The sequence below is a fragment of the Streptomyces sp. TP-A0874 genome, from assembly GCF_001748085.1.
Lineage (GTDB): Bacteria > Actinomycetota > Actinomycetes > Streptomycetales > Streptomycetaceae > Streptomyces.
On record NZ_BBZK01000009.1, the window covers coordinates 1 to 57,671 of the forward strand.

A 57,671-nucleotide genomic window follows, 5' to 3' on the forward strand; every position below is an offset into this window, starting at 1 on the left:
CGCCCTGATTGCCTGTCCGGCGAGGGGCGGCCGGCGAGCTTGGTCCCTACAACCACAAGTTCATGCAGAGCAGCGACTGCTACCACACGCTTGCCGCGGCCGTGCCCGGTCGCGGGCGAACTCGTCGCACAACTCGGTGTAGCGGCGCAGCGGAAGGAGCGGTGAGCGGACCATCACGAGCGGCAGGGCACCTTCCGGCCCGCCCGCCTCGCGCTCCCCGAGTGGTGTTGCCCCCTCCCGTCGTCCTCCAACGCCACGTGCAGTTCACCCGGTGGTCCGCCGCACCTCGTACATCCGCTCCATCGGAGCGAAACCGAAGGCACGGTTGATGCGCTGCATGGCGGCGTTGCCATCGCCCGTCCAGGTGTGCACTCGGCGGCGGTCGGGGAACTCGCGCTCCAGGAGCCGCAGGTTGTGGGCCTTGAGCGCGACGCCGAGCCGGTGGCCGCGATGGGCCCGCAGCACGAAGGTGTCGTCCTGCAGGACCTCCCCCGCGTTGTCCGCCGGGACGAAGAGCTGGGTGTAGCCCGCGAACTCGCCGTCCGCGCCCCGGACGGCCGTGGTGACCAGCGCCAGACCCTGCATCTCCAGGCGCTGCTCCATCTCACGGATCCGGCCGACGTCCCACTGGGCCGGAGTACGGTCGACACCGCCGGTGGGGACGTCCTGCTCCATCGCGCTGGTCATGCGCGCGTATTCCGCCACGGTCTCCTCAGGGCAGGCACCGACCCAGGAGACGAGGCTGTATCCGCTGTCCGGGGCTGACGGCTGGCCGGCGGACGCGGGCAGTTCGAGGGCCAGGTGGTCCTCCTCGTTCTCGACGGTGAAACCGTGCTTTCGGGCGAACCGCGCCCCGGACCAGGTCTCGCCGGTCTCCCCGGCGGGCACGTAGACCTCCCCCAGCAGCGTGGTACGTCCGGACTCGTCCGCCAACTGCCGGGCCCTCTCGCAGAGCACCGCGCCGACACCCCGATTAGGGTGTGCCGGCGGCACGTTGATATCGAGTTCGGCAAGGTGCTCGTTGTCCTGTAGCGGAAGCTCCAGCAGCAGGGTGCCGAGCACCGCGCCGGTGCCGTCGAGCGCGGCGTAGGCGGTGCGGCGGCGGCGTGAGCCCGGGCTGCGCAGGGAGGTGCCCAGCTCGTCGTACCCGGGCACCAGCGGCACGAGGCGCCCCGCGACAGCCCCCTCGCGCATCGCCGTGTACTAGCTGTGGAAGACCTCGTCGTCGTGCGGGTCAACCGCGCGGATGGTCGCCATGGTCGTCATAGGAGATGATCACCACAACTACCGTGCTCAGCACAGAGGTTGCCTTCGAATGGCTGTCCTCGGGAGCACCGAGCAGCGCGGAGCGGCTCGGCTCGGAGGCTCGCCGTATGCCGTTCCGGCATACGGCGAGCCCGGGATATGTACAGCTGGGGTCGGGTGCCGGGACAGCTTTTAGGCACTGCTACCAGTCGCAGGGCGACCGGTATCGCCCTCCGGCGCCTCCTCCAGAGCTTCGAGCGCCCGCCATGCCAGGTCAGCCAGCGTGTCACCGGATGATGTCGTCCAACGCGCGGTCCCCTGGTTGGACACGGGCTGCTTCTTCCATTCGGCCAGCTCCCATAGGTGGGTGACCAGGCCAGACGGCGAATACTGCTGCCCGTCGATCGCCCAGAGGATTGGCTTGGAACGGTGGTTCACCCAGGTGGCCCGCGCCCTGCGCTCGTCCTCCGCCAGCCATTCCCGCAGCGCCTCCGCCTCCGCCGGGGAGCCGGCGCTCAGCGCGAGTGGCGTCCCGTTCTCCAGCAGCCCCTGATCGACGAGGACGGAGACGGCGTTAGGCCGCCGGTGCTTGCGCCGCGCGAAGCTACGACGGTACGTGTCGGGTACCTTGCGGCTCCCCGGTGCGGACAACCCGGCCACAACATCGTCGGCGAGCTCGCGGCAGCGGTCGATGTCCGCGCATACGGCACGGATCTGCGACCGTACGGTGTAACGGTCGTCGATCGCTGCCATGAGGGCGGGCAGCAGCCGCTCTACGATCTCCGGCGTCTGCTCGGTGGCCTTCGCACACCATTCCAGTTGGGTGTCCGGTTCGTCGATGGCCCCGGTGTCCAGTAGGCGGAACACCAGATGGGTGATCAAGTACACGCCGTGCTCGGTCAGAGCGGCGCCCCGTCCCTCATACCGTGAACGCAGCCGGTGGAGGACCCGGCGCACCTCACGCAGCACCTGTACCGCGTTCCACAGCAGGTAGGCGCTCGGCTGAGGCCGGAACAGCACGTCGTAGATCCCCTGAGAGCCTCGCTCCCACAGGACGTCGAGGGTGACGGCGATCCGGGCCACGTACTGGCTGTCGGGGTGGGCAGAGGCCAGCGCGCAAGCTGCCTCCACCACCGAGCAACCGGTGTCCTGCTGCAGCTCCAGCTCACTGCGCCGGACGTCGTACTCAAGTCCTAGTTCGGCCCGGAGTTCTTCCCTGATCGACGCCTGCACGGGATCGAGGGCGATGAAGTCGCGGGCATCTACCCGGTTCTGCCGGTTGGTCGCTTGGGTGATCTCCTTGGCGAAATCCCCCGCCTTGCCCGTCACGATGATCCGCACGCCGACGAGAGCGTCCTCAGCCGTCTCGTCAGCGGCTACCGCCTCGGCGACCGACCGTACGGTCTGCGCACCGTTCACCACACTGGCATTCCGCAGGGTCAATTCCAGCGGTCTCCGCTCGGGATGCCGCATGGACGACCGGTTCTCCTGTTCGGCCGACTCGCAGAGCACCGTGACTCCGTTGTTGAAGTACCAGAAGTGCTCGGGCTCCTGTATGAGGGTGTCGGTCAGCGCGTTGTTGATAGGTGTCCGACCGAGCGGGTTGCGGATGTTCAGGTTGAACAGGTCCGCCCCGTGCCGCATCCACTCGGCCACACATCTGGCTTCAACGACTCCCTGGTACGACCGATACGGCGAGGGGACCGCGAACCAGGGAGAGAGTTCGGCGGTGAGGTCGACGGGCTTGGGTGCCAGGTCCTGACGTACCGATTCCCATACCTCCGGTGCGAGGATGATCCGGTGGTCGAGCACATCCCCATTGCGGTTGAACTCCTTCTCCCCCGTGGTTAGCGCGTGCCGGAACCCGTCGGTGACATCGTCGGACCGCATCAGGACGATCACCTGGGTGACGGGGACGGGACCGCTCGCCATCACGTTCTTGGCGTGTTCGGCCAGTTGCTGGCCGCGGGGGTTGAACTCGGCGAAATCTTCGTCATCGATGAGCCGCAGCCCTGCCAACAGTTCGTGGACTGCCTGCCGTTCGCTGGCAGCACGACCGTTCTTGCTCCACTTCGCCTGAACCAAGTAGACGTGCTTCCGAGGGCCGTCCACCACCGCGATGGCGTCGATGCCCTGGTCATCCTTCCCATCGATGACGGTGAGAGCGGCTTCCTGCGGAGTGAAGCCGGTGACGATCCTGACGGCCTGCGCGGTCAGCGCCCGGGAGAGCAGGCGCGGCTCCCGCTCGTGCGGGTGCTTGTCCTCCAGGTCGCTGACGTCGAGCAGTTTCTCGTACGTCGTACGCAACGCCCGTTCGACCTGGCGCACCGCCGCGTCGGTCTCCCCGCCGCCGGACTTCTTCGCACTCATCGCCTGTTCCCCTCCCGCGGGTTGTGCGGCTCATACCTCCACACAACTGATCCCCGTAGTCTGACGCTTGCGCAATGTCACCATCAACGCAGTGTCATCACCAACTGGCCCGCTTTGAGGGCGTTCCGCGTTCCCTTCTTCCTTCGGCGTTCTCAGACACCAGCTATCGGGAGGAAGGGGCTCGGCTTCCCCGACCATGACACGTAGAGGCTGTCCCGGGCGCGTGTGCAGGCGACGAACAGCAGGCAGCGCTCGGCCAGCAGATCCGTCTCGTGCTGGAGACGGTCCACTTCCGGTGGCGTGACCGCCTTGGGGAACGGAAGAGCACCGTCATGCGCTCCGACCACCGCGACACAGCGGTATTCGAGCCCCTTGAAGGCGTGCATGGTGCCGACATTGACCGCCTCCGCGGAGGTGGCGGCATCACCGCGGAGCCTTACCGCGGCTATGCCCTTGCTGCGTAGGGCTTCCACCACCTGGTCGCACACCTTGTTGAAGCGGGCGCTCACGCCGATCTCGCCCGGGGCGATTCCGCTGTCGAGCCACTGGCGGACCTGTTCCACCAGGGCGTTGAGCTCGGCCTGGGCGGTGTCCGCCGCGTGGGTCCGTGGACCGTTGCCGTGCAGAGCGGAGCGGTAGCCGAGCAGGGTGTCGTGGCGGGATTCGTCTGCCAGTTCCTCGAACCGGCGGCCATGAAGCAGGGCGGTCGCCCACTTGAGGATCTCGTGAGTGGAGCGGTAGTTCTTCCGCATCTTCGTCGAGCGCCCGGTGACTTTGATGCCTACGTTCCTCAGCGAGACCTTCGAATCGTAGATGCGCTGGTGCGGGTCGCCCGCGATGAACAGGTCGTCCGGTCGCTCAGGCGCCGCCGCGCGCAGCAGCCGCCACTGGGCCGGGTGGAGGTCCTGCGCCTCGTCTACGACGATGTGCCGGTAGCGGGGACCGTCTGCGCCCAGCACGTCGGCTGCCTCGGCGCAGGTCCCGAGGTATGTTCGCAGGCCTTCGGCGGCCAAGCGCTCGGTGAACTCCTCGATGGTGCGCCATACGAGCGCCCGGGCGGGAACCGGCAACGCGCTGCCGCGTCCTCGGCGCTCGCTCGCCTCGTACTGGTCCTGCGTACGGAGGTCCTGCGCGAGGACCACGTGCTTGTACTCCTGGGCGAGGAACTGGGCTGTTCCGGTGAAGCCGGTGGCTCGGGCCGCCGTCTCCCAGCGCGGGCGCTCCTCCCCACCCCGCAGGGGTCTGCGCGATGTCGACAGGACGCGTCCCGCGAAGGCGTCGACCGTCATGATGTCCACCCGGTCCCGCAGAGCCTCGTCCTCGACGAGCGACGCCAAGCCGGCGCGGAGGGCCGCGACCAGGGCGTTGGTGTAGGTGGTGAGCAGGATCCGGTCGCCGTCGCGCAGATGGCGCAGCAGGTGGCGGACCCGGTGCAGGGCGACCACGGTCTTGCCGGTCCCCGGCCCGCCGGTGACCTGCGTCGGCCCGGAGTAGGAGGCGCGGTAGGCGACCTTGTGCTGGGAGGGGTGGAGAAAGACCCGCCAGGCCTCGAACGGCTTGTCGAGGATGTCGTGGAGTTCCTCGGACGCGGTGACGACGGCGATACGGGTCGAGGTGCGGTGGATGGCGGTCTCGTAGTCGGCGGTGTCGACGGGTTCGGCCGACCGGCCCGCGAGGTTCACGGCCACCAGGTCGCGCCAGACCTCTTCCACGCTGAAGCCCGCGGCCAGATACTCCAGTACCTCGCGCTGGTCCTGGGGGAAGGCGGGGGCGAATACCTCCAGTTGCTCGGGGTTGGTGAGCGCCCGCGCTTGGCGCAGTGTGATGTCGTCGATTCCGAGGGCTGCCAGGTCACCGTCGGAGAACTTGGCGAAGAGCCGTTGTTCGGGGGCAGGAGCGATCCGTTCGTAGGCAGGGGTCAGTTCGTCGAGCAGGGCGATGTCGCGGATCTCCACGGCCTGGGTGACGGTGTTGATGCTCGCCTTCTGTTTGACGGCCCAGGCGATGGCCTTGTCGTGCGGCATCACACGCAGCAGTACGAAGGTCTGGCCGCTGGCCGGGGCCAGTACGACACCCCGTACGCCCTGGGAGACCCGGATGGTGCGGATGTGAGGGTCACGGGCTCTCTTCAACGATTCCAGTTTGAGGCCTGGATCCTTGAAGAGCTGGTCGAGGGTGAGGTGTTCGAATTTCTCCCAGGCGGCGAAGACGCCCTGCCTGACGGCGCCGTCCAACTTGCCCAGTTGGGCGCAGAAGGCGATGTCGAAGGCGAGGTGCGGCATGGTGGTGGTCCCTCTCTGTCTGGTCAGTGCGCCGTGAGCGCCCTCAGCCGCTCGCGGGCCCGTCGAGCCCGAGGCGGACGACGGCCAACGTCTCCGTGATCTCGGCCGTCAGTTCGTCGTCCGGTCCGAGGACCAGCAGCAGGTCCTGGTGGAGGGGTTCCAGGAGCTGGAGGGCTTCGGCGGCCCGCCCCTGGGCCAGCAGCAGCATGGCGATGTCACGGCGGAGGACGACCGCCTCCTCGCTGACGTCGCTGTCCACCGACCGCACCACGTCGAGTACGTCCCACAGTGCGGCGAGCGCGTCGGTGACCTCGCCCATTTCCGCGCGGCACCTGGCCGCCTGGGCGCGGCAGTCCAGTGCCTGCCTGCTGGTGGGCCCGAGAGTGCGAGCGTAAGCATCGGCGAGTGCCTCGAACTCGGGGAGGGCGGCCCGGAGGTCACCGCCGAGCAGCCGGCTCACTGCCCGCCGCAGGCGCAGTCCGAGGACGGCCTTGTTGTCGCTGCCGAGGGCGCGGGCCGCGGGTCCCGTCAGCTCGCCGACGACCTCGGCGGCCTGGCTGTACCGCTCCTCCTCCATGAGCGCGCCATAGTGCTCGTGCACGGCCTTGAGCTGCTCTCGCAGAGCGTCGGGCAGCGGGGCGGGGACACCAGCACTGGAGTTCTCGGGGCGGAAGCGTCCGGCGCTACCGCGGGGACGGGGTGCGTACGGCTGCCGGAAGATCCCAGTCGGGTCCGGGACCTGGGCCGGTACGGTCTCCGGCGGTGCGGGCCGCTCGCCCGGCGACGGCAGATGCGGCCGGAGCCGCTCGTACACTTCCTGGATGTCCGCGGGCCGCTCTTCGGGGACTTTCCGCAGCAGGTGCAGAACGAGGGCTTCGAGGTCGACCGGTACGTCGGGGCGCAACTTCCGCAGCGGCGTCGGCTCATCGTTGACGTGCCGGTACATCAGCAGGAACTCGCTGTCCTCGGTGAATACAAGTCGACCGCTGAGGAGTTCATGCAGGACGCAGCCGAGGGCGTACAGGTCGGCCCGGGGCGTGATCTGGCCGCCGCGCACCTGTTCCGGTGACATGTACTGGTAGGTGCCGATGGGGCTGCCGGTGGCCGTCAGCTTCGTGACATCGGTGCGCAGCATGGCGGCGATGCCGAAGTCGAGGACCTTCACCGTGCCGTCCCGAGCCACCAGGACGTTGCTCGGCTTCAGATCCCGGTGGATCACCGGTACTTCGTGTGCCCAGGACAGCACGGTGGCGACCTGCGCCGCGACGGCCACCGCCCAGCTGACCGGCAGCGGCTTGGCCTGTTGCTCCTGCCCGCCCGGCCGGATGTACGCGGTGAGCGGCACCCCGTCCACGAGCTCCATCACCAGGTACAGGTTCTCGTAGGTGTCGTCGAGGACGGCATCGTAGACCTGCGGCACTCCGGGGTGCCGGATGCGGGCGGTGACCCTGGCCTCCCGCTTGAACCGTTTCGCGAACTCCTCGGCGAGCGCTGGTGAGGTGACGGACTGGCGGCGGATCAGCTTGACGGCGATCGGGCGGTCGAGGACGGCGTCGTACCCTCGCCAGACCTCTCCCATGCCGCCGTGGCTGATCGGTTCGAGGAGTTCGTAGCGTCCCGAGATGGGTCTGTCCGGCACCGTGCCCCCGTCGAGCGTCCTCACCCGGCGCCCGCGTTCACCCGGCGCCGGCCTCTTGTGGTCCACCGCCAGCTTCCCCGGGCCGGCGATCTTCCGTCCAGCCGTTCGCGGTCACTCGCCAGGGGTTGGCCGGTTCGGATCGGTGAGGCTCGCACACCGCCCAAGTGGTCCTGGCCAAGAGGCATCGGCGTGAGGGGGCCGAATCCCAACTGACTGCGCGAGAGCCGTTTCCCGAACTGGCAGACGGTCGCCCGGGCCGACAACCCCCCTCGGCCAATACCAACGACTCGCGACGCTGCGTCGAGTGCTCACCGACGGCAGCAGCGATCCCCTCGCCCGACTCGCCGGCTGCCTGGTCCTCCTCCACTTCGCCCAACCGGTAAGCCGATCGTCTGCCGGCCCACCGACGAAGTCCTCCGTGACGACACCCACGTCCCGCTGCGGCTCGGCGACCCTCCCTCGCCGGTCCCGGAGCCCGCCGCGACGCTTCTGCTGGACTACATCACTGCCCTGCCCAGCAGAACAGCCGCAGTGAACGTGAAGTACTGCTGACTCTTTCCCGGCCGCCGCGGACACACTCGCGACGAGGGCCTTACTTACGCTATTGCGCAACTGGAGAATGGTAGGTTCCGCGTCGTACGGGATTACGTGCGGCCCTCCGGGCACCCCCGGAGCGGAGGAGGACGTGATGGGGCTCACGGACGCCTGGGAAGTCCGGGCGAAGCGTCGGCGCTTCCGGTCGTCTATCGGTCCGGTCCTGCGACAGCTGGACTGGCCGCTGCTTGCCGCCTCGGTCACGTTGTCGGTCTTCGGCGTGCTGCTGGTCTACTCCGCGACCCGGGGGCGCCCCCAGTTGACGGACGGCGACCCATACGCCTTCCTGACGCACCAAGTGGTCAACACCGTGATCGGGGTCGCCCTGGCCGTCGGCGTCGTACGGCTGGGTCAGCGTCGGCTTCGCGACTTCGTACCCATCCTCTACGGCATCACCCTGTTGCTGGTCCTGCTGGTGCTGACCCCGGTGGGCACCACCGTCAACGGGGCGCGGCGCTGGCTAATGATCGCCGGAATGTCCGTCCAGCCCGCCGAGTTCGTCAAGATCACCATCGTGCTGGCCATGGCCACACTGCTGGCCACCAAGGTGGACGCCGGCACCCGGCCACGCCCGGATGCCCGCAGCGTCCTGGAGTCCCTGGCGGTGGCGGGCGCTCCCGCCCTGCTCGTCCTGCTCACGCCTGACTTCGGTCAGTTCATGGGCATCGGTGTGATCGTACTCGGGGTGTTGCTCGCCTCCGACGCCTCGGCCGGCTGGAGTATCGGACTGCTGACGGCCGGCGCCGTCGGAGCTGTGGTCGTGTGGCAGCTGCACTTGCTGGACCAGTACCAGATCGACCGTTTCGCCGCGTTCGCCGATCCGGCCCTGGATCCGGCCGGGGTGGGTTACAACGCCAGTCAGGCTCGGATCGCGATTGGGGCTGGTGGCCTGACCGGGCAGGGGCTGTTCCGCGGTGCGCAGACGACCGGGCAGTTCGTGCCCGAGCAGCAGACCGACTTCGTCTTCAGTGTGGCGGGGGAGGAACTGGGTTTCGTGGGTGCCGGGGCGCTGATCGCGCTACTCGGTGTGGTGCTGTGGCGTGCGCTGCGTATCGCCCGTGACTGCCCAGACCTGTACGGGACGGTGGTCGCGGCCGGGATCGTGGCCTGGCTGGCCTTCCAGGCGTTCCAGAACATCGGTATGAATCTCGGCATCATGCCGGTCACCGGACTGCCGCTGCCGTTCGTCAGCTACGGCGGCTCGTCGATTTTCGCTGCCTGGATTGCTGTGGGCGTCCTGCAGGGCATCCGGCTGCAACGCCCGCTGTCCGGGTGATCCCGGTGGAGTGGCCGCCTTCGGTTACCGTACCGGTCACTTCATGAGGTGGCGCAGGCAAGGGCGTTGCGGGTGCCGATACCGGCCGGGATCGGCACGATCGCCTCCTTCTGGACCGAGGCCCGGCTCGCGGCGACCGGTGCGCGCTGCGCAAGCGACGGCCTGTCCGTCATCTCACGCAAAGGGCACCCGAACATCTACCGAACGGCCAGCGGCTCATTTGTGGTGCAGGGAGATCTATGCCAGGCCTTCACGACGCCGGACGGTGAAGCACTCGTTGAGATCCCGGCGGAGACCTTGAGGGAGGCGTTCCGTGCTCTTGGATCACCCGACTGGCCTAGTGCTGCATGCGGGCCGTTCCGCGCAAGCCTTCACTTGAAAGAGGGAAACAAGCTTCCGCAGACGATGAGGAAAGACCATGGCACAGCTTGTTCGCCGAGACCAGTCGGTACTGAGCGTGGCCGAGAAGCAGGCTTACGTCAACGCAGTGCTTAAACTCAAGAGCAGCCCGTGGGCAACCTATGACGATTTCGTCAGGTGGCATGAAGAAATGGCGCGGAGCACCACGGGCCACAGGGGGCCGGGCTTCCTCCCCTGGCACCGAGAGTTTGTTCTCCGATTCGAGCAGCAACTGGGCTTGATCGCACCAGGGCTTTCCGTACCGTACTGGGACTGGACCAAAGACAATTCCAGCACGTCGTCGATCTGGCGCTCGGACTTCATGGGAGGTAATGGCCGGAAGGAGGACTGGAAGGTGGAGGACGGGGCGTTTGCCTTCGACAACGGATGGACCTGCGTCATCTTCCCGGACGCTCCGGAGGAGTACCTCACGCGGAACTTCGGCGGCGACTCGCCGACCCTTCCCAGCGCCGCCGCGGTGAAGCAATGCCTCGCCGCCACCGTTTACGACGTGGCCCCTTGGGACGAAACCAGCACGTCCGGATTCCGTAACATGCTGGAGGGTTGGATACCCCCTGGAGTTCACAACATGGTCCATCAATGGGTCGGCGGGGCTCTGCAGCCACCGAGTTCGCCCAACGACCCGGTGTTCTTCTTGCACCATTGCAATCTCGATCGTCTGTGGGCCCAGTGGCAGCGGCAGCACCCGGGCACGCCGTACGTGCCGACCAGCGGTGCACCGAAGGGCAATAACCTGCCCGACGTGCTTCCACCCTGGGATCAACGCACGATCGCCGACGTCCTCGACCATACGGCCCTCGGTTATCAATACGACACCGAGTATCCGCTTCCGGAGGGAAACCAGATGCTGCCGGGCGATACACTTCTCGGAGGTAACGAGGTGTGGTCGCAGGGCAGCAACTACTTTCTCACCTACCAGACAGACGGCAACCTCGTCCTCTATGACTCGAACCACAAACCCGTCTGGAACACGGCCACCTGGAGAAATCACGACCCTGGTCGTTGCACCATGAACTTCGACGGGACTCTGGCGGTGTACGGAAAGGGGAACGGCCAGCCCCAGTGGTCGAGGCCGACCACGGCCGCCCGTCCCGGGTACCGGCTCACGGTCTGGGACCAGGGCTACATCTCCATCCACCATCCGGACCGCCCGGACCAGCCCGTCTGGACGTCGAAGGACCCGTAGTGAGCTCATACCCGTTTACGGTCAGCCGCCAGGGGTTGGCCGGTTCGGATCGGTGATCTCGCACACCGCCCAGACGGTCTTGCCGGGGCCGTCGGCACGGGGTGCCCAACCCCAGCGGTCCGCGAGCGCCGCGACCAGGAGAAGCCCGCGCCCTCCGATCCGGTCGCTCGGCGGGTCGACGGGGGCCGGCACAGGCAGCCGGTCCCCTCGGGTGTCGGTGACGGCGACACGTACGGACAGCCTGCCGGCACCTGCGCCGCCCTCGGGTTCCGCCGAGAGGTCCATGCGGAAGTCCCGGCCGGGGACATGGCCGTGCCGGACGGCGTTGGCACACAGCTCGGCGGCGATCAGGGTGAGCCTCTCGTGTGCGTCGGCGCCGTACGGGACGCCCCAGGCCGCGAGCCGTTCCCCGCACAGCCGGCGGGCGAGTCGGGCACCGCGCGGGGTGGAGCTGAAGCGCATGCCGAAGTGGTGACGGGCCGGCGGCGCGGGGTGGCGGGCAGTCGTGGTGCGGTCGGCGAAGTTGCTGGTCATGCCTCCACGGTGCGACAGGGTGGCGTAGCGTTAACAGTGGTGACGCACGGTCGTGGGGCGGTTGTACGCGGTGGGTGCGCGCCGGTACGTGGGGTGGCGCGAGAGGCGGCGGGGATGGCCCAAGACGAGGGCGAACGGACCGAGGTACGGCAACAGCCGGAGGACGAGCCGGGCTCGGGGGTGGTGAGCGCGTTCGGCAAGCAGTTGAAACTCCTGCGGGTCCGGGCGGGGCTGGAGCGGACGGAGTTCGGCAAGCGGGTGGGGTACGCGCCGCAGTCCGTCGCATCCTTCGAACAGGGCCGACGCATCCCACAGGCGCGGTTTATCGACCGGGCCGATGAAGTGCTCGACGCCGGGGGCGTGCTGAAGGCCCTGAAGGAGGAGGTCGCCCGGGCGCAATACCCGGCGTTTTTTCGGGACGCGGCGCGGTTGGAGGCAGGAGCCGCGGAGCTCTTCCTGTACGCCGTTCAAGCTGTGCCGGGGCTCCTGCAGACGGAGGAGTACACACGAGCCCTCCTCGCCATGCGGCGCCCGTTGCTCAACGAGGACACCATCGAGCAGCGTGTGGCCTCCAGGTTGTCTCGCCAGGAGATCTTCAACCGATGGCCTGCACCGCTGATGAGCTTCGTAATTGAAGAAGCAGTGCTCCGCAAGCCATACGGAGGCACCGAGTGCCTGCGCGGGGTGCTCGAACAGATTCTGCTGGTCGGGCACAAACGCAACGTCGAGATCCAGGTCATGCCCAACGACCGTGAGGACAACGCTGGTGTGGATGGCCCCTTCACCTTGATCTCACGCTCCGATGGTGACCAGGTGGCGTACCTGGAGGTACAGGGCCGCAGCATCCTGCTCATCGATCGGCAGGAGGTGCGATCCATCGCGGCACGCTATGGGATTATCCGAAGCCAGGCTCTCACTCCACGAGAGTCACTCGGTTTCATCGAGAAGTTGCTGGGAGAGCTATGAACACCTCCGAGACTGCGACCAACGGGGCGGGACTCACTTGGTTCAAGAGCAGCTACAGCACAGGAAACGGCGGCGAGTGCGTTGAAGTCGCCTGGTTCAAGAGCAGCTACAGCGGCGCAGAAGGGGGCGAGTGCGTCGAAGTCGCCGCTACCTCCAACACCGTCCTCGTGCGCGACTCGAAGCAGGTAGCCGGGCCCGTGCTGGCGGTCGGACCTCAGGCCTGGGCCGGGTTCGTGGCGTCGGTTTCCGGCCGCTGAGAACAACCCGTAGTACATGGATCGAGGGCCTGACGCACGCCGTGGGGCGTGCGCCAGGCCCTCAGCCCGTGACGCGGGGCTACACCTCCAAGCCCTCCTGAATCCGGATCATCCGCCATGCCACCCGCCGGGCGCTACGGTCCACATAGGACTTGAAGCCTCGGTCAGGCGCGAAGTAGCGCTTGCCGAGCGTCTGGGCGGTGGAGACGTGGTCCATCATGTGGTCGCTGACCGCCTTGTCGGAGACGATGCCGAAGTTGCTCTCGTCGTTGACGACGGCTGCGGCCCGGACCTTGGGATCGTTCGTCAAAGCATTAAACACGGGGGCGAGGTCGGCATCGGTGAACTCGGTGCCGAACTTCGCGTTGAGCTTCTCGATCAGTTCGGACAGCGGTGACTTCTCGGTCTCCTTGCCCCCTCCCGTGCCCTCGCCGAACCCCCTGAGTTCTGCGGGCCCCTCGGGGCTGAGGGACACATCGTGCTCGCCGGCCTTCTCCACACGCAGGTGGCTGAGGTCCACTTCCCCTATGTCCACGCCACCGTCAGCGCGGCGGGGCAACCGGTTGAGCAGGTACCGTCCGTACAGGTGCAGTCGTTCAAGCTCGGGATCCTGGTAGGGGACGATCTGGGCGAGAAAGCCGTACTTGCGGACGTAGTCGTTCAGGTCTGCCCGGAACTCCTCGGCCGTCTCGATGCTGTCCTCGTCGTCCTCATCCTCCAGGAGCGCGGAGAAACGGGCGACGGCAGGCGACAGCAGTCGATACAGCTCTGCGTGCAGTTTCTCCCATTTGGCCTGCGAACCGGCCGCCTTCTCCTTCGCCGCGAAGTAAGCCGCGGCGAACTCGTCCATCTCCGCTTCTGAGATGACGGGGGCGGACATGACGCGACTCTGTGCGGTGTAGAGGAGGTTCGGGTCGGAAGGGAGGGTGTGGGCCTCCTCGTAGTACGGGCGGAAGGCCTCCTGGATGTCCTCCGCCTCGTTGACGAAGTCCAGTACGGCCAGATCCGCCTGGGACTTGCGGTCGGCGGTGCGGTTGAGGCGGGAGAGGGTCTGCACCGCGGCGATTCCAGCCAGGGTCTTGTTCACATACATGGTGGTGAGCAGCGGCTGGTCGAAGCCGGTCTGATATTTCTCCGCCACGACGAGGATCTTGTACTCCGGCTGTCCCTTACCGCCCGCCTTCACGGCCTTGTCGTCGGCGCGGACATACGCGAACGCCTTGGGTAGCGCGCTCTCGGAGAGACCGCCGTTCTCCTTCGACTCGGTGGTCTCCTTCTCGTCAATGGTGAGGGAGCCGGAGAAGGCGACCAGGACGCCCAGGTCCGGATACCTGGTGTGGTAGTCCCGGTCCTTGATGTACTCCTTGATGGCGCGCGCCATCTGCACGGCGGACTGCCGGGACGCGGTCACGACCATCGACTTGGCCCGCCCGCCGAGCCGGCCGCGGGAGTGGGTCACGAAGTGCTCGACGATCACTTGCGCGTGCTGGGCGACGGTGTGCTCGTGGGTGAGCGCGAAGCGGGCGAGCAGGCTGTTGGCCTTGGAGGGGTCGACCTCCTTCTCGTCCGGGTTCTGGTTTACCAACTTCCAGTACGTGTTGTACGTGATGTAGTTGCGCAGCGGGTCGACGATGAACCCTTCCTCGATGGCCTGGCGCATGGAGTAGGTGTGGAAGGGGCGGTAGACCTCCTTGCCGTTCTCCGTTGCCGGGGTGCCGAAGAGTTCGAGGGTCTTGGCCTTGGGCGTGGCGGTGAAGGCGAAGTAGGAGAGATTGGGGGCGCGGGAGCGGACCCCGGCCTCATGCTTGAGCCGGTCGCTCACTGTGACCTTGGACGCGCCCGCATCCTCGGAGTCAGAGTCCAGCCCCAGGTCACGCAGAGCCGCCTTTACTGCCTTCGTCGCGTCGCCGGACTGCGAGGAGTGCGCTTCGTCGATGACGATGGCGAAGCGGCTGCCCTTGATTTCGGTGGGGTGCTCCTTCATGTAGTCCAGCAGCGCCGGGAACGAGTGCAGGGTGACGGTCACGATCTTGCCGCTGTCGCGGGAGAGGGCACGGGCCAGTTGTTTGCTCTTCGCTCCGTGCTTCTCTTCGATCTTCACGACGAGGCCGTCGGTCTGACTGAAGCTGCCGACGGTCTCCCGGAGCTGGGAGTCCAGGTTCCGGCGGTCGGTGATGACGATGACCTTGTCGAAGACCGGTCGCCCGGGCGTGACCCGGCCGGTGATCAACGCCTCCTGATCCAGGGCACGAGGGTCGGTGTCGGCGTGTAGGTCGGAGAGGCGGTGAGCCAGCCAGCCGATCGTGTTCGACTTGCCGGACCCGGCAGAGGCCATCACCAGGTAGTTCTGGCCGCTGCCGTGCGTCGCGGCGTGCGCGGTGAGCTTTCTGACGGCGTCCCACTGGTGGAAGCGCGGGAAAATCGTGGAGCGGGACGTTCCGCCGCCGGGTGTCCGCTGCTTCTGCTGGTGAGCGAAGCGCTGCAACAGGTCCAGCCAGTTCTCCCGCTCCCAGACCTGCTCCCAGAGATAGCTGGTGGCATAGGTACCGAAAGTGGTGGGCTGAGGGTTGCCGGCACCTCCAGGGTTGCCTGGGCCATACGAGCCGGTGTTGAAGGGCAGAAATCGGGTGTTCTTGCCGCGGAGCTGCGTCGCGACGAAGACCAGGTCCTGATCAACGGCGAAGTTCGCGATGACCCGGCGGCGGAAGATCAGCTCAGTGGGGTCACGGTCGGTGCGGTACTGCTCCTTGGCATGCTCGACAGACTGATGCGTGTGCGCGTTCTTCAACTCAGCGGTGGCGACGGGGATGCCGTTGAGGAAGAGCGCCAGGTCGAGGCGGTGGCCCGAGTCGGCCTGCTTGGTGGCGTAGGGGAGTTCGCGGACAACAGTGAGGCGATTGGCGCGGTAGCCGTTGAGGACGGAATCTTCGGTGACGAGATTCGGCTTGAAGTAGGCGACCCGGATGCGGACGCCCCGGTCCTTGACACCATTGCGGAGGACGTTGAGCACGCCTTCGTCACCGATCGCCTTGTCCAGGCGCTGGGCGAAACCACGCTGGGCTTCCTCCTGGCCGCCATAGATGCCGGCGAGTTCGTACCATTCGTCGGGCTGGGTCCGGCCGATGAACGTGTACAGCTCGTTGGTGTCCAGACCGAGATCGGCTCGGTAGTCCTCTGGGTTCGCCTCCCGCCATCCGCGGGACTCCAGGGCGGCGACCACGGCGGTTCCGAAGGCGTTCTCGTCGTGCACGCTCATGGGCTATCCCACTCCGTCCGTTACGTTACGCCCGCTGGCGGTGGAGACGTCGAACTGACCGGTGACGGCTGCGGTGATCAGGGCTTGGCGGCGTTCTGTCACTGTCTTTTTAAACTTACGGATCGAATCTTGCAGCTTCCGAACCCTCATAAGCTGAAGGTCGAGTTTGCTGGCGACCGAGTCCTGCTCTTCCCGAGATGGAAGGTGGATTGGGAATGACTTCAATGAATCGTTATTGACAATTCGGATGCGTGAATATTGCGCCCACTCCCTGATCTCTGATTCCGCTGCCCAAAGCTGCCATGCAATGAATCTTCCACTGACCTCAGGCTTCACTGTGATGGCAGTTAGCTGTTGATTTCCGGTTGCCGCGTGGTTCAGATGTCCAATTTTTCCGAGTGATTCACCAATCCCGGTGATCAATACGCTTCCCGCTGAAAAAAATGGAACACCAACGCCAACCGGCGCGGTCTTCTCCGCTGACGAGATGGTCAGCAACCCGTCAAGGGAGGCAGGGGTATACCACGGAAGCCTGCCCCCCGCCTCCCCTTCTCTCGACGATCGCAAATCGGCCGGCGTGCTTCCCGTCTGCATAAAGTCCAGCGCACGCCTCAGTTGGATTTGCCCGCCGCGCGAGTGTTGTCCCCTTACCCTCCCCCGTCCAGTCAGTTGCACCGCTTGCGCAGTCAAGCCGTCGCCGAAAAGACCTAGCTGCGCCCGACGAAGGTCCATCAGCTTGTCGATACGACCGATCTCTGAATCGAGGAAGTCGGCGATGCGCCGCTGTTCCTCCAGGGGTGGCAGCAGTACAGGCAGATTCCGCAGAAAATCATCAGGAACACGCTGCTGCCCAGCAACGCCGTACATCTCCGCTTCACCGAGCTTCAAGAAACTGTGCGCATTAACCACGTACAGGAGAAACCGTGAATCAATTCTTCCCCCGGGCCGCATCACGTGCAGTTCCGTCGTCCCAGCACCCACTCCCCCGAGAAGGCTACTAATGAGAACCGCACGCCCTGCCTCGAAAGTGGGCGTGATCTTAGGGACCAGAACGTCGCCGTCTTGAAAACGCGTATACCCTGTCGCAACGGACTTCTTAGTACGGCTTCGTGAAATGTCGAGGCGCCTGCCCGGCCAGACGGCCTCCATCGGAAGGAATGTGAGCTCGTCTTCATCATTCAGCTTGTCGAAAGCTGGAGTCGCTGGATTGATCTGAACTAGATGCCGGAGTCGGATGGTGCTCATTCCGTAACTTCCCCCAACAGCCCCTGAATCTCCGCCTCCAGAGCCTTCAGCTCCGCGTCGATCTCCGCCAACGGCCGCGGCGGCTCGTAGACATAGAAGTGCCGCGTGAACGGGATCTCGTAGCCGACCTTCGTCTTCGTGTGGTCGATCCACGCATCCGGCACGTGCGGATGGACCTCCCGCTTCAGATACTCCTCGACATCCTCGCCCAGCGGCACGTTCTCGTAGTCCCGCAGTTCCGTGTCCGGTTCCGGCTCACCCTTGATGAGTTGGACCTCACCCTCCGGGTCGCGTACCCCCACGACCTCCCGGACCGCCTTGGCGAATGGAGCGCCCGCCGGCCACATCAGCCCCGCGGCGACCACCGCGTCCTTCAGCGCCACGAAAGCGTCCTGTTTCTTCGCCCAAGACGATCCGACCAGCGGCCGGAGCGCCTCCACGAACTTCTCCGACTCCGGAAGCTTCTGCACCGGCTTGGCTGCCGCCAGCCCGGCCAGCGTCTCTTCCGTCACCTCGAAGCGGAGCTTCAGCGGACGCTCCACCGTGATGCGCTGGTAGCCGAACGCCTCGTTGTCGAAGACCTTGACCTTGCCGTGCAGCGGGTGGTTCTCGTCCTGCGCCGCGTAGAGCGCCTCGCCGTAGAGCCGGGTGATCTCGGCGATATGGTTCGGCTTGCCGGAGGTACCGTCGCCGACTTCCTTGCGTTTGTCTCCGAGCGATTTGCGCATCTTGACCCACTGGTCGCGCGCGTCCAGCAGCACGACCTTGCCTTTGTAGTCGGCTGCTTTGCGGTTGGTCAGAATCCAGAAGTAAGTAGAGATACCCGTGTTGTAGAAGAGCTGGTCGGGCAAGGCCACGATGCCTTCCAGCCAGTCGTTCTCCAGGATCCATCGCCGGATTTCTGACTCCCCCGAGCCGGCCGCACCCGTGAAGAGCGGGGAACCATTGAAGACGATGGCGATACGCGAGCCGCCACCGCCGTTCACATCCACGGGTTTCATCATCGAGATCATGTGTTGCAAGAAGAGAAGCGAACCGTCGTTGATACGCGGCAGGCCCGCGCTGAAGCGGCCGGCCTCGCCGAGGTTCTTGTGCTCGTACTCGACCTCCTCCTTGACCTTCTTCCACTCCACACCGAACGGCGGGTTGGCCAGCAGGTAGTCGAATTTCTTACGACCGAACGCGGGGTCCGAGAAGGAGTTACCGGCGGCGATATGGTCCGGGTCCTGGCCCTTGATCATGAGGTCGGAGCGGCAGATCGCCCATGATTCCGGATTCAGCTCCTGCCCGTACACCTCCACCTGGGCATCCGGGTTGAGGTCGGTGATGTGGTCCTGTGCCGCCGAGAGCATGCCGCCCGTCCCGCAGGCCGGGTCCATCACCGTGCGGACTGTGCCGGGCAGCGTGAGCGCGTCGCCGTCCGGGGCGATGAGGAGGTTCACCATCAGCTTGATGACCTCGCGCGGGGTGAAGTGCTCGCCGGCGGTCTCGTTGGACTGCTCGGCGAAGCGGCGGATCAGCTCCTCGAAGACGTAGCCCATGTTGTGGTTGGGCACGTTGTCCGGGTGCAGGTCCAGGTCGGTGAACTTGCCGATGACCTGGTACAGCAGGCCGGCGTCGTCGAGCCGCTTGATGTTCCGCCCGAACTCGTACTTCTCCAGGACCTCCCGGGCGTTGTCGGAGAACGCCGCCACGTACAGCCGGAGGTTCTCCGCCACGTTCTGCGGGTCCGCCGCGATCTTCTTCAGAGTCAGGGCGGAGGTGTTGTAGAACGAGAAGCCCGAGGCGCGGCGCAGGAAGTCGTCCGCGTTGAAGTCCTCGACGTCCTTGAACTGCTCCACCACTTGGGCGACCTTTTCGCGCGTCGGCTCCAGGACGCACTCCAGTCGGCGCAGCACGGTGAACGGCAGGATGACCCGCCCGTAGTCCGACTGCTTGTAGTCACCGCGCAAGAGGTCGGCGACGGACCACGCGTGGTTCGCCAGCTCCGTGTGCTTACTGCTGTTCACAGACTTCCCGGTTTCCTTCCGTACTCTGACGGTCCTTGGCGGGCCGTCGAGTGCTCAGTGTGGTCGTTGTGTCACGCGTACGGCGGTGTTTTGGACGTACACAGGCCGCTTCGCTGTCGTCGCACGGGCGGCCCGCTCAGCCGGCTGCTTCGGGTGGGGCGTCGGCCGGCGGCTCCAGCCCGCCCGATGTCAGCCCGGCGAGTAGGAGCGCGGCCGTCTCCTCCGCGGCCTCGGTAGCGTCTCGGGCGGCGACCCGTAGCTCGTGGATCCGGCGGAACGCCGCCCCGTACCGTTGCTGCTGGACGAGGGGCAACAGCGGTACCCGCAGGCGGCCCGGGTTGACGTGCACCACCGTGGTTCCGGTGGAAGCCGCCGCGATGTTGTCCTCCGCGCCTGCGAATCCGGCGAGGAACCACGGGTCGAGACGTGCGGGATCCGGTCGCAGAACGTGGAGGTGGGGGCCGAGCAGCGCCCCGGCGTCCTCGCCTCCAGCGACCCTCGCCATCGCGCTGTCCGGGGCACCGTGGCTGGCGCCACCGCGGATGATCACGTCACCTGCGGCGACCACGTGCCCGGTTTCGGAGCCGATATGGCCGGAGGTACCCGAAGGCGGGCGCCCGGTGGAGACGTCGGCCGCGGTGAGGACCGGGCGGGTGTCCGCCTCGCTGCCGTCCGTCGGGCTGTCCTGCGAACTTCCTGCCGAGTCCCGTGCCACCGGTACCGCCCCCCGCAGCAACGTCAGCGCTCCTCCACGGGCGAGGTCCGCGATCGTGGCCGTGCGCCAGGGCACGGCCGCCGCGCCCCCGGCCGGCTGCCGCTGCCTCGCCGCTGCGGAGGCGAGTGCCGCCACCTTGTCGGCCATCCGGCCTCGCAGTTCCGTCACCCGCCGGGCCAGATCCTCGGGCGCGATGTCCGAAGGCGTCACCCGTACATGGCGGGCCGGGGTCAAATCGACGACGTCGTCCAACAGCTCGACGACGGGCACGGCCCGCGCCACGCCCGGCTCGTCACGGAACGCGTCGGGTTCCGTTTGGAAGGCCGACCACGCACCGACGACGCGGCCGGTCACATCGGCCCAGTCGACGGGGGGCTGGTTGTCCGCGCGCGAGGTCCCTCCGCGTGTTCCGTACGACACGGCTCGGGGCGGGCTGTCGCCCACCGCCGTTGACCTTCCGCCGTCCCCGTTGACGAAGAGCACCGATGGTCGGCCGCTTCCTCCCGGCTTCGGACGCTGGAGCACCCAAACATGCAGAGCCAGGTGGAGCGGGTGCGCCGCGCCCGCGGGCAGCGCGACCACCGCGCGGAGCGCACCGCTGCGGGCCAGCTCGGCGCGGATCCGCCGGCCCGAAGCACGGGACGCCACTGCGGGAGGCAGCAACATGACGACATGCCCGCCGGGGGCCGCGTGCGCGAGCGCGTGCTGCACCCAGGCCAGCTCCGACTCGGAGCGGGGCGGGACGCCATGGGCCCAGCGGGGGTCGTAAGCCAACTCGTCGTGGCCCCAATCGCGGTCACCGAACGGTGGATTGCACAGGACCGCGTCCACCGTCAGGTCGCCGAAGGCATCGGAACGCAGGCTGTCACCCGTTTCGATCCGCGGTACACCCTCCGGTGCCTGCGCTTTCGCATCCATCGGTGTCCCGGCCGGGGCGGAGGAAGAGTCGTCCGAGCCCGGGGCCACGTCGGCTAGGCACAGACGTATGGCGGTGCGCTGTGCCTGCACCCGGAGGACGTCCTGCCCGTACAGTTCGTGAGCCCCGCGCCCGGCGGCCGCGCTGAGCAGGGTGCCGCTTCCGCAGGCCGGGTCTAGAACGGTCCTGGTGTCCGCCGGGAGGAGGATCGCCATGAGCGCGGCCAGTTCTTCGGGGGTGCGGTAGGTGCCGGTAGCCCCGCTCTCCTCCAGTTCGTGCTCGGCCAGCAGGTCGAGCGCGGTCTGCGCGCCGGCGTCCTGGACGCACCGGGCGAGCACCCGAATGGTGTCCGTGTCGGCCGGTTCGTACCTCCCGCGCGGCTCACTCGATCCACCCGAATCGCTTGGCCCGTTCTGCTGGGCCGGCAACGTTTCAGCGTGCAGCACGGCCACTGGGAGGCGGCTGACGGCCTTACGCACCCGTTCCAGCAGTTCGCCGTCCGGCAACGAGGGGTCATCGGCCAACGCCTGAGGTTCCCAGCGCGCGGCCACGAGGACCAGGGGCAGCAACCGCGCCGTGCCTGTTGGACGCAGCCGCAAGGCCGTACGCAGTTCCTCGGCGGGGGACGCCGCGACGCGCTGGCCTCGTTTGCGGAGCCATGCCTGCACCGAACGGAGGTCATAGAGCGGACTGCTCTCCGTGCCGCCGTCCGGCGAGGGGAAGTCCTCGTGCCGACGGCGCCAGTTGCTGACGGTGGCACGCGTGACCCCTGCGATGCGGGAGATCTCCGCGGCCGTGACCCGTGGTGCGGACGCGGGCAGCTGCTGAGACATGGCGGTGAGGAGTCCTAACGCTGACCGGGGAAGGGAGCACTCGCCTACGGGTGCGACATCCAATCTACTACGCCACCGGAACCGTTCAACCCGTTTGACGATGCTTTCAGTTGGCTGTTTACTCGGTGACGGTTCAACACGGAGCGCGACCTCGCCGTCACAGCCGTGAGCCCGCACATGCCCTCGTTCGTCTGGCACCACCACGAACCTCCACGAAGGAGCTCCCATGCGCCTGACCATGCCGACCACCGTCGTCGAAGGCATCCCGATCACCGTCATGCCGTTCCGCGAGAACGCGGTCATCGGAACGGTCGCCCTGTCCGCCCTCCTGCGGTTGGTGCCGTCCCCTCGCCGGGAGGAGGATCCGAAGGCCCTCAAGGCCTCTTCGGGTCAGGTCCGTCAGCACGCGGAGATCCGCGCACAAGTGCAGCGCACTTTGAAGTCGACGGGCAAGGGCAAGAACGCCACTTCGTACGCGGAGTACATCGCCGCAGGGCTCAACGGCGAGTGGGGCGACGCCTGGTCGGTGCCGCCGATCACCTTCTGGCACGCAGGGGAGTTAGCTGCCGTCAGCGATGAGCTCATAGCGGGTTCGGGGCTGCGTACCATCACCATCGACCCGGGTGCCACCGTCATCGCCATCGACGGCGAGACCCAACTGACCGCGTGGCACGACCTCTACGACAGTCCGGAGCAGTTCGGACTGACCTACGATCGGCTCACCGCCGTGCGGCTCCCCTTCGAGATGTATGTGGGGCTGTCCGCGGCCGACGCCCGGCAGGTCTTCCACGACCGCAACGTGCTGGGTGTGGACGTCTCTAAGAACCTCTCCATGTCCATGGACCAGCGGGACCTGGCCACCCGCCTCGCGCACCGAGTCGCCGAGGCCGTCAAGGTCGAGGTGGACGGCAAGATCGTGCCGTTCAGCAAGCTCGTCAACGCCAGCAAGCGGCAGGTCGGCAAGACCGACCCCGAGGTCGTCACCCTCTCCGCGCTGCGGGCGCTGGTCGTCGCGACGATTCACGGTCGCTCGGGGCTGAACCTCTCCTCCGCGACCATCGGCGAGGACGACCTTCCTGAAGGCGTCATCTCCGATGACGCCGAACGCACCGTTGTGCCACTGCTGGCCGGAATCATCACCGAGCACCTCGACAGCTTCACCTCCCGCGCCGCCATCACCGCCCCCGCGGTCATCGCCGGACTGGGTGTCGCCGTGCACCAGACGACACCGTGGGCCGACCCCATCAACAGGCAGAGCCCCGAGGCCCTGCGCGGTCTGCTGGCCGGAATCCGCTGGGAGCGGGAGGCCGCCTACTGGGAGGGGATCGCCGCCAAGACCGGCACCACCGGTCGCCTCAACTTCAGCGGCGGTGTCAAGGACTCCGGCGGGCGGGTGGCCGACGCGATCCTGTACCCGGCAACGGACGCCGGGCGCAAGATCCGAGGCCTTCAGTCCTAGCCCCTAGCAGGGTTCCACCGCGGCGAGCAGGCAGGTCGACCGCATGACGTCGTAAGCAGCAGCGGCCGAAGGAGGCGCCGGGCGAGACGTCCCCGGCGCCTCCCCTTCCCCCCGGCTCCGCCGCTCAGCGGACCGCCGGCTCCAGCAGGCGGAGTTCGTCCCCCGCCAGCTCGACGGGTACCCCTACCGGCAGGGTGAGCATCGGATCGGTGTGGCCGAACTCGAACTCCGTCACGATCGGGAAGGTCAGCCCGTGGCAGACCTCGAGCAGGATGCGGTCCAGTTCCGCCCGCTGCTCGGTCGTCCACATCCGTGGCCGGCCCATCACCAGCCCAGTGATGCCGTCCAGGAGCCCCGCGTGGCGCATCTGCCACAGGTCGCGCGCGGCCTGGACGGGCCCGTACCCGTCGTCGTTGCTGGTCTCCAGCGCCAGCACATGCCCGGCATAGTCCGGTAGCCAGGGCGTGCCCAGCAGTTGGAGCACGCTGGGCACGCACCCGGCCAGCAGCGGGCCCTGCCCCGTGCCCGCCCGCAGGACGGCACGCGGCGGCGCCGCCTCGGGAACGCGGGGCCGGTCATCGCCGCCCCAGTCCACGAACTCGTCGAACACCTCGGCCGACCGCGGGAAGGCGCCGGTCCACCCCCGTGTGGTGACGTCGAGGAACGACTGGAGGGTGAACTCCGGTGTGCCGCCCGTCTCGGCGAACTGGGAGAGCACCGCGGGCCCGTAGAATGTGGTCACCTTGGTGCGGGCGTACAGCGCGTGGTGCAGCACGGTGGCGTCGGAGTAGCCGCAGAGGACCTTGGGGCGCGCCGCGAACGCCTCGTAGTCGATCAGGTCGAGCAGTTCCGCCGCGCTGAGGCCGCCGATCATCCACAGGACGCCGTTGACCTCGGGGTCCCTGAGCGCGGCGTTGAACTGCTCGGCCCGCGCCCACCGTGAGCCGGGTTCGTGTCCGGCAGCGGGCGGCGCCTGGGAGACGCGGAGCTGCGCCCGGGCGGCGATCTCGCCGATCCCGCGGGCGGCCCGCTCGGGGAACACCGCTGCCCCCTGCCAGGAGGGTGACACCACGGTGACGGCGTCGCCCTTCTCCAGTCTGGGTGGACGCGACCGTGCCTGCCGCAGTGTGCTCAGTTGGGCCGGGGACAGCCCGTAGGTGGCGCGGAGGTCCGCGTCGGTTGTGTCCGGGTGTCGGTCGAGCACCGAGGCGGCTCGTTTGAGGTTCTGGGCTATGGAGCGCGCCCGCCGTTCGCCTTCGGCCTGCAGGGCGGAGCGGAAGCCCCGCGAGGCACCGAACTTCTCGAAGAGGTCCTCGGTCTGTCCGGGAGTCAGCGGTGCGAGCAGTCCCATCAGGCGGAGGCAGAACTTCCGGACGATCGAACCCGGCCCCTTGCCGGCGGGGCGGGCCCCGTTCTCGATGAGCAGCGCCAGCGCGCGGTAGAGGTTGACGAGGTCGGCCGCCTGCTCGGGGGCGAGCCCCGCGGACTCCGCGGCCTGGACCCGCTCCGCGATCTCGGGCAGTGCGAACGGGTTGGGGCCGAAGGGGATGGCGGCGGTGATCTCCACACCGAAGCCGATCTCCGCGTAGCGGCGCTCGGCGGACTCGACGAGTATCAGGTTGGAGAGGGGCTGCCAGCGCGGGCAGCGGCAGTCGGGCCGGCACTCGGTGGCGCAGCCGACTCCGGGACGCCGGTAGTAGTAGGTGATGCCGCGGCCCCGCAGTGCGTAGCCTTCGCCGTACTCCCAGCGGGTGGAGACCTGGGGCTCGTCGAGGACGTGCAGCTGGCCGCCGTGCTGGTCCACGGCGTGTGCCACGGCCTCGATGATCTCGGTGTCCCTGGAGTCCACCAGGATGTGGAGCCGGTCGGCCCGGTGGTCGGGGAGCGCCGCGAGGGTGGCGAGGTGGCTGTCCACCGCGACGGCCCGCAGGTCCTCGTCGGTCTCGACGTCGGCGAGCAGGCCCGTCATACCGAAGGCGAAGAGCCAGGGGTGTTCGCCGTGGGCCCGGAAGCAGGGCTGGTAGTGGCAGATCCGGCCGATGCTCCGGTTCGCGGCGAGGGTGGCCTTGTGCGGGGTGACGGTGGCGTTGACGAAGGCGACGGTCTCGTCCGCTTCGACGATGGGCGCGGCCGGTGTCAGCCGGTATCCGCGCTCCAGCAGCGTCCGCAGAAACCGGACGACGACCGCCCGGCTGGCGTCGCTGCCGGCGAGCGAACTCTCCGTGGTGAACATCCGTTCCTGGGCCGCCGCATCGAGCGGCGGGGATTCGGGTGTCGCCGGGTCGGGTGCGGGCGCCTGCCCCGTGGTGCTCTCCGTCATGTCCGTCCTTCCGTGTTGCTCTGCTCCGTCGGCGTGTCGGCCGTCCGTGCGGTGTGCGGGGCCGTCCGGTCGTCCGCGGCCGATCCTCCAGGAAGGTCAGGCCCGCGTCCCCTGATGGCAACGCCGCCCCCGCTCAGCCGGTGACGGAACCAGCTGAGCGCCGCATCCGCCATGTCCCGTTGGAACACCCGCAGGGTCGGGAGCCCCGGGGGAGGCGGCATCCGCGACATCCAGGTGAACCAGCCGCCGAAGACGGCGAGCAGGGCGGTCGCGTCGTCGGGGTGGCAGTCGTACCTCTCCAGTACGCCCCGCAGCGCGTCCTCCGGTGGGTCCCCCCGGTTGCAGGCCACCTCCAGCAGCAGGTAGAGGGGGTCGAAGACGGCGGACCCCCGGCAGGCGTACGCCCAGTCGATGAGGATCGGGGCGCCCCCCGTCCAGAGGATGTTGTCGGCACGCAGGTCGGCGTGGAGGAGGTCCGATCCGGCGAGGGCGCTGCGGGCCCGCTCCGCCAGGTCCGCCCATTCCCGGGGCGGCAGCAGGGGGTTGCCCTCCTCGTCGAGCGGCCAGGTGTCGAAGCCGGGGTCGGCCGCGAGGGCGGACCAGGCTGCGAAGGCCTCCCCGAAGTAGGTGTCAAGCGGCGGGAGGCCGGGCGGGGCCGGTACGCGGTGGGTGTGCAGGTGGTGGAGGACCGTCTTCAACTGCCCCGCCGGCCAGGCGGGGGAGCAGATGCCGGCGTCGACGGCCCGGAAGGCGAGCACCGTCCAATCCCGCCAGTCGAAGGCCCACTCGAAGCCGATGTCGACGGAGTCCGGCTGCCCCAGCTGTCGGCAGGCTCGCCACTCCTGGCGGTAGAGGGCCCGGCCGTGGCTGTTGACCGCCTCGGAGGTCGCTTTGACGAACACGCTCCCCCGGGCGGTCCGGAGGATGCCCGCGAAACCGGCCGAGAATCCGCCGACGGTGCCGTCCGCCCGCAGCACGGCGGAGCCGATCCGCTCCTCGACGGCCTGCCGGAGTCCGACCGGCAGTGCTCGCCATTCCATCCGCGGGGTCCACTCCATCGGGTCAGTACCCCAGCCCGATCCGCTGCCAGACGGTGTGGCCGAACGCCGGGACGCGTTCTCCGATGACCTCGCCCACCGGGCCCTCCCCCAGCCAGTCGGCCACGGCGCGGATCGCCTCCGCCAGCGTCAGCCGGGCCAGTCCCGCTCCCAGACAGAAGTGGTGACCGGCCCCGAAGGCCAGGTGCGGCCGTTCCGTTCGCTCCGGGAGCCGGAAGCCGTCCGGCTCGGTGAACACCTCGGGGTCCCGGTTGGCGGCGGCGACGACCAGCGCGACCCGCTGGCCCGGCTCGATCAGCTGCCCGTGCAGTTCGACGGGGCGTTCCGCGCTCCGCGGCACGAAGTGGAACGGCGCCTCCAACCGCAGGGCCTCCTCGGCCAGCCGTTCCGGCTCCAACTCTCCGCGGTGCAGTTGGTCGAGGAGCGTCCGGGACGGGCCGAGCAGATGGACGAGGGCCGATCCCAGGCAGGCCGCGACCGGTTCGATCCCGCCGGTGAGGATCTGCGCGAACAGTGCGACGGCCCGGTCCGGGTCCAGTTCCAGGAAGGCCCGGAGCTGGGCGGGGCCGCGCCCGGCCCGCGCGTCGGGCAGGGTCACGGTGTCGATGTGCTCGCGCAGCCGCGAGATGGCCAGGCGGGCCCGGGGAGCCCGGCTCGGGTCGAGCCGGGGCACCCCGATGAATCCGATGATCTCGGCGGACCAGGACAGCAGGTCCTCCCGGCGCTCCTCCGCGATACCGAGCAGACCGCAGGTGACCGACGCCGCCAGCGGCTGGACGAACTCCCCGAGCAGATCGGCGGATTCGGGGTCCAACCGGGACAGCAGCGTCTCCGCCCGTCCGGCGATCTCTCCTCGCAGGGCGCGCACCGCGCCCGGGCGGTAGGAGGGGGCGACCGCGGAGCGCACGGTGGTGTGTTCCGGGGGGTCGGTGAACATCGGCCAGGCCTCGAAGAACCGCATGATGTCGGCGACGCCCTCCAGCGTCTCCGGATCATGGTCGCCGAGGAACCCGGCCCCGATCCGCGCGGAGAGCCCGCTCTCCCTCAGCAGCGTGTTGACGTCCTCGTAGCGGGTGACGTACCAGCATGCCGTGTCGGCGTCCCACCAGACCGGGGCGGTGTCGCGCAGCGCCCGGTACTGGGTGTGGGGGTGGAGCGCGAAGGACTCCGACAGCAGGTCCACGGAGGCGGTCTGTCCCATGGTCATCAGGCCGGGCGGCGGGCGATGCTGAAGAGGTTGTTGCCCCTGCCGGCGATACCGGGGGCGTTGCGGAGCCGGTTCTCCATCTCGAAGACGCGGTCGAAGTTCTCCCCCGCCAGGATGTCGACGAGCTGCTCGGTGGAGCCGTGCAGCTGCGTCTCCTGGTAGCCGGGGTAGATCAGGTTGGGGAACCCGGTGAGGAGTTCGACCTCGAGGCCGGCGGCGGCGTGCATCTCCTCGATGCGCTGCACGTCGTACAGGTGCATGTCCGGCATGGTGTCGGTGAAGCGTCCGCGGCGCGCCAGCGCCTTCTCGGCCTCGTCGAGTCGGCCGATGCCGATGTTGAAGAACGCCGCGTGCCAGACGCTGGGCAGGAAGGACACCAGCAGGCCGCCGGGCTTCAGGAGTCCGGCCACGTCCTTGATGGTCTGCTCGGGGTCGGCGACGAAGCCGAGGACGTTGTGGAAGTTGAAGGCGAGGTCGAAGCCGCGCCCCTTGAGGATCTTCCCGACCTCGGTCAGGTCGCCCTCGACGAACTCGACCCGGTCCGCGAACCCGCGCTGCTCGGCCTTGGCCTCAGCGACCTTGATCATCGCCCGGGTGAGGTCGAAGAGCACGCCGTTGCTCTTGGGGGCCTCCTCGGCGAAGAACGTGGTCCAGCGCCCGGTGCCGCCGCCGGCGTCGAGGAACGCGAAGTCCTCGGGCAGCTTGGCCAGGACCTCTTCACGGAGGGCGGTGGCGAGCAGCCGGTCGGAGAGCATCCAGTACGGCTGGAGGTCGACGTCGTCGTAGGCGTCCGCCTTGTCGGTGAAGTAGCCGCGGACTTCCTGGTCGTACTGCTGTTCGCTCATGATGCTCCTGTCTTGGGAGAGGGGACCCAGCACGCGCTTGTGACGCGGTCGCGGTCGGTGTGCTGGCCCACCGGGGCTGTTTCCTGGGGCTGTGTGATGGGTCGGGGGCGGTTTCGCCGAGGCGGTCGGCGCCGCCGGGCCGGGCCCCTCAGGGGGTGGTCGGCTCGGTACGGAACGCGTCGTTGAGCACCTTCTCCAGCTCCTGGCCGCGCTGCTCGAACTGCTCCAGCGAGTCGGCTCCGTAGATGAGGAAGAGGCACCACGCGGACGGGTGCGGTTCGCCGTACACATCACCCACCCCGTGCTGGCGAACGGTTTCCAGCACGAAGTCGAAGGCGTCGATGTCGGCCTGGGAGGGTTCGGCGACGATCTTCCCCTCCGTGGCCGGGGCCAGGTTGATCCAGCCGACGTAGCGGTTGGGCTCGCCGTCCGCGTAGGGGGCGGGTCGCTCCGGATCGACGACCGACTTGATCCATGCGATCCGCAGGTCCTCGCCGAGCGCACGGTAGGTCTGGGTGATCCCTCCACCGGCGAACCGGCTGGCGATCTCCGAGAAGTGGATGCGCCGCTCGTCCGGGGCCTTGAAGAACTCCAGGTGGGTGATGCCGTCCCGGATGCCCAGCGCCTCGTTCACCCGCTGGTGCATGTCCTCGACGTCGGCGTAGAGCTCGGCCCACTCCTCGCGGGGGAGGAGAACGGAACCGTTGCTCACGCCGGCGGTCTCGATGGCGAGCCGCGGCCGTATGTAGCGCATGATGCCGAGGGCTTTGCAGACGCCGTCGACCCAGATCGCGTCCACGTGGAACTCGTCGCCGCTGACGGGGCGTTCGGCCATCATGAAGTGCTCGACCCCGTCGCTGCCGAGCTCTTCGAGCAGGGTGCTCAGCTGCTCCTCCGTGTGCACCCAGCTGGTGCCCAGGGTGCCCAGCCCGGCGGCGGGCTTGACGACGACGGGGAAGCCCAGCTCGGCGGTGGTCCGGCGGACCCCCTCGGCGACCTCGGAGGTGCGCAGCGAGACGAAGTCGGTGCAGCTGACCCCGGCCGCCCGCACGGCCAGCTTCATCGCGCGCTTGTCGCGGGTCTTCAGCGCCATCTCCAGCGTGGGCTCGGCGCAGCCCAGGACCTGGGCGAGGTAGCCCGCGCCGAACTGGCTGAACTCCGAGAGGCTCACCACCTGGTCCGGGATCCAGCCGTCGGTCTTCAGCTGGGTGGCGACCTGGCCGAGCTCGTCCATGTCGTCGAAGCTGTTGATGCGGAAGACGTAGGGGAGGGTCTTCAGGACCTCTTCGTCGACGTGGAAGTGGGCCGCCTCGAAGGTGTCGAAGAGCAGCGCCACTTCCGCGCCCTCGTCGCGGAGGGCGGCGAGGATGTACGGGTCCCACCGGCAGACGAGAATCCTTCGGTTCATCAGGGTCTCCTGTTGTTCGTACCTGAGCGGTTCACGGGTGGTTCAGGGCTCGGTGGTCTCCGCGGCGGGCCGGCTCTCCTCTTCGAGCCTGGACAGGGGCACCGACGGCAGCAGTCCCGCCCGGTGGAGGACGAGCCCCAGCAGGCCGAGCGCCAGGCCGAAGCCCGCGGCCATCGGCACCGCGTGACCGCCGTCGGCCAGTTGGCCCGAGAGCAGCGGGCCGGCGGTGAACCCGAGCGAGCAGACGAATCCGTAGGCCGCGTTGAAGCGCCCGCGGTTGGAGTCGTTCGCCCAGTTGTTCACCAGCGTGGGCCCGGTGGCCGCGAGCAGTGACTCCCCCAGGGCGAACACCGCCATGGCGAAGGCGCCCGTGAGCAGGGCGTAGACGCCGCCTCCCAGGCCGGTGACCGCCAGGACCAGGAGCCAGAACACGGCCCAGCTGGCGGCGAGCAGCGAGAGGGCGGTACGCGGTGTGAGGTCCTTGATCCGGTTGAGGAAGAGGAACTGGACGGCCACCACGGCAGCGGTGTTGACCGCGAACATCACGCCCAGCTCGGTGGGGCCCAGCCGGCTGCTGGACAGGAGGACCGCCGGCATACCGGAGTTCAGCTGCGAGTACCCGAGGGTGAACAGCGCGAAGACCACGAGGAGCAGCGCGACCAGCCAGCGGTTCCGCAGCACGTCCCGGTAGGAGCCCTTGGCCCTGCCCGGTCGTCCGGCGGGGTCTTCCGGTCTCTCCTCGGCAGGCGCCTGCTTGGCGAGGACGGCTCCGCCGCGGCGTAGCTCCCGGGAGACCAGGTAGCCGGTGACGAGGAAGGAGAAGGCGTCGAGGATGTACAGCAGTTGGAAGACGCGGAGGGAGTCGGTCAGGCCCGCCACGAGGCCGCCGATGAGACCGCCCAGGCCCATCATCGCGTTGACCACGGCGAAGTCGGCCGCGAAGACCACCGACCAGTGCTCGCGCGGCACCAGGTCGGCCATCAGGGCGTTCCAGGTGATGGCCCCGCCGATGCCGAGGCCCTGGACGAGTCCGGCCGCCAGGGCCGTCTCCGGGGTGTCGCATATCGCGAAGCCGAGTGCGCCGAGGGCGGCGCAGACCAGCGAGGCCCAGACGGCCTGGAGGCGGCCGAAGCGGTCCGAGATCCAGCCGGCCAGCGGCCCACCGCCGAGCGCCCCGAGGGAGGTCACCGCGACCGCGCCGGTGGCTGCTCCGAGGGAGAAGCCCCGCATCTCGTGGAGGTAGACCACCAGCAGTGGGACCACGAGGCCGGTCCCCGCCGCGTTGATCATGTTGATGCCGATCAACCGCCGCGCGGACACCGGAAGCAGGCGCAGTGACTTGATACCGCTCATCGGTTCGGAACCGTTTCAGAAGTGGAAGAGAGGGCGGGCGGTGAAGGCGTCCGTGTCCGGGTAGAGCGTGACGCCGTACCGCGAGAGGACGTCCAGCTGCTGCCGGATGTAGGGGATCGCCTCGGCCGCGTCCGGGTAGTCCCGCGGCGTCATACCGATCCGTTCCACGGCCTTCTCCACCGCGATGTTCTCCCAGCGTCCCAGCTGGGGCATGAGGAGGTGCTGGTAGTCCGCCTGCCACAGCCGCAGGACGGCACGTTCGTTGACCCTCCGGACCAGGTCCAGGGTGGAGTGGTTGAGGCTCCTCGCCGTCGCCACGTCCATGCCGATGTGGGACCAGGAGTAGTCCGGGTCGTCCGGGTCGTGCACCTCGATACGGAGGGCCTCCTTGTCCTCCCACAGGGGCATCGTCTCGTCGGAGATGCTGAACACGCTCAGCATGAAGTGACCGGCGTACTCCTCGGCCAGAAAGTCACGGGTCTCCTGGAAGTCCTCGGGGCTCTCACCGGGGTAGCCGGCCATGAAGGAGCAGCGGTAGCCCAGGCCTCCTTCGTTCAGCAGGCGGAAGGCGCGCAGGTTGTCCTTCCTCGTCACCTTCTTGTTCATGTGACGAAGGGTGCTTTCGCTCATGGACTCGAAGCCGATGGAGAGGAACTGGCAGTGAGTCGCCGCGATCGCGTCGATCAGCTCGGCCGTCTTGAGCACGTTGGCCCGGCTGTAGGCCTCCCAGCCGATCCCGACGTCGGGGAGGAGGCGCAGCAGTTCCCGCAACCGGGTGGGCGGCACGGTGAAGGTGCTGTCCATGGCGGAGATGTAGGAGGCGCCGTTCTCGTCCGCGTAGCGCCGCCAGTCCGCGGCGATCTTCGCAGCGGACTTGTAGCGCCATTTGGGGCTGGCTGCCGGGAAGGAACAGAACTTGCAGCTGAACGGGCATCCGCGCATGGACTCGTAGGGGATGACACGCCAGTCGCCCTTGGGCTGCGGAGACGGGTAGGAGTCGAGGTCCAGGTAGTGGAACGGGCTCAGCCGGTGGCCCAGCAGTTCCCGGGGGTGCCGGTAGACGAGATTGGGCACTTCCTCGGGTGAACCACCCTTTTCCAGCATGTCGAGCAGGGCTGGCAGCGCCTCCTCTCCGTCGCCCCGCACGATGTAGTCGATCTCCGGGATCTGCCGCATCAGCGAGGTGTACTTGAGGTTGCTGTACTGGCCGCCCAGGATGATGGGGATCCCGGGGTAGGTGCCGGCTATCCAGTGGACCGCCTGCCGCAGGTCTCGTTCGGTCCAGATGAAGCTGGTGGAGAGCAGCGCGGCCCGGTAGTCGCCCTGGGGCGCCGGGGTGGCCGGGCCGCTCTCGGCCCACAGGTTGGTCGTGTCGTAGGTGTCGGTGTTGTGGCCGGCCCGTTCGAGGATCTCCTGGACGGCGAAGGTCGTCAGGTGCGGCACGTTGTAGTAACGCGGCCGCAGGAGAGGGTAGTCCGCGCCGTTGTGACGGAAACCGAGGCGGTTCAGGTTGAACTCCCCGAATTCCGTCCCCGCCAGGAACTTGGCGGCGTTGGCCGCCCCGTCCTGACGTTCGAGCATGGTGTTGGCGAGGTAGTCGGAGTTCTTCAGTGTCGGCCCGAGACCGGACACGAGTACCACGTCGATGGCGCACTCTCCTGGGGTGGGTACGGGCGGGGACGCCCTGCCGTCGCTTCGCGTCAGGGGTTGATCTGCCGCCCGTTCACCCGGTGCAGCATCTGCATGTCCCGGATCTCGTCGTGCTTCAGCAGCCACAGGAAGAAGCGCTCCACGCCCAGGCCGAAGCCGGAGGTCTGCATCGGGCGCAGTTCCCGCATCCGCAGGTACCAGGCGTAGTCCTCCTCCGGCACCTGGTGCTCCGCCAGCGCGCGGCGGGTCTCGTCGGCGGTGGCGTGCCGCTCGCCGCAGCCGACGGTCTCGCCCACGCCGAAGAGCAGGTCGCCGTTGCGGGCCAGGGACGGGTCGCCCGGCTCGTAGGCCTGGTAGAAGGGGACGGAGAGGTGGTCGAAGTGGGTCAGCCAGACGAACTCACCGAACTTGTCCATCAGGGCGCGTTCGCCGGCCCGCGTCAGGGTGCGGGCGCCCTCGGCCACCTCGCCGACGTACTCCGGGGTGTCGCCGAGGAGTTCCACGGCCTGGGTGAAGGAGACCTGGGGGAAGGCGTCCAGGGCGAGCAGCCGCTCGATGTGGGCGGTGTCCCCGGCCACCTCGGCGATGGTGGGCCCCATCTCTTCGAGGTAGGCCTGCCCGAGGTGGCGCACGTAGGCCTCGACGGTATCCATCACCGAGTCCATGTCACCCGGGAGCTCGGCCTCCGAGTGGTAGAACTGGCACAGGTGCGTCGAGTCCGGCGCCTCGCCGCGGAACGAGGGCATGACGTAGTAGCAGCCCTGCTCCCACATGCGGCAGCCGTACTCCAGGAGGAACTGCATGGAGTCGGCCAGGTAGGTGGGCACCCCCTCCAGCTCGACGCGGACCGGCAGGGAGTCGCTTCCCAGCCCCATCGGGCTGGAGATCGAGCCGGTCGTCACCGGGAGGAAGGCCGCGCGGACACCGCGGCCGGCCCAGAACTCGACGGTGGCTCGCTGCATGATGTCGGTCATCTGGAGGAGCATCCGGTACCAGGGGTGCGTGAGTGCGACCTCGAAGTGCGAATCCGGATCGCGCCAGGTACCGGGGGCGGAGAGGGCGGACTTCTCCGTCTCGTGCGTGCTCACTTGTCCTCCTTGAACCTGTGCTGACGGGGCACCTGAAGCGGTGTGTGTTCTGAAGTGTTCGTTGCGGGCCGGGTGCGCGGGGGCCGTGGAAGCGGGCGAGGTGCGTCGCACCGGTTGGTGCGAAGCCCCGCGGTACGGCGGTATGCCACGCCCGTCGGAACCGGCGGCGTTTTCCCGCTCGTTTCCGACTTCGAGAGGTGTTCGTGGTCAGGCCGGAGTCTGTCGGCCCGCGGTTTCGAACGGTGTTCTCACGGTGTGGTCGCGGCCCTCACCGCGGACGGCTGCGCAGCGGCGCGGGGCGTCGGGCTCCGGAGCCGAATCCGAGAAAGCGGCCGGAGGCATGAGGGCAGGCGAGATCAGTATGTGCGAGCCATCGCCGAGAAATTGAGTGGACAACCCCCCGATTGCCTCGGACTCCCGGCAGGGAACTCAACGAGGCTTTGGACCGCCCGACAGGAGACGAAAAGCCTGCGATTCATTTTCCTCAGCTTCCCCGCTGGAGCAAAAACAATGGCAAAAAACACCGGAAACACCGGAAATATTTTCAACCGGACACGCTCGCACGCTAACTTGACGGAAAACGATCACTCAACAACTTTGCATCAAGATGCAGTTGGCGGTAAAAGGCCAACCCCGCCGACCACCGCCGCCCATTTGAAATGGGTATGCCCGATAAATTCAATTGGTGCTGGCGAACCGCTTTTATCATGCCGACAGGGGAACCGGTGCGCCAACTCACCGCATTCCCCGGCGGATCAGCGCGGCCGGACACGGGAAGGGCCCGGAAGCACTCGCGGAGCGGATGCTTCCGGGCCTCTCGACCGGGCGACCGGGGCGATCAGGCCGGGGCCGCGGGGTGTTCCACCGTTTCGCCCCGCTCGGCGCGTTCCACCTCCACCCGGCTTCGGGCGGAGCGCAGTGCCGGGATGGCGGCCGCGGTGGCCGCGGAGACGAGCGCCATGGCGATGCCGACGAGCAGCGCGGTGCGGAAACCGGCCTCCGAAGTGAGGGTACGGCCGCCCGCGGTGGTGGTCATATGAGCGAGGACGACGCCGATGACCGCGGCCCCGACCGAGGTGCCCAGGGAGCGCATCAGGGTGTTGAAGCCGTTGGCCGAGGCGGTCTCGGAGTGCGGCACGGAGCCCATGATGAGGGCGGGCATGGAGCCGTAGGCCAGCCCCACCCCGCTGTTGATCACCATGAGCGCGAGCATGATGCCCCATGCCGAGCCCATCAGGGCGAGGGAGAGGCCGTAGCCCGCGGCGATGACCAGGGCTCCGCTGATCAGGGTGGTCCTGGGTCCCCTGGCGTCGGTCAGCCTCCCCCCGAGCGGGGAGACCAGCATCATCATGATGCCGCCGGGCGCCATCCAGAGGCCGGATTCCAGCAGGGACTGCCCCAGCCCGTAGCCGGTGCTCCGGGGGAACTGCAGGAGCTGCGGCATGACGAGCATGCCGGCGTACATCGCGAAGCCGGTCGACACCGAGGCCACGTTGGTCAGCAGCACCCGGGGGCGGGCCGTCGAGCGCAGGTCGACCAGTGGGGCGGGGGTGCGGAGCTCCCAGGCACCCCAGGCCGGAAGCACCAGGACGGCGGCGGCGAACAGGCCCAGCGTGGTGACGGAGGACCAGCCCCAGTCCGCACCCTTGGAGACCGCCAGGAGCAGGCAGACCAGGCCTGCGCCGAGCCCCAGAGCGCCGGGCAGGTCGAAGCGCTGCCCGCGGGCGGCGGCCGGGACCTCCGGGACCAGCGAGCCGATCAGCACCGCGATCAGTACCGCCAGGACGGCTGACCCCCAGAAGAGGACACGCCAGTTGGCGTACTGCGCGACCGCGGCGGCGAGCGGCAGCCCGAGCCCTCCGCCGATCCCCATGGAGGCGCTGACCAGGGCGATCGAGGAGCTGAGCTTCTCTGCGGGGACGACGTCGCGCAGCAGGGCGATCCCCAGCGGGACCATGCCCATGCCCATGCCCTGGAGCCCCCGCCCGATGATCATGGGCAGGACGGTGGAAGCGAGCGCGCACACCACCGAACCGACGATCAGCGGGACGGAGCAGGCCAGCAGCATGCGCCGCTTGCCCAGCAGGTCGCCGAGTCGACCGGTGACCGGGACGCATACGGCGGACACCAGCAGGGTGACGGTGACCACCCAGGTGGCGTTGGACGGGCTGGTGTCCAACAGACCCGGCAGGAGCGGCAGGAGCGGGGTGACGAGCGTCTGCATGATCGCCGCTGTCGTGCCCGCGAGCGCGAGGACGGCGATCACGCCGGTCGCGCGGGAGGAGTCGTCTGTCTGCTTCACCGTTCGGTCTCCTTCGGGCCATTGGACAGCCGGGCCATTTAAGTCAGTCGATTGACTTAACGTACCGGAGTCGTTTGACTGATCCCCGGTCACCCCCCGACACGAGTGCGGCCACAGGAGGTTTTCGTGACAGACACGGACACGACGCAGGCGCTGCCGTATCCGCTGAAGGCACCGTCGGCGCTGGCACCACCCGAGCCCTGGGAGACCTTGCGCCAGAGCTGTCCCGTCGCCCGGGTGACCCTGCCCAGCGGGGACGAGGCGGCGCTGCTGACCCGGTACGCGGACGTGCGCACGGCGCTGTCGGACCCACGGTTCAGCCGGGAGGGCCTCGCCCGCCCGGACGCGGCCCGGGTCTCGGCCGGCGGGTCCGAGGGGATCTTCAACAGCCCGATGGCGCGGACCCTCAACGAGGTGGGGCAGGCACGGTGGCGGTCGATGGTCGGCAAGTACTTCACGGCCAAACGCATGGCGGCGCTCCGCCCCGACATGGAGGCCGTGGCCGGCCGCCTCGTGGACGCCATGACGGAACGCGGAGCCCCGGCGGACCTGGTGGCGGGGCTCGCCTTCCCCCTCCCGGTCTACGTGATCTGCCGGATGCTCGGCGTACCCGAGAGCGATTGTGAACTGTTCAAGGGCTGGTCGGACACGTTCCTGAACACCACTCGTTACACGCGGGCCGAAACGGAGGCGGCATACCGGGAGTTCGCCGCCTACATGGCGGCCCTGGTCCGGGAGAAGCGCGCCGAGCCGGGCGAGGACCTGATCAGTGTGCTGCTGACCGGCGACGGCGGGGCGGGTGAGCCGATGCCCGAGGACGCCCTGGTCGCCACGGGCCAGGCGCTGCTGCTCGCCGGCCACGAGACAACCGTGGGCTTCATCTCGCTGATGGTGGCGCACCTGCTGTCCGACCGGAGTCGCTGGGAACGGCTGCTGGCCGAGCCGTCCCTGATCCGGCACGCCGTCGAGGAGAGCCTGCGTTTCGACCCCAACGGCAGCAGCTTCGGCATGCTCCGCTACACCCACGAGGACGTCGAACTCTCCGGCCGGGTGGTGACCGCGGGCACCACGGTGGTGTGCAGCATGGCGGCTGCCAACCGGGACGAGACCGCTTGGGAGAACGCCGGTGAGATGGACCTCTCCCGCAGCCCCAACCGCCACCTCACCTTCGGCGCCGGCCCGCACTCCTGCCTCGGCCAGCCGCTGGCCCGCACCGAGTTGCAGGTCGTCCTGGGCGTCCTGCTCAATCGGCTGCCGACCCTGCGGCTGGCCGTGGACGCCGCAGAACTCCGCGCCCAGGACGGCCTGCTCACCGCGCCCCTACGCGAACTGCCGGTGGCCTGGTGAACGCGGGCACGCCGCAGAGCGGCGCACGCTCGGACCGGGCCGCCGCCACCCGTGAAGCGATCATGACGGCCGCGGAGCGGCTCTTCGCCGAGAACGGGCTGTCGGCCGTCTCCCACCGACAGATCAGCGACGCGGCCGGACAGCGCAACGTCACCGCTGTCAGCTACCACTTCGGAAGCAAGACCGACCTCGTACGGGCGATCATGACCCGCCACGGCGAACCCGTCGACCTCATCCGACACCGCTACGCGGCGGAGGCCGAGGGCAGCGAGGACGTCCGGGTGTGGGTCGGCGCGCTGGTGCGGCCGGTGACGGAGCACCTCGCCTCGCTCGGCGTCCCCTCCTGGAACGCCCGGCTGTCCGCGCAGGTGATGACCGACCCGCAGATGCGCGCCCTGACGGTCGAGGAGGCGCTGCACCGGCCGTACTTAAGGCAGATCCTGGACGGCCTCGGCCGCTGTCTGGCGCACCTGCCGGCCGAGGTCCGCGCGGCCCGCGGCGACATGGCCCGGCACCTGATCATCCATGTCTGCGCCGACCGCGAACGCGCGCTGGCCGAGGGGAGCGCGCTGCTGCACGGCTCCTGGGAGAAGACGGCCGACGCCCTGACGGACGCGATCTTCGGGCTGCTGACCGCACCGACCACCGCCTCCCGGCCCTGACCGGGTGCACCACCGAAAGGAGAACCACGGAAGATGAAGATCAGTGTGGACGAGGAGAAGTGCTGCGGCGCCGGACAGTGCGTCATGATCGCGCCGGAGGTGTTCGACCAGCGTGAGGAGGACGGCATCGTCGTCCTCCTCGACGAGGCGCCGCCCCATGACCAACACGAGGCCGTGCGCGAGTCCGCGGACGTGTGCCCGGCCGCCGCGATCCACCTCAGCGAGGGCGCGTGAACGCTGTCGACAGCGTGCTGGTGGCCGGCGCCTCCGCCGCCGGCCTCAGTACCGTGGAGGCCCTGCGGCGTAAGGGCTACCAGGGCCGGATCACCGTACTGGACGCCGCGGCCGGGCCGCCCTACGACCGCCCACCGCTCTCCAAGCAGGTGCTCTCCGGCGCCTGGCAGCCCGAACGCGCCCACCTGCGCACTCCGGCGGCGCTCGACGCGTTGGACGCGCGGTTCCTGTTCGGCGACGCCGCCACCGGCCTCGACGTGGTGGAACGCACCATCCGCACCGCGTCCGGGCGTCTCCTGAGCGCCCAGGCCGTCGTGCTCGCCACCGGCCTGCGTCCGCGCACTCTGCCCGGCCAGGAACCCCTGCCCGGCGTCCACCTGCTCCGCACCCTCGACCAGGCCCGGGAGCTGCGCCGGGAGCTCGCGGCCGCGCGCCGGATCGTCGTCGTGGGCAACGGGGTCCTGGGCTCCGAGATCGCCGCGACCTGCGCCGGGCTCGGGCTCGACACCACCCTGGTGGGGATCCAGGCTGCCCCGATGGCGGAACAGTTCGGTCCGCGGATCGCCGGGCTCCTGGCCTGCCTGCACACCCGGAACGGCGTACGGCTGGTCAACGGCGGCGTCGGCGGCGTTCTCACCCACCGGCAGGGCCGGGTCAGCGGCGTCCGACTGCGGTCGGGACAGCTGCTGCCGGCCGACCTCGTCGTGGTCGCCATCGGCTGTGTGCCCGCCACCGACTGGCTGGCCGCCAGCGGCCTGCGGCTCGACGACGGAGTGGTGTGCGACAGCGGCTGCCGGGCCGCACCCGGCATCTACGCGGCCGGTGACGTCGCCCGTTTCCACCACGGCGGACTCGGCACCCACCTGCGGCTGGAGAACCGCACCAACGCCACCGCGCAGGCCGGCGTGGTCGCCGCGAACATCCTCGGCGCCGACCTCCCCTACGCGCCCGTCCCGTACTTCTGGACCGACCAGTTCGGGGTGCGGATCCAGCTCTTCGGCACCCCTGCGGCCGATGCCGAGGTCACCATCGCCGAGGGCGGGGCGGACGGTTCGCCGGACGACCGCTTCGTCGCCCGCTTCGAGGCGGCGGGCCGCCTCACCGCCGTCCTGGGCTGGAACATGCCCAAGCAGGCCCGGCTGCACAGCAGGTCCCTCGCCGCTCCCGCCCCCCGACCGAGTGCCACGGCGCACCCCGCTTCCACACGGCCCTGATCGCGGCTCCGTGCCACCGGTAGACCGGCCCCGGGAGGGGCCGCCGACTGTCGAAGGACGAACATGACCAGCACCCCCCGGCCTGACACCCTCTCCGCCGACGCCCCCGACTTCCCCCACCCCCGGGCGGCCGGCTGCCCGTTCGGTCTCTCGCCCCGGATGCGGGCCCTCGGTGACCGCGGGCCGGTCAGCCGGGTCACCTCCTGGGGCGGCAGCACCCCCTGGGTGGTCACCAGCCACGCCGAACAGAAGGCCCTGCTGGCCGACCCGCGGCTCAGCGCCAACTTCGCCAATCCTGGCTTCCCCAGCCCCGTCGACCCCGCGAGAGCGCACAGCGGCTCGGCCGACATGAGCTTCGTCGGGATGGACGACCCGGAGCACGCCCGACTGCGCCGCATGGTCAGCGGAGCGTTCACCATCAAGCGCGTCGAGGCGCTGCGCCCCGCCGTGCAGCGGATGACCGACGAGTTCATCGACCGCATGCTCGCCGGTCCCAGGCCCGCGGACCTGGTTCAGGCGCTCGCGCTGCCGATCCCCTCCCTGGTCATCTCGGAACTGCTCGGCGTCCCCTATCAGGACCACGACTTCTTCCAGACCAACAGCAAGACCATCGTCTCCTCCGTCGCCGACGCCGAGTCCCGACAGGCCGCCCACACCGCTCTCGCCGCCTACCTCGACGAGCTGGTCGCCAAGAAGGCCGCCGAGCCCGGCGACGACCTCCTCTCCCAACTCGCCCGGCGGGTGCGGGACGGCGAGCTGTCCCGCGGGCAGGCGGCGGCCATGGGGGTACTGCTGCTCCTCGGCGGACACGAGACCACCGCGAACATGATCACTCTGGGTACCCTGCTCCTCCTGGACCACCCCGAGCAGCTCGCCGCCGTCCGCGACACCGAGGACCCGAAGGTGGTGGCCGCGGCGGTCGAGGAGTTGCTGCGCTACCTGTCCATCGTCCATCTCGGCCGGCGCCGCACGGCCTTGGAGGACATCGAAGTCGCGGGGCAGACCATCCGGGCCGGTGACGGCATCATCCTGCTGAGCGAACTCGCCAACCGCGACCCGCGCGTCTTCCCCGATCCCGACACCCTGGACACCACCCGCAACGCCCGCCCGCACCTCGCCTTCGGGGCCGGAACCCACCACTGCGTCGGCCAGCCCCTGGCCCGTATGGAACTCCAGGTCGTCTACCCCACCCTCTTCCGCCGCATCCCCACGCTGCGCACCGCCGTCCCCCTGGACGAGATCCCCTTCAAGCACGACGCGGTCATCTACGGCGTCCACGAGCTGCCCGTCACCTGGTAGCCGCCGGCCGAGCCCTCCGCCGAACCGCCGCCGGGACTCCGGGTTCCTTTTCCGCGCGGACACATCCGAACCGACTCCGCCCAACCCCTGCTCACCTAAGGGTTGTCCCATAGGTGAGCCGAAAACGCCCTGCCCGTCACGCGGCAGGCGCACACGGCCCGGCCAGCGGCACCATCCGCTACAGAGGCCGGGCGGCGGACGGCGGACGGCGGACGAGACCACCACGGGAGCCGCCACGGCGCGTCGCAAGACGGAGACGCACCCGCGTACCGGGCGCGTTCGGAGTGCGCTGACAGTGCGGCGAGGCGCCGTGGCCGTGCGTGCCAGAGGTGACGGGACGGTGCCTATCCCGTGGCCACCGGCTGCCGGCGCGGCTCCACACAGAGGGTGACCCGCCGGTACGCCTCCTCGGCCCGCTGCTGGGCGAGTTCGGCGGTGTGTGCGGTGACGATCAGGAAGCCGGCCCGGGCGGTGAACGTGTCGCCCTCCGGCGGCAGCAGGACCTCCTCGCCGATCTCGCGCTGCCAGACCACCTGCCGCAGCCACGGCGCCCGGGCGGCGAAGTCCTTGTCGAAGTGGCGGGCGGTGATGGTGCCGGAGACCGCCGGATAGAGCATGCGGATCGCGGCCGCCTGCTTCCGGGTCGGCGTCAGGTCCGGTTCCCGACCACAGGCCAGGTCCGCGGCGGCGCGCGGGAGGTCCACTCCGGTGGCCAACTGCACCAGATGCCCTATGAGATCGCCCCCTATCCGGGCGTTGACCTCGATGAGCCTCGGCACGCCGTCCACCAGCCGCAGTTCGACGTGTTGGATCCCGTCTCTGACCCCGAGCGCCTCGATGGCCGCGGCGGCGACCGGGGCGACCGTGCTGAGCAGGGGATCGCTCGCGTCCACCGAGTGGGCGACCTCCTCGAAGTACGGGGGGAAGCCGACGGTCTTGCGGGTGACCGCCACCGCGATGGTGTGCCCGCCCCGGGTCACGCACTCGACGCTGACCTCCGGCCCGTCGAGGTACTCCTCGATCAGCACCCCGCCGCTCTCGGTGCTCTGGCTCGCGCCCGCCGCCGCGAACGCGTAGGCGGCGGGCAGTTCCTCGGGCCGGTCGACGCGGATGACGCCGATGCTCGCGGCGTGCGCGGCGGGTTTCACGACCACCGGGTAGCCGATCGACTCCGCCGCGGCGGCGGCCGCGGCGGGTGTGGCCACGGCCACCGAGACCGCGGATGGCACCTCGTGGCCGGCGAACAGCGCCCTGGAGGTCGCCTTGTTGCGGCAGGCGCGCATCACCTCCGGCGGCGTGGCCGGCAGTCCAAGCTCCTCACACAGGCGGGCGACCGGCACCAGGAACCACTCAGTCCAGGTCACCGCCCCGGCCACCTCGTGCCGGGCCGCCAGCGCCCGTCCCCCGGCCAGCAGGGCGTCCTGGTCGAAGAGGTCGACGACCTCGTGGTCCTTGATGAACGGCTGCTCCCAGGTGGGTTCGACCCCGGTGAGCAGGACGACGTCGTAGGCGGCGGCCACCTGTTCCAGGCAGTAACCGCGAGACGACTCATCACCTGCTGCGACAGCCAGGATGACCGGGCGAGAAGACACGAGGACTCCAGACAGGATAGAGGCGACAGGATAGCGCGGAGGTAGTGAATCCGCCTGCCCTACGCAAGCACACGCAGATGGGGCGGATCCACACCACGGGGCGGCGGCGCAGCCCCCGGGATGACGTCTTACGCTCTGGAAGCCCATTCGAAAACCCCCTGGCGGCAACGGGATTGGGAGCACAGCTCGGGCCGGGGGCCGTGTCGGGCACCGGCGGCGGGCGGCGGCGGTCCCGCGGCCCGGGCCTGCCTTGCCCACCGAGCCGCGGGGGCCCGCCGCGGCTCACGTCCCTACCTGCCGACTGGCAGGCGCCGAGCGCCGGGTCTCCCCGGCTCGTCGAGCACGGTCGGCCCCCGCCGCCCCGAGGTGTGGCGCCTTCCCGACGGCAGAACCAGGCAATACGCTGAGCGCGCAGAACGGGTGTTGCTGGAGGGGGACGAGTGGACGGCGACGGGGCCACCAGCCGGAGCGGGGCCGTGCACAACACCGTGTCAGGCGCTGCCGAGATCGGCGGGCCGGTCTTCCAGGCCCAGGTCATCGAGTCGTTGACCTTCACTTCCGGGGAGCGGCGAGAACGGCCGCGCCCCCGCCAGCTGCCGAGGCCGAACGGGTTGTTCGTCAACCGCACCGCCGAACTCCGGGTGCTGACGGAGGCGCTGGGCTCGGCCCGGCTGGTGTCCGTCTCCGGGCTCGGCGGGGTCGGGAAGACCGAGTTGATCGCCCAGTGGGGCGAGGAGGTCGCCCCGCGCTTCCCCGACGGGCAGCTGTACGCCGACCTGGAGGACGAGCGGAGGGACGGCGCCGTCGACGTCAGCGTCCTGCTGGGGGACTTCCTCACCGCCCTCGGCGTGGCCCGGGACGACCTGCCGGCCGCCCGCTCGGGGCGGGCGGCGCTCTTCCGCTCCGTGACGGCGGGGCTGCGCCTGCTGGTGGTCGTCGACAACGTCGAGCACGCACCGGAGGTGCGCCCGCTGCTCCCCGGCGGCGGGGTCCTGGTGGCGCTGAGCCGCCGCCGGCTGCCCGCCCTCGTCCTGGACGGCGCGGTGCAGCTCACCGTGGAACCGCTGGACGACAGGGCCGGCGTGGAGTTGGTGCGCCACTGGCAGGGGACGGCGGCCGAGCCGGCCGCGGCGGAGCTGGTGCGGCTGTGCGGGGGCCTTCCGCTCGCGCTGCGCGCCGCCGGGCACCAGCTGCTGCGCCGCCCGCACCAGAGCCTGGAGGACGTGGTGCGCGATCTGGGCGGCGACGGCGGGTGGTTGCGCGGCGCCGACGACGAGGTCTCTGCCTCGGTCGTCTTCGATCAGGTGGTGGCCGGTTTCCCCGAACACACCCGGGCGCTCTACCTGCTGCTCGGGAGTCTGCCCTGTCCCACCTTCACCGCCGCGTCGGCGGCTGCGGTCGGCGCCGAGCGGTTCCCGGAAGCACTGGAAGAGCTGTTGAACGCCCATCTGGCGGTGGTCCACACCGCTGCCCGGGAAGGCCTGGAACCGCGGTTCCGGTTGCACGACGTGGTGCGGGTGCACGCCCGCGAGTACTCCCGGGCCCGCACCTCCCGGGGGCAGCGGGCCGCGGCGCTCCGCCGGTGCGCCGACTTCTACGTCGAGGCGGCCGGGCACGCCGACCGGGCGGTGCTCGGCGCCCGGTTCAGACTCCAGCCGGAACCGGGCGGGCCCTCGCCGTTCGAGGAGCCCGGCGTCGCGCTGGAGTGGTTGGACGCCGAACGGGCCAATCTGCTGTCCGTCGTCCGCCAGGCCGCCGAGGAGGGCCGCCATGACGCGGTGTGGCGGTTGTGCGAGTCGCTCTGGTCGCTCTACCACAGCCGCAAGCACTACAGCGACTGGATCGAGTCCCACCGGCTGGGGGTGGCCGCCGCGCAGTGGGAGGCACGGCCGGACGCGGAGATCCGTATGCGGAACCAGCTGGCCCGGGCCCACTACGACCTCGGCGAGTACGAACAGGCGCAGGCCGAACTGGCTCCGGCCGAAGAGCTGCTGCCGCTCGTCTCCGACCAGCGGCTGCACGGGGTGCTCTGGGAGACCCGGGCGCTGGTGTGCCGGGCCCTGGGCGAGCACGACCGGGCCGTGGAGCTGTTCGGCCGCGCCCTGCTGGCCAACGAGGGCGATCCGCACGGCACGGTGGTGCAGAGCTACCAGCTCGGTCAGGCGCTGGTCTCCGCGGGGCGCCCCCGACGGGCGGTGGAGCTGTTGGAGGAGAGGCTGGCCGACCCGGCGGCCGGCCCGCCGATGCGGATGCGGATCAACCTGGCGCTGGCCGCAGCCCACCGCGCTCTGCGGGACGCCGACCGGGCGGTGGCCTCCGCAGTGACGGCCGCGGTGCTGGCGCACCGGCTCAAGCAGTACGGCAAGCTGGCCCAGGCGCTGGCGCTCACCAGCGAACTGGCCGAGGAGGTGCGGGACGCCAGACTCCGCCGGGCGTGCCTGACCAAGGCCGAGGAGCTGCGGCGGGAGATGGAGACGCCGGCTCCGGGCGGTCGGGGCGGAGCGCACTGATCCGCGGCCGCCACCGGCTGACGGCCGGACCAGGGGCCGTCGGCCCCTGGTCGGCGGTGCGCCCTCCGAACGGCCGGCCCCGGTCGCCCGCCGCTCGCCCGCCCGCCGTTCAACTACGATCGCTGGGTCCGCCACCGGACGCACCGGCTGAGGCCCTGCCCGGGCCGTGGCCGGCACCGTAGCCGTCTTCCGCTGGAGAGGTAGCCGTGCTCCTGCTGTCGCGCAGCGCCAGGCGCCGGGCCGCGTCGGAGCGTTGGAACACCTGGCCGGCACCGAAGGCGCGGGTGCTGGGCGTCGCCCGCACGCTGACCTCCGCGACCCGGCTGCTGGACGTGCTGAGTCTGCTCCGCCCCGAGGACGGCATCGAGATCTCGTACACCGTCAATCCGGGATCGGTCTTCTCCGCCGGACTGGACCAGTACCTGGCCGATGTCGGAGCCCGGGTGCTGCCCTGGCGGGAGGCGACCCGGCAGCGCTTCGACCTGGCCGTGGCCTGCGCGGTGAACACCTCCATGCGCCGGCTGCGGGCGCCGCTGCTGGTGCTGCCGCACGGCGCCGGCTACAACCGGCTGGTCCAGGAGTCCACCGGTGACACCGTCTCGCCCGCCGGGCTCTCCCCGCAGGAGCTGATGCACCGGGGCAAGGTGGTGCCGGCCGCCATCGGGGTGTCGCACGAGGAGCAGTTGGAGCGGCTGGGGCGGGTCTGCCCGCCCGCGGTACCGCGGGCGCTGGTGGTGGGCGACTGGTGCTTCGACCGGATCCGCGCCAGCCTGCCGTTGCGGGACGTCTACCGCGAACACCTGGGGGTGGGCGCCGGCCGCCGCCTGGTCGTCCTGCACTCCACCTGGAGCGAGCACTCCCTGCTGGGGCGGAACCCGGATCTGCCGCTGCGCCTGGTCACCGCGCTGCCCGTCGACGAGTTCGCGACCGCCGCCGTGCTCCATCCCAACGTCTGGGCCCGGTACGGTCCGCTCGGTGTGTCCCGGCGGCTGGCCGACGCGGTGGACGCCGGACTGATGCTCATCCCGCCGCAGGAGGGCTGGCGGGCGGCCACCATCGCCGGGGACGTGGTGATCGGGGACCACGGCAGCACCAGCTTCTACGGAGCGGCCCTCGACCGGGCGACGCTCCTGGCGGCGACCGGACTCGACGAGCTGGACCCCGCCTCCCCGGCGGCGGCGTTCGGCCGCCAGGCCCCCCGACTGGCACCCGGGGAGGACCTGTACCGGCAGCTGCGGGACGCGATCGAGGAGCACACGCCCGGCCGGTTGGCCCCGATCGTCGACAGGCAGCTCGGTGCTCCCGGTCAGGCCGGGCAGATCCTGCAGCGGCGCATGTACGAGTTCTTCGCCCAGCGCGGACTCCGCCCGCCCTCCGAGCCGCCCCTGCCCCGGCCGGTACCACCGCCCCGGTCGGTGCGCCGGGCCGCCCCGGCGACCTTCGACGTCACCGGCGGCCCGGCGCCGGACGGCGCGGTGGAGGTGCGGCGGCGGCCGGTGGTCCGGGAGTTGCACGGCCGGGCCCGGGGCTTCTACGTCGTGACCGACCGCGAGACCCACCGGCTCTGGCCCGGCAGTACCGAGGTGGTGGCACGCACGGTGGTGGACGCCGAGCTCAGCGCGGTGGACTGGGTGCACGGCCAGGCGGCCGGTGGCGAGCTGTACAACGTGCTGGTCGCCGCGCTGGGCCGGGACCGCTGCCTGGTCCGGCTGCACGGTGGCCGGCTGCTGGAGGCGTCCTCCGTCCGTCCCTGGGGCAGCCCGGTACCGGATCTCGACCCGGTGCTGTTGGGGGCCGCGGTCAACCTGTGGTGGCTGGCCGATCCGACCCGGGAGCCGGTCGCCGGCCTGCTCGGGGGCGGGTTGCGCATCCGGACCGGCGCCACGGTGCGCGAGGTGGCGTTCACGGCGGCGCCGGGGGTCTAGGCACTCTCCCGGGCTCCCGGGCGGGTCGACGCACGGCGGCAGGGCTGCGGGTCCCCCAGCCCGTTGGAGGCAGGTGGGGGGCACCGCGGTAGCCGTCGTCGTACGCCCGCCGGGGACCGCCGGGCAGCGCTCAGCGCCGCCTCCGGGCCGTCCGCTCCCGGGGGCGCACGGTGAGGGTGCCTCCGAGTTCCGTCCCCGCCCCGGCCGGGACGCCCATCGGCTCGGTCATCGGCCGCCGATCGGGCGACTTCACCCACCCGCGGGTTTGCCCCCGCCGGGGTTCGGACACGGCTGGGCAGCACGCCATCGTCCCGGAGGTTTCGGCATGCGCCTGTTGCTGGTCCACCCCAGTGCTCTGATGTACTCGGAGATCTTCCTCCGGCTGGAGCCGCTGGGTATGGAACGCGTGGCCGGGGCCGCTCGGGACGCCGGCCACCAGGTACGGGTCATCGACCTCCAGGTCGAGACCCACACCGACCTGGAGCGGGAGCTGGCGTCCTTCCGCCCGGAGGCGATCGGTGTCTCGCTGAACTACCTGGCCAACATCCCCGAGGCCATCGACATCGCCAAGCGGGCCAAGCAGCTCCTGCCGACCGCCTTCGTGTTCTTCGGCGGGCACAGCGTGTCCTTCGTCGCCGAGGAGGTGCTGGAACAGGCCGAGGGCGCGGTGGACGTGGTGGCCCGCGGGGAGGGCGAGACCGTGGTCGTCCCGCTGCTGGAGGCGGCCCGGGACGGCGGCCTGGAGACGGTGCCGGGCGCGGTGACCCCCGCGGGCCGCGGTCCGGCGCCGAAGATGCTGCACAGCATCGACTCTCCCCGCCCCGCCCGTGACCTGCTGCGCCACCGGCGCAACTACTTCATCGGTGAACTCGACCCGTGCGCCTCGATCGAGTTCACCCGGGGCTGCCCCTGGGACTGCTCCTTCTGCTCCGCCTGGACCTTCTACGGGCGCAGCTACCGCAAGGCCTCACCGGAAGCGGCCGCCGAGGAGATGGCGAGTATCCGGGAGCGCAACGTGTTCATCGTCGACGACGTCGCCTTCATCCGGCCGGAGCACGGTGACGCCATCGCGGCCGAGCTGGAGCGCCGCCGGGTCCGCAAGCGGTACTACCTGGAGACCCGGGCGGACGTCCTGCTGCGCAACACCGAGATCTTCGAGCGCTGGTCCCGGATGGGCCTGAAGTACATGTTCCTCGGTATGGAGGCGATCGACGCCGAAGGGCTGGAGCTGTACCGGAAGCGCACCAGCCCGGACGAGAACTTCCGCGCCCTGGAGGTGGCCCGGAAGATGGGCATCATGGTCGCGATCAACCTGATCGTCGACCCGGCCTGGGACGAGGAGCGGTTCCGGCTGGTCCGCGAGTTCGCCATGTCGGTACCGGAGATCGTGCACCTGACGGTGATGACGCCCTATCCGGGGACGGAGGTCTGGCACACCGAGTCCCGCAAGCTGACCACCCGGGACTACCGGCTCTTCGACATCCAGCACGCGGTGGTGCCCACCACCCTGCCGTTGGAGGTCTTCTACCGCGAGCTGGTCCGCACCCAGGCGGTCATCAACCGCAAGCACCTGGGGCTGCGGACGGCGTTCGGCGCGATGCGGGTCCTCATGGGGAACCTGGCCCGGGGTCAGACCAACTTCGCCCGCATGCTGTGGCGGTTCAACCACGTCTACAACCCGGAGCGGCAGCTCGCCGACCACCGGCGCCCCGTCCGGTACGAGCTCCCGCTGCCGCGCCGGCTCGACGTGGGCGACCGCCGGCAGCTGTACATCCACACCCGCGCCGGCGGGCGCGGCGGCGCGGCCAAGACCGCGGCTCCGGAGCGGAGCGGTTGCGGGGAACGGCCCGGCGAGAACCGGCTGGCGGAGGAAGTGCCGGAGTAGGCCGGGGGCGCCCGCGGCCGTGGCGCCGGCTCCGGATCCTTCCGGGTCGGTTGCCGGAGCCTGCCCCGGGGCTGAACCGGTGGCCGTCCGGTGGGTGTGGAACACCGGACGGGGGGAACTCGCCGTCCGCACGGCGGCGCGGTGGCGCGGGCCTGCTCCGGCCTGTGCCGGACCGGTGACACCCGCGGCAGCGCGGGCGCCCCCGGTCGTCGTCAGTGCGCGTTCGTCCACCGGCCGGCGCGCGCTCACGGCGGCCGGTGCGGTGCGGCGACAGCGCTGAGGCGATGAGAGCGGACGGGACGACCAGCGCGGATTCCGGACTGGAGACCTCCATGACCACTGCGTCCATGACCTTCCCCGGACTCGACCGGCTGCTGCGGGTGCCGGGTGTCTACCCGCCGCAGTCCGACAGTTTCCTGCTGGCCGAGGCGGTGCGCCGGGAGGGCGTCCGACCGGACACGGACCTGCTCGACATCTGCACCGGCAGCGGATTCCTCGCCGTGTACGCGGCGGGGCTCGGTGCCCGGGTGACGGCCGTCGACATCGACCGCAAGGCGGTGCTGGCCGCCCGGCTGAACGCGCTGCTGGCCCGCCGCAGTATCCGGATTCGCCGGGACGACCTCGGGGCCTCACTGCCCGAGCGCGCCTACGACATGGTGATCAGCAACCCTCCCTACCTCCCCGCCCCCGGGCGCCGTCCGCCCCGCCGAGGCGTGGCGCGGGCCTGGGACGCCGGGCCGGACGGACGGGCGCTGCTTGACCGGGTCTGCGCCGTGGCACCCCGGCTACTGCGGCCGGGTGGGGTGCTGCTGCTCGTCCAGTCGCAGCTGAGCGACCCGGACCAGACCGTGGGGCGGCTGTCCCGCGCCGGGATGCACGCCGCCATCGGCGACCGGGTCCGCATCCCGCTCGGCCCGGTGGTCCGGGAGAGGCGCGCCTGGCTGCGGCAGCGGGGTCTGCTGGAGGAGTCCGCGGACTGGGAAGGGCTGGTGATCGTCCGTGCCGAGAAACCCTGACTCCACCCCGCCGAGGACGGCTGCTCGGCGCACCCCCCGGATCGTGGCCGACCAGGACGGGCCGCTGCTGGTGGAAGGGCCGGTCGAGGTGGTGCTGGCGGACGGTTCGGTGGTGGCCTCCGAGCGGTTCACCGTCGCCGTCTGCACCTGTCGGCGCAGTCTCAAGTACCCCTGGTGCGACACCAGTCACCGCCGCCGCGAACGGGCGGCACGGCCTGCGCCGGACCCCGGTACGGCACCCGACGGCGCGGGGTCGGAGGGCGCGGGGTCGGAGAGCGGGGGGCGGTTGCCGTGACCGGGGTCGACACCGGACTGCCGGCGGACGCCGGCCCGGCGCTGCCCGAGCCGCGAGGGGACTTGTCCGCCGGGGTCGTCGCCGCCCTGGCCGGCGAGCCCGGAGGGCTGCCGCCGCCGGGCGAGGCCGTGCGTGCCGAGCCCTACGGCGATGACCTCCAGCTGGCGCTGTACGTCCTGTACGAACTGCACTACCGCGGTTTCTCCGGGGTGCCGGACCGTGCCGAGTGGGACCCTGACCTGCTGAGACTGCGCCGGGAGGCCGAGGACCGCTTCTTCACGGCGCTCCGCGCGGAACTACCCGACGGCCCGGGTGTGGAGGAGACGCTGGGCGCGCTGCTGGTCGAGCCGGCCGATCGGGGCAACAGCGTCAGCCACTACCTCCAGCGCCACGGGGAGCTGTGGCAGTTGCAGGAGTACGCGGCGCTCCGCTCGCTCTACCACCTGAAGGAGGCCGATCCCCACCTGTGGGTCATCCCCCGGCTGAACGGCCGGGCCAAGGCCGCCATGGCGGCCGTCGAGTTCGACGAGTTCGGTGCCGGCCGCGCCGAGGAGGTGCACGCCCGGTTGTTCGCGGATCTCATGGCCGACCTCGGCCTGCGGACGTCCTACGGCTACTACCTCGACTCCGCCTGTGCGGAGGTGCTCGCCACGGTGAACCTGATGTCACTGTTCGGGCTGCACCGGCGTCTGCGGGGTGCGCTGGTCGGGCACTTCGCCACCGTCGAGGCCACTTCCTCCCCCGGTTCCCGCCGGCTGGCGCAGGCCATGCGCCGGACGGGTGCGGGGCCGGCCGCCGAGCGCTTCTACGACGAGCACGTCGAGGCGGACGCCGTCCACGAGCAGGTGGTGCGGCGCGAGGTGGTAGGCGGGTTGCTGGCGGACGAGCCGCATCTGGCGCCGGACGTGGTCTTCGGCGTCCGGGCCACCGGGTTGCTGGAGGAGCGGCTCGGCAGGCGCCTGCTGACCGCCTGGCGAGCCGGCGCGACCTCGTTGCGCGCCCCGCTGGCGGTCGCGCCGGGGAGCTGACGGCGCGACGGCGCGGAACACCGGTGCTCGGTGCGCCGTCACCGCTGCTCCATCCGGAGGACAGAAGAAGTGACGCGCAGCCAGAGGCCTCTCGGCGCCCCTCCGCCCGTCTACGTTTCGGCTGAGGGGCAGGAAGGCTGTTCCACGCCGACAAGGAGGGCCGATGGCGGATCGCAGTCCGATGAGCAGCGTGCGTCGACGCGGTTACGGCGCGGGCTTGGGCGGCGAGATGCTCGCCGAGTTCCTGGGCACGTTCGTACTGATTATCCTGGGCTGCGGATCGGTCGCGGTCGCCGTCGTCGGCCTGCCCGGATCGGGGCGTGAGACCGCCGCCTTCGGGCCGGCCAACTGGCTCATCATCTCCTGGGGCTGGGGCCTGGCCGTGGTCTTCGGCGTGTACGTCGCCGGTGGCGTCAGCGGCGCCCACATCAATCCGGCGGTGACCCTGGGCTTCGCGGTACGCCGGACCTTCCCCTGGCGGAAGGTCATCCCGTACTGGGCCGCCCAGCTCCTGGGCGCGTTCGTGGGCGCCGCCCTCGTCTACGCCAGCTACCACTGGGCGATCGACCTCTTCAACCACAAGGCGCACACCCCGCGGGACCTGTCGCTGCCGACGTTCTCCATCTTCGCCACCTTCCCCGCCGAGTACTTCGACAGTTCCTGGTGGGGACCGCTGCTCGACCAGATCATCGGTACCGGCATCCTGGTGCTGCTGATCTGCGCGCTCATCGACACCCGCAACACGGCTCCGCTCTCCCACCTCGGGCCCTTCCTCATCGGTCTGGTCGTCGTCGCCATCGGCCTGTCGTTCGGTACGAACGCCGGATACGCGATCAACCCGGCCCGTGACCTCGGTCCGCGGCTCTTCACCTACATGGAGGGCTGGGGCAGGATCGCTTTCCCCGGGCACTTCCAGTGGTTCCACAGCTACTGGTGGATCCCCATCGCCGGGCCGCTCATCGGCGGGATCATCGGTGCCGTGGTCTACGACATCTGCATCAGTCCGGTGATCAAGGCCCGCAACGCCCAGCACGAGGAGAGCCTGGTTCCCGAGGACTCGCAGATCTCCAACGTGCAGCGGCGGGAGCAGGAAGGCGAATAGGCGGCCAGGGGCTCGTCCACCGTCGGGGAGGCCCCCGGCCGGATCGACTCGGGGTCGATCCGGCCGGGGGCCTCCCGCCGTTCGGCGCGAAAGGCCGCTCCGGAAGGGAGCGAAGGGACCGCAGCAGCGGGGCCGAAGTCCTTCGGCCCCGGGGGAACAGGTGACCGGCGGTGTGTGTCCGCCACCCCCGAAGGACAAGACCGGTGAATAGGAAGTCCCTGTCATGTACGACGCACTACTGGCCGAGAGCATCACCCTCGCCGGGCACGGCGGGAACGACATCGAGGCGTACTCCGCCCGCCCCATGTCACCGGGGCCGCTGGGGTCGATGGTGGTCATCCACCACATGCCCGGCTACGACGCCGCCACCAAGGAGATCACCCGGCGCCTCGCCGCCGAGGGCTACGCCGCGGTGTGCCCGAACCTCTACAGCCGGGAGGCTCCGGGTGCCGAACCGGACGACGCCGCGGCGGCGGCCCGGGCGGCCGGCGGGGTGCCGGACGAGCGGTTGGTCGGCGACGTCGCCGGGGCCGCGCGGTACCTGCGCGGGCTGCCGTCCTCCAACGGCCGGGTGGGGGTCATCGGTTACTGCTCCGGGGGACGCCAGGCCTTCCTGGCGGCGACCAGCCTGCCGCTGCAGGCCGCCGTCGACTGCTACGGGGCCTTCGTCGCGGGCCGCCCGCCGGAGGGCTTCCCGCTCCGGGTCGAGCCGATCGCGCACCGGGCGAAGGACCTCTCCTGCCCGCTGCTGGGCCTGTTCGGTGCCGAGGACCAGCACCCGTCCCCCGCGGACACCGCCGAACTGGAGTCGGAGCTGAAAGCGCACGGCAAGGAGTACGAGTTCCACACCTACCAGGACGCCGGCCACGCCTTCTTCGCCGTGGACCGGCCCAGCTACCGCCCGCAGGCCGCGGTCGACGGCTGGGCCAGGGTCACCGAGTTCCTCCGCCGCCATCTGGGCGGCGGGTGACCGACCTGGAGCGCGGCGGTGCCGCAGATCCATCGAGGAGACACCATGTGCACCTATCTGACGGAGAAGATCCGCGTCGAGGGCAGCGGGAAGGGGCCTCGGGGCTACTTCTCCCTCACCGAGGCGATGGTGTACGTCGACCATCCGCAGCACGCGGCGTACGAACACACCGTCAACATCGACTTCCGCAATCCGGCGGAGGGGCCGTCGGCGCGAGTGGCGGTCGAGCTGACCGAGGAGGCGGCGCTCGCGCTGGTCGAGGCGGTTCGCACCGCGCTCGCCTCCGCGCCGCCCGGGCTCGCCTCCGCCCGGCGTCAGCGGGGCTGACGGAGCGGCGGATGGGCAGGAGACGGCCCGGTCCGCCGCGCCTCACGCCGCTCAGGGGGTGACCGTCTCCCGGTAGTCGTAGCGGTATCCCGCGGCCCCGTCCGGCACGATCTCCACCAGTGCCATCGGCTTGTCCACCGGGTTCCCCGCCTCGTCGAAGCTGATCCGCCCGCCGGTCCCGGCCACCGGGTGCTGCTCGTCCAGCTGGCCCAGCATCTGCTGCACCGTCTCGGCCCCGATGCGTTCCACGTCGGACTCCCGTCCGCCGTAGCGTACGGCCTCACCGATGACCCGGACCGCGTCATGGCTCTGCATGGCTTGGCCGTCCGCCAGCCCGGCAGCTCCACCGAAGGTCTTGAGGTAGGCCTCGCGGAACGGCCCGAAGGGGTTGAGCGGCTTGCCCCGGTAGATGTCGGCCGGCCCGTCCGGGTGGGCGTAGGCGGTGTAGTGGACCTTGACCCGGCTGGACTTCCAGACCTTGACGAAGTCGGCGCGGTCGGTCTCCTTCGTCAGGCCGAAGAAGAGGCCGACCACGCTGGACCCGCTGAGCACGGTGACCGGGCAGCTGCGACCGCCGGCCGCCGCCGCCTGGATGAAGCCCCGCAGCTCCCGCCCCCGGCCGGCGAAGTACACCGTGTCCGGCCGCTCCTTCGCCGGCCGGTCGCAGATCTTGTCGGCGATGGAGGCGAGCGCGTTGTCGACCCCGGAGATCTGCGAGACGTAGGTCAGCTCGTTGGTCGAGGAGGGCCGCAGCCGCAGCCGCTTGGCGGCCTTGTCGAAGCCGTCCCGCAACTGGGTGCTGTAGACGTCCTGCGGGTTGCGGTCCTTGATGACCTCCACCCGGTGGTCCGGGTCCCGGCGCTGCCGCCGCTTGAGGTACCCGGCGGCGGCCGAGGTCTGGTCGGCGATGGGCGAACTCACCCGGAAGAAGCCGGGCTGCTCGCGGGAGCTCAGGCTGTCGGCGGCCACCGTCGCGCCGACCATCGGCAGGTTCGCCTCGCGCAGGGCGTCCACCAGGTGCTCGGTGGTGTCCCGGCTCTCACCGAGCCCCGCGACCGCCACCAGCCGGTCCCCGCCGTGCGCCATCGAGATCAGCTGGTCGGCCAGCGGGCGCCAGTACGCGCCGTCCGGGCCGCTGTTGGCCAGCAGCAGTTTGATCTGCGGTAGTGAGCCGAGGCCCCCGAGGGAGTGGTCGTTCAACTCGCGCTGCGCCAGATAGGCCCCCTCCAGCGACTGGCGAACCACGTCCCGCCCGCGCCCCTGGCTCTTCGCCGAGTAGGTCATCGCCTCGCTGTAGGCGATGGCCACCCAGGGCTCGCCGGACCGCTCCACCCGCCGGTTCTCCTCGGCGATCCTGCCGCTGACCTCCCGCAGGGATTCGTCGAAGACGTAGGAGCCGTCGGTGACGCCGACACACACAGCGTCCGGCCCCTGGGCTCGCACGCCCTCGGCGCACTCCCGGACGGCCTTGTCGTAGACGCGGGCACCGTAGGGGACGAGTGCGCCGACGACCAGCACGGCGGCCACGGCGCCGGCGATGCGCAGCCGCCACCGCGGCGGCGGACGAGGCGGCACGAACTCGTCCTCCACCACCAGCGGCCCGTTCCCTCCGGTCATCCCACTCCCCCTGTTCCGGCCCCGGAGCCCCCTGCCGGTGCCCGTCCGCCACCACTCCCGCGTGCCCCGGCGCCGGCAGCGGCCGGCAGCACGGCTGCCCGGCTGCACCTCAGCCCGCTGTTCCGCCGGCGGAAGCCGCCGCCGCGCCCCGCGGCGGCTACTCCCACGGCCGCATCCCGTACTGCTCCGCCTTCTCCAGGAAGACCCTGGTCCAGGCGGGGCTGTCGACACTGCTGCTGAGCGTGTGGAACCGGGCCACGATCTCCCCGTACAGCCGTGCCTCCGGGTCGCCGAGCGGATTCCGGTACGGATCCCCTATCCGGTCCGTCGAGGCGTCGTCCGGCGGTTCGGGGCTGATCCAACTCGCCGCCAGCAGCCTGGTGACCGTCCGCAGCCGGGGCGCGAACTCCCCTTCGTTCAGGAAGGACACCAGCTCCTCGTACCGCTCCCACGGCGGGCCGGCCAGCGCGCCGCCGGAGGTGTTCAACGGGGCGCGCCGCAGCCGGCACAGCCGCGCGGCCCACTGCCCGGGCGTCGCGGTGTCGATGAGGTCGTTCAGGTGGCCGGCGGCCGATCGCAGGTCCCCCAGGGCCAGGTCGTGGTAGGCGACGGTGCCCGGATCGCCCCGCTCCGCGGCGCGCTCGCGCAGCGCGCGGTGGGCGAAGTCCCAGTTCGCCCCGGGCTGGTCGGCCGGGTCGGCCGCGGCCAGCTTCCGGAGCAGGAGGAAGCGCAGAGCCGGGTGGAGGGTCCGGTAGCTGCCGTCGGCCTCGTCGCCGCCGAAACCGTGGCCCGGCCTCCGGCCGTGATCGTGGGCGTGGGCGTGGCCCGCAGCGTCCTCCGATAGGTTGCCGGACCCGCTCTCGTTGACGTGCATCGTGCTCAGCACGTCCTGGGAGAAGCCGTCGAACTCATGGCGCACGGCCCCTTCGGTGCCGTCGGCGTCGGCCGTGCCGTCCGTCCCGGCCCACAGCCGGGAGGTGGCGCGGGCCTCGCCCAGGTTGACGGCCGCTGCCGCGGCACTCAGCAGTTCCACCAGCCGGTCGCTCGTGCCGACCGGCAGCAGTCGGGCGAGGAGGTCGTCCACGAGGGTGCCGGGCGGGTCGAAGAGCCGCCGCAGCCGATCGCCCCAGGGCACCTCCGCCTCGTAGTCGGCCAACGCCTCCAGAACGGCCCGGGTCGCTGTGGGTTGGCCCCTGGTCAGCTCGTACACCACCCAACCGAGCCACTGCACGCCGTCTGCGGCCCGAGGCGCTCCGGCGGCCGGTCCGGCCGCCCGCAACACCGCGGCGGCCTGCTGCTCCACCTCCCGCCGCCGCAGGTCGCGCAGTTGTCCGACGCAGAGCGAGTCGTCGAGGCTCTCGGGCCGGAACTCCCGGGTGTTCTCCCAGCGCCCCGGCAGCGAACGGGGGCCCGGGGCGGCCTCCGAGGAGCGACGCCCCTGGCGCTGCCAGCCTCGCATCAGCCTAGGAGTCCCGCCCGCGGTGGCCAGCACCAGCAGCGGATCGAGGGAGCCGGCCCGCTCCCGGGCCTGGAGCAGCGCCTCCAGGAAGGTGTTGCCCAACCGGCTGTCGACGTTGTCGAGCAGGAGCAGGCAGCGGGCGGTGCGGTGCCGGTCGCCGCGCCGGGTGGCGTAGGCGCTGCGCAGGTCGTCCAGGAAGGCGTCGAAGAGCACCTCCTCGGCGGCTTTCCGTGCCTGCGCGTCCCGGTGGCTGTAGAGCCGGTTGAGCCCCACCAGGTACTCGCCCACGGACACCAGCGGTGTGCCCCGCCGCAGGTGGGCCAGGCGTCTGCGGGTGCGCAGCCGGGCCCAGCCGCGATGCCACTCGGGCAGCAGCGGCAGCGCCGCGGCCCCCCAGGCGGGCAGTGCGCCGGTGACCGCCGCCGCCTCGGCGAGCCGGTTGAACACGGCGGCCCGGCTGCCCGGCTGGTCCAGCGCGTCCCGCATCTCCTGGACGGCCCGCTCCCTGCTGGTCGGATCGACCCGGGTGGTCACCGCGAGGAGCAGCAGGCCGACCGAGGGGAAGGAGAGCCGGGGCAGGTCGGCCTTGCGGATGTTCAGTTCGAAGACGAGTTCGCCGAGCACGTCGAGCGGCTGCCGGCCGTCCTCGCCGAGCGAGGCGAGGTCCAGCCGTGCCACGGGGGCGCGGCGGGCCCACTCCGACAGGTGCCGGAGCAGGCTGGTCTTACCGCTGCCGCGCGGGCCGAGCAGCAGGGT

At 70.0% G+C, this 57,671-nt stretch carries 41 protein-coding genes (1 of these 41 running past the window's edge); 19 read left to right on the forward strand and 22 right to left on the reverse strand.

What is annotated here, in order from left to right; translation table 11 throughout:
* Positions 1-264 precede the first annotated feature (264 nt).
* The 4 genes from BGP73_RS16015 to BGP73_RS16030 all read right to left on the reverse strand — a co-directional run bounded on the left by BGP73_RS16015 (position 265) and on the right by BGP73_RS16030 (position 7,536).
* A complete protein-coding gene (locus BGP73_RS16015) occupies positions 265-1,194 on the reverse strand; it encodes a GNAT family N-acetyltransferase (RefSeq protein WP_079127571.1) in 930 nt (309 codons plus the stop codon).
* Between the two features lie 243 nt (positions 1,195-1,437).
* On the reverse strand, positions 1,438-3,615 hold the full coding sequence (locus tag BGP73_RS16020) for an AIPR family protein (protein WP_069815448.1): 2,178 nt from the start codon (positions 3,613-3,615) through the stop codon (positions 1,438-1,440).
* A 152-nt stretch (positions 3,616-3,767) separates the two neighbouring features.
* Positions 3,768-5,897: a UvrD-helicase domain-containing protein gene (locus BGP73_RS16025; RefSeq protein ID WP_069815451.1), complete on the reverse strand. Its 2,130-nt coding sequence runs from the start codon at positions 5,895-5,897 to the stop codon at positions 3,768-3,770.
* A 43-nt stretch (positions 5,898-5,940) separates the two neighbouring features.
* The gene (locus BGP73_RS16030; RefSeq protein WP_069815855.1) at positions 5,941-7,536 is read right to left on the reverse strand and encodes a serine/threonine-protein kinase; all 1,596 of its coding nucleotides are present in this window, start codon (positions 7,534-7,536) and stop codon (positions 5,941-5,943) included.
* Positions 7,537-8,224: 688 nt separating this feature from the next.
* Here BGP73_RS16030 and rodA point away from each other — a divergent pair.
* Positions 8,225-9,406: a rod shape-determining protein RodA gene (rodA, locus tag BGP73_RS16035; RefSeq protein WP_069815453.1), complete on the forward strand. Its 1,182-nt coding sequence runs from the start codon at positions 8,225-8,227 to the stop codon at positions 9,404-9,406.
* A gap of 41 nt (positions 9,407-9,447) precedes the next feature.
* Here the strand turns inward: rodA and BGP73_RS23770 are convergent, their stop codons facing one another.
* A complete protein-coding gene (locus BGP73_RS23770) occupies positions 9,448-9,579 on the reverse strand; it encodes a hypothetical protein (RefSeq protein ID WP_280138184.1) in 132 nt (43 codons plus the stop codon).
* Between the two features lie 245 nt (positions 9,580-9,824).
* Between BGP73_RS23770 and BGP73_RS16040 the strand changes: the two genes are divergently transcribed.
* Positions 9,825-11,012 carry a tyrosinase family protein gene (locus BGP73_RS16040; RefSeq protein ID WP_069815455.1) on the forward strand — a complete coding sequence of 396 codons (1,188 nt, stop codon included), beginning with the start codon at positions 9,825-9,827 and terminating at the stop codon, positions 11,010-11,012.
* A gap of 21 nt (positions 11,013-11,033) precedes the next feature.
* Here the strand turns inward: BGP73_RS16040 and BGP73_RS16045 are convergent, their stop codons facing one another.
* Positions 11,034-11,546: an ATP-binding protein gene (locus BGP73_RS16045; RefSeq protein WP_079127572.1), complete on the reverse strand. Its 513-nt coding sequence runs from the start codon at positions 11,544-11,546 to the stop codon at positions 11,034-11,036.
* A 114-nt stretch (positions 11,547-11,660) separates the two neighbouring features.
* Here BGP73_RS16045 and BGP73_RS16050 point away from each other — a divergent pair, with 114 nt between their 5' ends.
* Together BGP73_RS16050 and BGP73_RS16055 are read left to right on the forward strand one after the other, a co-directional pair.
* Positions 11,661-12,512, forward strand: a complete 852-nt coding sequence (locus BGP73_RS16050) for a helix-turn-helix domain-containing protein (RefSeq protein ID WP_107474068.1) — start codon at positions 11,661-11,663, stop codon at positions 12,510-12,512.
* Positions 12,509-12,769 carry a DUF397 domain-containing protein gene (locus BGP73_RS16055; protein WP_069815458.1) on the forward strand — a complete coding sequence of 87 codons (261 nt, stop codon included), beginning with the start codon at positions 12,509-12,511 and terminating at the stop codon, positions 12,767-12,769. The genes BGP73_RS16050 and BGP73_RS16055 overlap by 4 nt, the downstream gene beginning before the upstream one ends.
* 79 nt (positions 12,770-12,848) lie before the next feature.
* On the opposite strand, the gene BGP73_RS16060 is transcribed toward BGP73_RS16055, so the two are convergent.
* From BGP73_RS16060 to BGP73_RS16070, 4 genes are all read right to left on the reverse strand, one after another.
* Positions 12,849-16,025 (reverse strand): type I restriction endonuclease subunit R, encoded by a 3,177-nt coding sequence (locus tag BGP73_RS16060; RefSeq protein ID WP_069815460.1) that lies wholly within the window; start codon positions 16,023-16,025, stop codon positions 12,849-12,851.
* Positions 16,026-16,028: 3 nt separating this feature from the next.
* Positions 16,029-17,270, reverse strand: a complete 1,242-nt coding sequence (locus BGP73_RS23150; RefSeq protein WP_079127573.1) for a restriction endonuclease subunit S — start codon at positions 17,268-17,270, stop codon at positions 16,029-16,031.
* Positions 17,267-19,279 carry a type I restriction-modification system subunit M gene (locus BGP73_RS16065; protein ID WP_069815462.1) on the reverse strand — a complete coding sequence of 671 codons (2,013 nt, stop codon included), beginning with the start codon at positions 19,277-19,279 and terminating at the stop codon, positions 17,267-17,269. Before BGP73_RS16065 ends, BGP73_RS23150 begins: the two co-directional genes overlap by 4 nt.
* Positions 19,280-19,415: 136 nt before the next feature.
* Complete coding sequence (locus tag BGP73_RS16070) at positions 19,416-21,743, reverse strand: N-6 DNA methylase (protein WP_069815464.1); 2,328 nt, start codon at positions 21,741-21,743, stop codon at positions 19,416-19,418.
* Between the two features lie 226 nt (positions 21,744-21,969).
* On the opposite strand from BGP73_RS16070, the gene BGP73_RS16075 reads away from it, so the two are divergent.
* Positions 21,970-23,202: a DNA sulfur modification protein DndB gene (locus BGP73_RS16075; RefSeq protein ID WP_079127574.1), complete on the forward strand. Its 1,233-nt coding sequence runs from the start codon at positions 21,970-21,972 to the stop codon at positions 23,200-23,202.
* 124 nt (positions 23,203-23,326) lie between these two features.
* Here BGP73_RS16075 and BGP73_RS22220 read toward each other — a convergent pair whose 3' ends face one another.
* The 9 genes from BGP73_RS22220 to BGP73_RS16120 all read right to left on the reverse strand — a co-directional run bounded on the left by BGP73_RS22220 (position 23,327) and on the right by BGP73_RS16120 (position 36,355).
* Positions 23,327-25,522, reverse strand: coding sequence for a S66 peptidase family protein (locus BGP73_RS22220; RefSeq protein ID WP_079127575.1), 2,196 nt, complete (start codon positions 25,520-25,522; stop codon positions 23,327-23,329).
* Positions 25,519-26,562 (reverse strand): phosphotransferase, encoded by a 1,044-nt coding sequence (locus BGP73_RS16085; RefSeq protein ID WP_069815466.1) that lies wholly within the window; start codon positions 26,560-26,562, stop codon positions 25,519-25,521. Before BGP73_RS16085 ends, BGP73_RS22220 begins: the two co-directional genes overlap by 4 nt.
* A 22-nt stretch (positions 26,563-26,584) precedes the next feature.
* Positions 26,585-27,781 carry a cytochrome P450 gene (locus BGP73_RS23775; RefSeq protein ID WP_170837852.1) on the reverse strand — a complete coding sequence of 399 codons (1,197 nt, stop codon included), beginning with the start codon at positions 27,779-27,781 and terminating at the stop codon, positions 26,585-26,587.
* Positions 27,782-27,786: 5 nt separating this feature from the next.
* Positions 27,787-28,632, reverse strand: a complete 846-nt coding sequence (locus BGP73_RS16095; protein ID WP_069815470.1) for a class I SAM-dependent methyltransferase — start codon at positions 28,630-28,632, stop codon at positions 27,787-27,789.
* A gap of 148 nt (positions 28,633-28,780) precedes the next feature.
* Complete coding sequence (locus BGP73_RS16100) at positions 28,781-30,040, reverse strand: ATP-grasp domain-containing protein (RefSeq protein ID WP_069815476.1); 1,260 nt, start codon at positions 30,038-30,040, stop codon at positions 28,781-28,783.
* Positions 30,041-30,082: 42 nt separating this feature from the next.
* On the reverse strand, positions 30,083-31,393 hold the full coding sequence (locus BGP73_RS16105; RefSeq protein WP_069815478.1) for an MFS transporter: 1,311 nt from the start codon (positions 31,391-31,393) through the stop codon (positions 30,083-30,085).
* A gap of 15 nt (positions 31,394-31,408) precedes the next feature.
* Positions 31,409-33,034: a B12-binding domain-containing radical SAM protein gene (locus tag BGP73_RS16110; RefSeq protein ID WP_069815480.1), complete on the reverse strand. Its 1,626-nt coding sequence runs from the start codon at positions 33,032-33,034 to the stop codon at positions 31,409-31,411.
* A 59-nt stretch (positions 33,035-33,093) separates the two neighbouring features.
* Complete coding sequence (locus BGP73_RS16115; protein ID WP_244501226.1) at positions 33,094-34,131, reverse strand: asparagine synthetase A; 1,038 nt, start codon at positions 34,129-34,131, stop codon at positions 33,094-33,096.
* An 838-nt stretch (positions 34,132-34,969) separates the two neighbouring features.
* Complete coding sequence (locus tag BGP73_RS16120; RefSeq protein ID WP_244501240.1) at positions 34,970-36,355, reverse strand: MFS transporter; 1,386 nt, start codon at positions 36,353-36,355, stop codon at positions 34,970-34,972.
* Between the two features lie 204 nt (positions 36,356-36,559).
* Between BGP73_RS16120 and BGP73_RS16125 the strand changes: the two genes are divergently transcribed.
* The 5 genes from BGP73_RS16125 to BGP73_RS16145 all read left to right on the forward strand — a co-directional run bounded on the left by BGP73_RS16125 (position 36,560) and on the right by BGP73_RS16145 (position 41,189).
* Positions 36,560-37,780, forward strand: a complete 1,221-nt coding sequence (locus BGP73_RS16125) for a cytochrome P450 (RefSeq protein WP_069815482.1) — start codon at positions 36,560-36,562, stop codon at positions 37,778-37,780.
* Positions 37,781-37,842: 62 nt separating this feature from the next.
* The gene (locus BGP73_RS16130) at positions 37,843-38,442 is read left to right on the forward strand and encodes a TetR/AcrR family transcriptional regulator (protein ID WP_069815865.1); all 600 of its coding nucleotides are present in this window, start codon (positions 37,843-37,845) and stop codon (positions 38,440-38,442) included.
* A gap of 33 nt (positions 38,443-38,475) precedes the next feature.
* Positions 38,476-38,676, forward strand: coding sequence for a ferredoxin (locus tag BGP73_RS16135; RefSeq protein ID WP_069815484.1), 201 nt, complete (start codon positions 38,476-38,478; stop codon positions 38,674-38,676).
* Positions 38,673-39,890 (forward strand): NAD(P)/FAD-dependent oxidoreductase, encoded by a 1,218-nt coding sequence (locus BGP73_RS16140; RefSeq protein ID WP_069815486.1) that lies wholly within the window; start codon positions 38,673-38,675, stop codon positions 39,888-39,890. Before BGP73_RS16135 ends, BGP73_RS16140 begins: the two co-directional genes overlap by 4 nt.
* 63 nt (positions 39,891-39,953) lie before the next feature.
* On the forward strand, positions 39,954-41,189 hold the full coding sequence (locus BGP73_RS16145) for a cytochrome P450 (protein ID WP_069815489.1): 1,236 nt from the start codon (positions 39,954-39,956) through the stop codon (positions 41,187-41,189).
* Between the two features lie 344 nt (positions 41,190-41,533).
* On the opposite strand, the gene BGP73_RS16150 is transcribed toward BGP73_RS16145, so the two are convergent.
* Positions 41,534-42,781 carry an ATP-grasp domain-containing protein gene (locus BGP73_RS16150; protein ID WP_244501227.1) on the reverse strand — a complete coding sequence of 416 codons (1,248 nt, stop codon included), beginning with the start codon at positions 42,779-42,781 and terminating at the stop codon, positions 41,534-41,536.
* Between the two features lie 440 nt (positions 42,782-43,221).
* On the opposite strand from BGP73_RS16150, the gene BGP73_RS16155 reads away from it, so the two are divergent.
* The 9 genes from BGP73_RS16155 to BGP73_RS16195 all read left to right on the forward strand — a co-directional run bounded on the left by BGP73_RS16155 (position 43,222) and on the right by BGP73_RS16195 (position 53,839).
* Positions 43,222-45,291 carry a tetratricopeptide repeat protein gene (locus BGP73_RS16155; RefSeq protein WP_079127579.1) on the forward strand — a complete coding sequence of 690 codons (2,070 nt, stop codon included), beginning with the start codon at positions 43,222-43,224 and terminating at the stop codon, positions 45,289-45,291.
* 206 nt (positions 45,292-45,497) lie between these two features.
* Positions 45,498-47,216: a hypothetical protein gene (locus tag BGP73_RS16160; protein WP_079127580.1), complete on the forward strand. Its 1,719-nt coding sequence runs from the start codon at positions 45,498-45,500 to the stop codon at positions 47,214-47,216.
* A gap of 325 nt (positions 47,217-47,541) precedes the next feature.
* The gene (gene hpnR / locus BGP73_RS16165) at positions 47,542-49,101 is read left to right on the forward strand and encodes a hopanoid C-3 methylase HpnR (RefSeq protein ID WP_069815494.1); all 1,560 of its coding nucleotides are present in this window, start codon (positions 47,542-47,544) and stop codon (positions 49,099-49,101) included.
* 332 nt (positions 49,102-49,433) lie between these two features.
* Positions 49,434-50,117 carry a HemK2/MTQ2 family protein methyltransferase gene (locus tag BGP73_RS16170; RefSeq protein ID WP_069815871.1) on the forward strand — a complete coding sequence of 228 codons (684 nt, stop codon included), beginning with the start codon at positions 49,434-49,436 and terminating at the stop codon, positions 50,115-50,117.
* Positions 50,118-50,160: 43 nt separating this feature from the next.
* Complete coding sequence (locus tag BGP73_RS16175; RefSeq protein ID WP_374701153.1) at positions 50,161-50,412, forward strand: CDGSH iron-sulfur domain-containing protein; 252 nt, start codon at positions 50,161-50,163, stop codon at positions 50,410-50,412.
* Positions 50,409-51,440 (forward strand): iron-containing redox enzyme family protein, encoded by a 1,032-nt coding sequence (locus tag BGP73_RS16180; RefSeq protein ID WP_244501228.1) that lies wholly within the window; start codon positions 50,409-50,411, stop codon positions 51,438-51,440. Before BGP73_RS16175 ends, BGP73_RS16180 begins: the two co-directional genes overlap by 4 nt.
* Positions 51,441-51,669: 229 nt before the next feature.
* A complete protein-coding gene (locus BGP73_RS16185) occupies positions 51,670-52,542 on the forward strand; it encodes an MIP/aquaporin family protein (RefSeq protein WP_374701157.1) in 873 nt (290 codons plus the stop codon).
* 223 nt (positions 52,543-52,765) lie between these two features.
* A complete protein-coding gene (locus BGP73_RS16190) occupies positions 52,766-53,512 on the forward strand; it encodes a dienelactone hydrolase family protein (protein WP_069815497.1) in 747 nt (248 codons plus the stop codon).
* A gap of 45 nt (positions 53,513-53,557) precedes the next feature.
* Positions 53,558-53,839, forward strand: a complete 282-nt coding sequence (locus BGP73_RS16195; RefSeq protein ID WP_069815499.1) for a DUF6295 family protein — start codon at positions 53,558-53,560, stop codon at positions 53,837-53,839.
* A gap of 51 nt (positions 53,840-53,890) precedes the next feature.
* Here BGP73_RS16195 and BGP73_RS16200 read toward each other — a convergent pair whose 3' ends face one another.
* Positions 53,891-55,456 carry an ABC transporter substrate-binding protein gene (locus BGP73_RS16200; RefSeq protein WP_079127582.1) on the reverse strand — a complete coding sequence of 522 codons (1,566 nt, stop codon included), beginning with the start codon at positions 55,454-55,456 and terminating at the stop codon, positions 53,891-53,893.
* Positions 55,457-55,613: 157 nt separating this feature from the next.
* Positions 55,614-57,671, reverse strand: partial view of an ATP-binding protein gene (locus BGP73_RS16205; RefSeq protein WP_244501229.1) — the 3' portion only. The gene runs 114 nt beyond the window's last position; 2,058 of the gene's 2,172 nt are visible here — the last part of the coding sequence; the start codon falls outside the window, past its right edge; it ends in the stop codon at positions 55,614-55,616.

Coding starts and splice junctions, on each gene's coding strand:
- BGP73_RS16015 (WP_079127571.1), bottom strand. CDS start 1,194: ATGCGCGAGGGGGCTGTCGCGGGGCGCCTCGTGCCGCTGGTGCCCGGG.
- BGP73_RS16020 (WP_069815448.1), bottom strand. CDS start 3,615: ATGAGTGCGAAGAAGTCCGGCGGCGGGGAGACCGACGCGGCGGTGCGC.
- BGP73_RS16025 (WP_069815451.1), bottom strand. CDS start 5,897: ATGCCGCACCTCGCCTTCGACATCGCCTTCTGCGCCCAACTGGGCAAG.
- rodA (WP_069815453.1), top strand. CDS start 8,225: ATGGGGCTCACGGACGCCTGGGAAGTCCGGGCGAAGCGTCGGCGCTTC.
- BGP73_RS23770 (WP_280138184.1), bottom strand. CDS start 9,579: ATGACGGACAGGCCGTCGCTTGCGCAGCGCGCACCGGTCGCCGCGAGC.
- BGP73_RS16040 (WP_069815455.1), top strand. CDS start 9,825: ATGGCACAGCTTGTTCGCCGAGACCAGTCGGTACTGAGCGTGGCCGAG.
- BGP73_RS16045 (WP_079127572.1), bottom strand. CDS start 11,546: ATGACCAGCAACTTCGCCGACCGCACCACGACTGCCCGCCACCCCGCG.
- BGP73_RS16050 (WP_107474068.1), top strand. CDS start 11,661: ATGGCCCAAGACGAGGGCGAACGGACCGAGGTACGGCAACAGCCGGAG.
- BGP73_RS16055 (WP_069815458.1), top strand. CDS start 12,509: ATGAACACCTCCGAGACTGCGACCAACGGGGCGGGACTCACTTGGTTC.
- BGP73_RS16060 (WP_069815460.1), bottom strand. CDS start 16,025: ATGAGCGTGCACGACGAGAACGCCTTCGGAACCGCCGTGGTCGCCGCC.
- BGP73_RS23150 (WP_079127573.1), bottom strand. CDS start 17,270: ATGAGCACCATCCGACTCCGGCATCTAGTTCAGATCAATCCAGCGACT.
- BGP73_RS16070 (WP_069815464.1), bottom strand. CDS start 21,743: ATGTCTCAGCAGCTGCCCGCGTCCGCACCACGGGTCACGGCCGCGGAG.
- BGP73_RS16075 (WP_079127574.1), top strand. CDS start 21,970: ATGCGCCTGACCATGCCGACCACCGTCGTCGAAGGCATCCCGATCACC.
- BGP73_RS22220 (WP_079127575.1), bottom strand. CDS start 25,522: ATGACGGAGAGCACCACGGGGCAGGCGCCCGCACCCGACCCGGCGACA.
- BGP73_RS16085 (WP_069815466.1), bottom strand. CDS start 26,562: ATGGAATGGCGAGCACTGCCGGTCGGACTCCGGCAGGCCGTCGAGGAG.
- BGP73_RS23775 (WP_170837852.1), bottom strand. CDS start 27,781: ATGGGACAGACCGCCTCCGTGGACCTGCTGTCGGAGTCCTTCGCGCTC.
- BGP73_RS16095 (WP_069815470.1), bottom strand. CDS start 28,632: ATGAGCGAACAGCAGTACGACCAGGAAGTCCGCGGCTACTTCACCGAC.
- BGP73_RS16100 (WP_069815476.1), bottom strand. CDS start 30,040: ATGAACCGAAGGATTCTCGTCTGCCGGTGGGACCCGTACATCCTCGCC.
- BGP73_RS16105 (WP_069815478.1), bottom strand. CDS start 31,393: ATGAGCGGTATCAAGTCACTGCGCCTGCTTCCGGTGTCCGCGCGGCGG.
- BGP73_RS16120 (WP_244501240.1), bottom strand. CDS start 36,355: ATGCAGACGCTCGTCACCCCGCTCCTGCCGCTCCTGCCGGGTCTGTTG.
- BGP73_RS16130 (WP_069815865.1), top strand. CDS start 37,843: ATGACGGCCGCGGAGCGGCTCTTCGCCGAGAACGGGCTGTCGGCCGTC.
- BGP73_RS16135 (WP_069815484.1), top strand. CDS start 38,476: ATGAAGATCAGTGTGGACGAGGAGAAGTGCTGCGGCGCCGGACAGTGC.
- BGP73_RS16145 (WP_069815489.1), top strand. CDS start 39,954: ATGACCAGCACCCCCCGGCCTGACACCCTCTCCGCCGACGCCCCCGAC.
- hpnR (WP_069815494.1), top strand. CDS start 47,542: ATGCGCCTGTTGCTGGTCCACCCCAGTGCTCTGATGTACTCGGAGATC.
- BGP73_RS16170 (WP_069815871.1), top strand. CDS start 49,434: ATGACCACTGCGTCCATGACCTTCCCCGGACTCGACCGGCTGCTGCGG.
- BGP73_RS16185 (WP_374701157.1), top strand. CDS start 51,670: ATGCTCGCCGAGTTCCTGGGCACGTTCGTACTGATTATCCTGGGCTGC.
- BGP73_RS16190 (WP_069815497.1), top strand. CDS start 52,766: ATGTACGACGCACTACTGGCCGAGAGCATCACCCTCGCCGGGCACGGC.
- BGP73_RS16195 (WP_069815499.1), top strand. CDS start 53,558: ATGTGCACCTATCTGACGGAGAAGATCCGCGTCGAGGGCAGCGGGAAG.
- BGP73_RS16200 (WP_079127582.1), bottom strand. CDS start 55,456: ATGACCGGAGGGAACGGGCCGCTGGTGGTGGAGGACGAGTTCGTGCCG.